55 protein-coding genes, 3 tRNA genes and 1 riboswitch (1 of these 59 only partly in view) are annotated in these 56,145 nt (G+C 63.2%); of the genes, 36 read left to right on the top strand and 22 right to left on the bottom strand.

The window, feature by feature from the left end; genetic code table 11:
* Positions 1-309, top strand: partial view of a DeoR/GlpR family DNA-binding transcription regulator gene (locus NEK97_RS03495; RefSeq protein WP_257368507.1) — the end only. 483 nt of this gene lie to the left of the window's left edge; 309 of the gene's 792 nt are visible here — the last part of the coding sequence; its start codon lies beyond the left edge, outside the window; its stop codon occupies positions 307-309.
* 9 nt (positions 310-318) lie between these two features.
* Here the strand turns inward: NEK97_RS03495 and NEK97_RS03490 are convergent, their stop codons facing one another.
* A complete protein-coding gene (locus NEK97_RS03490) occupies positions 319-975 on the bottom strand; it encodes a histidine phosphatase family protein (RefSeq protein ID WP_257368505.1) in 657 nt (218 codons plus the stop codon).
* Positions 976-1,061: 86 nt separating this feature from the next.
* On the opposite strand from NEK97_RS03490, the gene NEK97_RS03485 reads away from it, so the two are divergent.
* Positions 1,062-1,835: a CPBP family intramembrane glutamic endopeptidase gene (locus NEK97_RS03485; protein ID WP_257368504.1), complete on the top strand. Its 774-nt coding sequence runs from the start codon at positions 1,062-1,064 to the stop codon at positions 1,833-1,835.
* An 83-nt stretch (positions 1,836-1,918) separates the two neighbouring features.
* Here NEK97_RS03485 and NEK97_RS03480 read toward each other — a convergent pair whose 3' ends face one another.
* Positions 1,919-2,557 (bottom strand): VOC family protein, encoded by a 639-nt coding sequence (locus tag NEK97_RS03480; RefSeq protein ID WP_211711634.1) that lies wholly within the window; start codon positions 2,555-2,557, stop codon positions 1,919-1,921.
* Between the two features lie 205 nt (positions 2,558-2,762).
* On the opposite strand from NEK97_RS03480, the gene NEK97_RS03475 reads away from it, so the two are divergent.
* Both NEK97_RS03475 and NEK97_RS03470 read left to right on the top strand, forming a co-directional pair.
* Complete coding sequence (locus tag NEK97_RS03475) at positions 2,763-4,103, top strand: bifunctional o-acetylhomoserine/o-acetylserine sulfhydrylase (protein ID WP_257368503.1); 1,341 nt, start codon at positions 2,763-2,765, stop codon at positions 4,101-4,103.
* Positions 4,104-4,276: 173 nt separating this feature from the next.
* Positions 4,277-4,393: riboswitch (SAM riboswitch) on the top strand.
* A gap of 15 nt (positions 4,394-4,408) precedes the next feature.
* Complete coding sequence (locus tag NEK97_RS03470; protein WP_257368502.1) at positions 4,409-5,536, top strand: homoserine O-acetyltransferase; 1,128 nt, start codon at positions 4,409-4,411, stop codon at positions 5,534-5,536.
* Between the two features lie 31 nt (positions 5,537-5,567).
* Here the strand turns inward: NEK97_RS03470 and NEK97_RS03465 are convergent, their stop codons facing one another.
* Both NEK97_RS03465 and NEK97_RS03460 read right to left on the bottom strand, forming a co-directional pair.
* Positions 5,568-6,674, bottom strand: coding sequence for a winged helix DNA-binding domain-containing protein (locus NEK97_RS03465; protein WP_257368501.1), 1,107 nt, complete (start codon positions 6,672-6,674; stop codon positions 5,568-5,570).
* A 77-nt stretch (positions 6,675-6,751) separates the two neighbouring features.
* Positions 6,752-7,594 (bottom strand): SGNH/GDSL hydrolase family protein, encoded by an 843-nt coding sequence (locus tag NEK97_RS03460; RefSeq protein ID WP_257368499.1) that lies wholly within the window; start codon positions 7,592-7,594, stop codon positions 6,752-6,754.
* Between the two features lie 70 nt (positions 7,595-7,664).
* Here NEK97_RS03460 and NEK97_RS03455 point away from each other — a divergent pair, with 70 nt between their 5' ends.
* Positions 7,665-8,315 (top strand): alpha/beta hydrolase, encoded by a 651-nt coding sequence (locus NEK97_RS03455; RefSeq protein WP_257368497.1) that lies wholly within the window; start codon positions 7,665-7,667, stop codon positions 8,313-8,315.
* Between the two features lie 9 nt (positions 8,316-8,324).
* On the opposite strand, the gene NEK97_RS03450 is transcribed toward NEK97_RS03455, so the two are convergent.
* Positions 8,325-8,552 (bottom strand): RNA-binding S4 domain-containing protein, encoded by a 228-nt coding sequence (locus tag NEK97_RS03450; protein WP_257368496.1) that lies wholly within the window; start codon positions 8,550-8,552, stop codon positions 8,325-8,327.
* A 23-nt stretch (positions 8,553-8,575) separates the two neighbouring features.
* On the opposite strand from NEK97_RS03450, the gene NEK97_RS03445 reads away from it, so the two are divergent.
* The 14 genes from NEK97_RS03445 (at position 8,576) to NEK97_RS03380 (ending at position 23,573) form a co-directional block, all read left to right on the top strand.
* Positions 8,576-9,580 carry a DMT family transporter gene (locus NEK97_RS03445; protein ID WP_257368494.1) on the top strand — a complete coding sequence of 335 codons (1,005 nt, stop codon included), beginning with the start codon at positions 8,576-8,578 and terminating at the stop codon, positions 9,578-9,580.
* A gap of 111 nt (positions 9,581-9,691) precedes the next feature.
* Positions 9,692-11,077: a glycine--tRNA ligase gene (locus NEK97_RS03440; RefSeq protein ID WP_235519629.1), complete on the top strand. Its 1,386-nt coding sequence runs from the start codon at positions 9,692-9,694 to the stop codon at positions 11,075-11,077.
* Between the two features lie 2 nt (positions 11,078-11,079).
* Positions 11,080-12,042 carry a GNAT family N-acetyltransferase gene (locus tag NEK97_RS03435; protein WP_257368493.1) on the top strand — a complete coding sequence of 321 codons (963 nt, stop codon included), beginning with the start codon at positions 11,080-11,082 and terminating at the stop codon, positions 12,040-12,042.
* A gap of 214 nt (positions 12,043-12,256) precedes the next feature.
* Positions 12,257-13,630 (top strand): FAD-binding oxidoreductase, encoded by a 1,374-nt coding sequence (locus NEK97_RS03430; RefSeq protein ID WP_257368491.1) that lies wholly within the window; start codon positions 12,257-12,259, stop codon positions 13,628-13,630.
* A 53-nt stretch (positions 13,631-13,683) separates the two neighbouring features.
* Positions 13,684-15,174, top strand: coding sequence for a YibE/F family protein (locus NEK97_RS03425; protein ID WP_257368490.1), 1,491 nt, complete (start codon positions 13,684-13,686; stop codon positions 15,172-15,174).
* A gap of 100 nt (positions 15,175-15,274) precedes the next feature.
* On the top strand, positions 15,275-16,213 hold the full coding sequence (locus NEK97_RS03420) for an ABC transporter ATP-binding protein (protein WP_257368488.1): 939 nt from the start codon (positions 15,275-15,277) through the stop codon (positions 16,211-16,213).
* Complete coding sequence (locus NEK97_RS03415; protein ID WP_235519641.1) at positions 16,210-16,986, top strand: ABC transporter permease; 777 nt, start codon at positions 16,210-16,212, stop codon at positions 16,984-16,986. The genes NEK97_RS03420 and NEK97_RS03415 overlap by 4 nt, the downstream gene beginning before the upstream one ends.
* Before the next feature lie 29 nt (positions 16,987-17,015).
* Positions 17,016-18,125, top strand: coding sequence for a sensor histidine kinase (locus NEK97_RS03410; RefSeq protein WP_257368486.1), 1,110 nt, complete (start codon positions 17,016-17,018; stop codon positions 18,123-18,125).
* Positions 18,122-18,733 (top strand): response regulator, encoded by a 612-nt coding sequence (locus NEK97_RS03405; RefSeq protein WP_235519644.1) that lies wholly within the window; start codon positions 18,122-18,124, stop codon positions 18,731-18,733. Before NEK97_RS03410 ends, NEK97_RS03405 begins: the two co-directional genes overlap by 4 nt.
* A gap of 43 nt (positions 18,734-18,776) precedes the next feature.
* Positions 18,777-19,958: a tRNA dihydrouridine synthase DusB gene (dusB, locus tag NEK97_RS03400; RefSeq protein ID WP_235519645.1), complete on the top strand. Its 1,182-nt coding sequence runs from the start codon at positions 18,777-18,779 to the stop codon at positions 19,956-19,958.
* A gap of 63 nt (positions 19,959-20,021) precedes the next feature.
* Positions 20,022-21,338, top strand: a complete 1,317-nt coding sequence (locus NEK97_RS03395) for a deoxyguanosinetriphosphate triphosphohydrolase (protein ID WP_257368484.1) — start codon at positions 20,022-20,024, stop codon at positions 21,336-21,338.
* A gap of 37 nt (positions 21,339-21,375) precedes the next feature.
* Positions 21,376-23,259, top strand: a complete 1,884-nt coding sequence (gene dnaG / locus NEK97_RS03390; protein WP_257368483.1) for a DNA primase — start codon at positions 21,376-21,378, stop codon at positions 23,257-23,259.
* A gap of 52 nt (positions 23,260-23,311) precedes the next feature.
* Positions 23,312-23,384, top strand: a tRNA-Asn gene (locus NEK97_RS03385).
* Positions 23,385-23,500: 116 nt separating this feature from the next.
* Positions 23,501-23,573 (top strand) — tRNA-Asn (locus NEK97_RS03380).
* Positions 23,574-23,621: 48 nt separating this feature from the next.
* On the opposite strand, the gene NEK97_RS03375 is transcribed toward NEK97_RS03380, so the two are convergent.
* From NEK97_RS03375 to NEK97_RS03355, 5 genes are all read right to left on the bottom strand, one after another.
* The gene (locus NEK97_RS03375; RefSeq protein WP_257368481.1) at positions 23,622-24,029 is read right to left on the bottom strand and encodes a hypothetical protein; all 408 of its coding nucleotides are present in this window, start codon (positions 24,027-24,029) and stop codon (positions 23,622-23,624) included.
* 38 nt (positions 24,030-24,067) lie between these two features.
* Positions 24,068-25,351: an esterase family protein gene (locus NEK97_RS03370; protein ID WP_257368479.1), complete on the bottom strand. Its 1,284-nt coding sequence runs from the start codon at positions 25,349-25,351 to the stop codon at positions 24,068-24,070.
* Positions 25,352-25,373: 22 nt separating this feature from the next.
* The gene (locus NEK97_RS03365) at positions 25,374-27,872 is read right to left on the bottom strand and encodes a bifunctional lysylphosphatidylglycerol flippase/synthetase MprF (RefSeq protein ID WP_257368478.1); all 2,499 of its coding nucleotides are present in this window, start codon (positions 27,870-27,872) and stop codon (positions 25,374-25,376) included.
* 112 nt (positions 27,873-27,984) lie between these two features.
* Positions 27,985-28,164 carry a complement resistance protein TraT gene (locus NEK97_RS03360; protein ID WP_257368476.1) on the bottom strand — a complete coding sequence of 60 codons (180 nt, stop codon included), beginning with the start codon at positions 28,162-28,164 and terminating at the stop codon, positions 27,985-27,987.
* Positions 28,165-28,223: 59 nt separating this feature from the next.
* On the bottom strand, positions 28,224-29,453 hold the full coding sequence (locus tag NEK97_RS03355) for a multidrug effflux MFS transporter (RefSeq protein ID WP_257369013.1): 1,230 nt from the start codon (positions 29,451-29,453) through the stop codon (positions 28,224-28,226).
* A 171-nt stretch (positions 29,454-29,624) separates the two neighbouring features.
* Here NEK97_RS03355 and NEK97_RS03350 point away from each other — a divergent pair, with 171 nt between their 5' ends.
* From NEK97_RS03350 to NEK97_RS03325, 6 genes are all read left to right on the top strand, one after another.
* Positions 29,625-30,473 (top strand): phage holin family protein, encoded by an 849-nt coding sequence (locus NEK97_RS03350; RefSeq protein ID WP_257368475.1) that lies wholly within the window; start codon positions 29,625-29,627, stop codon positions 30,471-30,473.
* Positions 30,474-30,520: 47 nt separating this feature from the next.
* Positions 30,521-31,144 (top strand): CDP-alcohol phosphatidyltransferase family protein, encoded by a 624-nt coding sequence (locus tag NEK97_RS03345; protein WP_257368474.1) that lies wholly within the window; start codon positions 30,521-30,523, stop codon positions 31,142-31,144.
* Positions 31,144-32,049, top strand: a complete 906-nt coding sequence (locus tag NEK97_RS03340) for a DMT family transporter (RefSeq protein WP_257368472.1) — start codon at positions 31,144-31,146, stop codon at positions 32,047-32,049. The genes NEK97_RS03345 and NEK97_RS03340 overlap by 1 nt, the downstream gene beginning before the upstream one ends.
* A 108-nt stretch (positions 32,050-32,157) precedes the next feature.
* A complete protein-coding gene (locus NEK97_RS03335; RefSeq protein WP_257368471.1) occupies positions 32,158-33,354 on the top strand; it encodes a glycosyltransferase in 1,197 nt (398 codons plus the stop codon).
* Positions 33,355-33,438: 84 nt separating this feature from the next.
* Positions 33,439-33,512 (top strand) — tRNA-Ile (locus NEK97_RS03330).
* Between the two features lie 233 nt (positions 33,513-33,745).
* Positions 33,746-34,936, top strand: coding sequence for an acyl-CoA dehydrogenase family protein (locus NEK97_RS03325; protein ID WP_235519670.1), 1,191 nt, complete (start codon positions 33,746-33,748; stop codon positions 34,934-34,936).
* 24 nt (positions 34,937-34,960) lie between these two features.
* Here the strand turns inward: NEK97_RS03325 and NEK97_RS03320 are convergent, their stop codons facing one another.
* Positions 34,961-35,455: a M23 family metallopeptidase gene (locus tag NEK97_RS03320; protein WP_257368469.1), complete on the bottom strand. Its 495-nt coding sequence runs from the start codon at positions 35,453-35,455 to the stop codon at positions 34,961-34,963.
* Between the two features lie 408 nt (positions 35,456-35,863).
* Between NEK97_RS03320 and rpsB the strand changes: the two genes are divergently transcribed.
* From rpsB to NEK97_RS03290, 6 genes are all read left to right on the top strand, one after another.
* Complete coding sequence (gene rpsB / locus NEK97_RS03315; RefSeq protein ID WP_211711727.1) at positions 35,864-36,736, top strand: 30S ribosomal protein S2; 873 nt, start codon at positions 35,864-35,866, stop codon at positions 36,734-36,736.
* Between the two features lie 121 nt (positions 36,737-36,857).
* Entirely contained in the window at positions 36,858-37,694 is an 837-nt protein-coding gene (gene tsf, locus NEK97_RS03310; protein WP_211711728.1) for a translation elongation factor Ts, read from the top strand.
* A gap of 121 nt (positions 37,695-37,815) precedes the next feature.
* Positions 37,816-38,553: a UMP kinase gene (pyrH, locus tag NEK97_RS03305; protein WP_235519676.1), complete on the top strand. Its 738-nt coding sequence runs from the start codon at positions 37,816-37,818 to the stop codon at positions 38,551-38,553.
* Between the two features lie 117 nt (positions 38,554-38,670).
* On the top strand, positions 38,671-39,228 hold the full coding sequence (gene frr / locus NEK97_RS03300; protein WP_090819256.1) for a ribosome recycling factor: 558 nt from the start codon (positions 38,671-38,673) through the stop codon (positions 39,226-39,228).
* Complete coding sequence (locus tag NEK97_RS03295; RefSeq protein ID WP_235519677.1) at positions 39,228-40,163, top strand: phosphatidate cytidylyltransferase; 936 nt, start codon at positions 39,228-39,230, stop codon at positions 40,161-40,163. Before frr ends, NEK97_RS03295 begins: the two co-directional genes overlap by 1 nt.
* A gap of 21 nt (positions 40,164-40,184) precedes the next feature.
* Positions 40,185-40,769 carry a DivIVA domain-containing protein gene (locus NEK97_RS03290; protein WP_257368465.1) on the top strand — a complete coding sequence of 195 codons (585 nt, stop codon included), beginning with the start codon at positions 40,185-40,187 and terminating at the stop codon, positions 40,767-40,769.
* On the opposite strand, the gene NEK97_RS03285 is transcribed toward NEK97_RS03290, so the two are convergent.
* The 5 genes from NEK97_RS03285 to NEK97_RS03265 are packed head-to-tail and all read right to left on the bottom strand — an operon-like array spanning position 40,766 to position 45,274.
* Positions 40,766-41,467 carry a hypothetical protein gene (locus NEK97_RS03285; protein ID WP_257368463.1) on the bottom strand — a complete coding sequence of 234 codons (702 nt, stop codon included), beginning with the start codon at positions 41,465-41,467 and terminating at the stop codon, positions 40,766-40,768. The two genes, NEK97_RS03290 and NEK97_RS03285, sit on opposite strands and share 4 nt — an antisense overlap.
* Before the next feature lie 50 nt (positions 41,468-41,517).
* Positions 41,518-42,984 (bottom strand): cation acetate symporter, encoded by a 1,467-nt coding sequence (locus tag NEK97_RS03280; RefSeq protein ID WP_257368462.1) that lies wholly within the window; start codon positions 42,982-42,984, stop codon positions 41,518-41,520.
* Positions 42,981-43,343: a hypothetical protein gene (locus NEK97_RS03275; RefSeq protein WP_235519684.1), complete on the bottom strand. Its 363-nt coding sequence runs from the start codon at positions 43,341-43,343 to the stop codon at positions 42,981-42,983. The genes NEK97_RS03280 and NEK97_RS03275 overlap by 4 nt, the downstream gene beginning before the upstream one ends.
* Complete coding sequence (locus tag NEK97_RS03270; protein WP_257368459.1) at positions 43,340-44,059, bottom strand: LytTR family DNA-binding domain-containing protein; 720 nt, start codon at positions 44,057-44,059, stop codon at positions 43,340-43,342. Before NEK97_RS03270 ends, NEK97_RS03275 begins: the two co-directional genes overlap by 4 nt.
* Before the next feature lie 21 nt (positions 44,060-44,080).
* Positions 44,081-45,274, bottom strand: a complete 1,194-nt coding sequence (locus NEK97_RS03265; protein ID WP_257368458.1) for a sensor histidine kinase — start codon at positions 45,272-45,274, stop codon at positions 44,081-44,083.
* Between the two features lie 180 nt (positions 45,275-45,454).
* On the opposite strand from NEK97_RS03265, the gene NEK97_RS03260 reads away from it, so the two are divergent.
* The gene (locus tag NEK97_RS03260) at positions 45,455-45,835 is read left to right on the top strand and encodes a DUF485 domain-containing protein (protein ID WP_257368456.1); all 381 of its coding nucleotides are present in this window, start codon (positions 45,455-45,457) and stop codon (positions 45,833-45,835) included.
* 8 nt (positions 45,836-45,843) lie between these two features.
* A complete protein-coding gene (locus tag NEK97_RS03255; RefSeq protein ID WP_235519752.1) occupies positions 45,844-47,451 on the top strand; it encodes a cation acetate symporter in 1,608 nt (535 codons plus the stop codon).
* Between the two features lie 68 nt (positions 47,452-47,519).
* Here the strand turns inward: NEK97_RS03255 and NEK97_RS03250 are convergent, their stop codons facing one another.
* The 5 genes from NEK97_RS03250 to NEK97_RS03230 all read right to left on the bottom strand — a co-directional run bounded on the left by NEK97_RS03250 (position 47,520) and on the right by NEK97_RS03230 (position 51,110).
* Positions 47,520-48,539: a PHP domain-containing protein gene (locus NEK97_RS03250; RefSeq protein WP_257368455.1), complete on the bottom strand. Its 1,020-nt coding sequence runs from the start codon at positions 48,537-48,539 to the stop codon at positions 47,520-47,522.
* A gap of 73 nt (positions 48,540-48,612) precedes the next feature.
* The gene (locus tag NEK97_RS03245) at positions 48,613-49,242 is read right to left on the bottom strand and encodes a hypothetical protein (RefSeq protein WP_257368453.1); all 630 of its coding nucleotides are present in this window, start codon (positions 49,240-49,242) and stop codon (positions 48,613-48,615) included.
* A gap of 27 nt (positions 49,243-49,269) precedes the next feature.
* A complete protein-coding gene (locus tag NEK97_RS03240; protein ID WP_235519697.1) occupies positions 49,270-49,677 on the bottom strand; it encodes a DUF4383 domain-containing protein in 408 nt (135 codons plus the stop codon).
* Positions 49,678-49,806: 129 nt separating this feature from the next.
* Positions 49,807-50,517, bottom strand: a complete 711-nt coding sequence (locus NEK97_RS03235; protein ID WP_257368451.1) for a hypothetical protein — start codon at positions 50,515-50,517, stop codon at positions 49,807-49,809.
* A gap of 122 nt (positions 50,518-50,639) precedes the next feature.
* On the bottom strand, positions 50,640-51,110 hold the full coding sequence (locus NEK97_RS03230) for an Lrp/AsnC family transcriptional regulator (RefSeq protein ID WP_235519699.1): 471 nt from the start codon (positions 51,108-51,110) through the stop codon (positions 50,640-50,642).
* A gap of 195 nt (positions 51,111-51,305) precedes the next feature.
* Here NEK97_RS03230 and pdhA point away from each other — a divergent pair, with 195 nt between their 5' ends.
* Genes pdhA through NEK97_RS03215 form a run of 3 tightly spaced genes read left to right on the top strand, consistent with a single transcriptional unit; the run spans position 51,306 to position 54,852 of the window.
* On the top strand, positions 51,306-52,475 hold the full coding sequence (pdhA, locus tag NEK97_RS03225; RefSeq protein WP_235519700.1) for a pyruvate dehydrogenase (acetyl-transferring) E1 component subunit alpha: 1,170 nt from the start codon (positions 51,306-51,308) through the stop codon (positions 52,473-52,475).
* The gene (locus NEK97_RS03220) at positions 52,475-53,485 is read left to right on the top strand and encodes an alpha-ketoacid dehydrogenase subunit beta (protein ID WP_257368448.1); all 1,011 of its coding nucleotides are present in this window, start codon (positions 52,475-52,477) and stop codon (positions 53,483-53,485) included. The genes pdhA and NEK97_RS03220 overlap by 1 nt, the downstream gene beginning before the upstream one ends.
* A complete protein-coding gene (locus tag NEK97_RS03215) occupies positions 53,482-54,852 on the top strand; it encodes a dihydrolipoamide acetyltransferase family protein (RefSeq protein ID WP_257368446.1) in 1,371 nt (456 codons plus the stop codon). Before NEK97_RS03220 ends, NEK97_RS03215 begins: the two co-directional genes overlap by 4 nt.
* A gap of 94 nt (positions 54,853-54,946) precedes the next feature.
* On the opposite strand, the gene NEK97_RS03210 is transcribed toward NEK97_RS03215, so the two are convergent.
* Positions 54,947-55,819, bottom strand: coding sequence for an NAD(P)-dependent oxidoreductase (locus NEK97_RS03210; protein ID WP_257368445.1), 873 nt, complete (start codon positions 55,817-55,819; stop codon positions 54,947-54,949).
* Positions 55,820-56,145 lie beyond the last annotated feature (326 nt).

The following is a 56,145-nucleotide window of genomic DNA, read 5'->3' as shown; positions in this document are numbered from 1 at the left end:
GGCCCCTACACGGATGTCATCATGCAAAAGGTGGCGTTGGACATCGCCTTCATCGGCGTCAACGGCGTGGATCCGGACCTCGGCCCTACCATCACCGATGAAGGCGAAGCCATGGTCAACACAGTGATGGCACGCCGGGCCACGGAGTCCTACGTCGTGGCCGACTCCTCCAAAGTGGGCCGGCGCTCTTTCGCGGCCATGTCCGGCTACGACTTCCGGCACCTCATCACCGACTCGGGCATCAGCGCCGAGGACAAAGCTGCGTTTGAGGCCAAGGGCACCGAGGTCATCGTTGCCCCTGCCGGCTAGGGTCTGCTGCTAGAACCGCATCCTTGGCGCGTGCAGCACAGAGTCGTCCACGTCCCTGGGCACCCACTGGGTGAACGGCAGGTCCAAACTGTACTGGTCGTCGTCGTTCTTGATCAGCGTGCGTAACTCGGCGTTCTCCGGGTTGTTCAGCGACTCGAAGTACTCCACCGTCCAGTGGAACCAGCGCATGCAAAACAGGCGCATTGTCAGGCCGTGCGTCACGAGCAGCGTGTTCGGTGCATAGGTGGGCTTCTGCCAATGGCGGTACAGCGTTTCCATGAACGAGGACACGCGGTCGTACACGTCCGAGCCTGACTCGCCCTCGCGGAAGCGATAGAAGAAATGGCCGTAGAGGTTGCGGAGCTCTTTTTGGTCCTCGATGTCTCCGGCTATCTGGAAGTTGGCCCAGTCCTGTTCGCGCAGCCGGGGCTCCTCGACCACCCGCTCCACCAGCGGGCCAAGGTTCATGGCTTCAAGAGTCTGATAGGCGCGCAGGTACGGTGAAACGTAGACGCAGACCTGCTCGCCGTCGAGCTTCCGGCGAAGGTCCTCACCGGCGATCCGTGCCTCCTCCAGACCTTGGTCCGTCAGGGGGATCCGATAGTCCGGCACACGGTTGTAGATGGACGTGTCGGCATTCGCGGCGGACTGGCCGTGCCGAATCATGAAAATTCTCCCAGGGGCACCCATCCCACCAAGCATAGGGCGGCGGTTCCCGGCAAAGTGGCAGGAACTGCAGGCAAGATAGGTACATGTTCCTTGCCTCCCAACGCCGGCTGCGCGCCGAAGTGCTGATTGTGCTTGGTCTTTCCCTGGGGCAGTCGGCCGTCTATTCGGTGGTGCAGCTGCTGGACAAGATGACCCGGGCGCCGTTGGCGGATGCGACCTCGACCTTGAACAGGTCCCAAAGCACCCGCGAATACTTCGACCTCACGTACCAGTTGCTGGACATCGTGTTTGCCTTGGTGCCTGTGGCTCTGGTGTTCTACTTCCTGTCCACGCATGTCCAGGCAAACCGGAATGGCGACAACGGATCAGCGTTCGCCCGGCTGGGGTTCAATTTCGCCCGGCCCGGCAAGGACCTGCTCCACGGCCTGGGACTGGCAGCAGCCATCGGTATTCCTTCGTTGGGCCTTTACGCGGCAGGAAGGGCACTGGGCATCACCACGGCGATTGTGCCAAGTGGCCTGGACGCGTACTGGTGGACGGTGCCTGTGCTGATCCTGTCCGCGATCCGGCACGGGATCGTGGAGGAAGTGATCGTGGTCGGTTACCTGATGGACCGCTTCGGTAAATTCGGGTGGAGCACGCCGGTGGCCATCGCTGTCAGCGCAGTCCTGCGCGGGAGTTACCACCTTTACCAGGGCTTTGGGCCCTTCATTGGCAACGTCGTGATGGGCCTGCTCTTCGCCTGGATCTACACGAAGACCAAGCGGGTGATGCCCTTGGTCATCGCCCACGCGTTGCTGGACATTGTAGCGTTCGTTGGGTTCAGCCTCTTCGGGAAGGCAGTGGGGCTGGGGTAGGCGGCCGTTAAAAATATCCGGCCGCCATCGGTGGGTGACGTCATTGGCACCCGCTGATGGCGGCCGAAGCTTTTGTGGAACGGTCAGATGGTAACGGCCCCGGAGGCTGTTTCGAAGGTCACAGCCATGATGCCCGGAGTACCCCGCGGTGCGATCCACTGGACGGCTACGTCCTCCAGCGGCTTTTCCACGGGTTCGCCCAACCACTCGGTCACACGTTCCGCCGAGCCCGCAATGGTGAGGCTGGACATCTTCACGTCACTTTCGTAGACCTTTGAAGGATGCAGGGTGGGGTCGCCCTCCCACTTGAGGAGGTAAGGGACCTGGGGATCGGCAATCAGGCCAAGGATGCCGATCTGCTGCCACACCAGCTCGCGGCCGTCAGGGAACTTGCGGTTACCGGGTACGGCGGCGCGGCCGAGGCGCTCCTCGAAGGGGGCGAGGTCGTCAACGGCGACGCACCAGCCCATCCAGCCGCCACCGGCAGCCGAGCGTGCACGCACTGCCTGGCCAAAGGGGGCCTTGTCGGAAGCCGGGTGGTCCAGGACCTCCACGACTTCCAGGTACTTGTTATCCGCGAGGGGAATGATCATGTTCCGGGTTCCGAAGCGCGGGTGCACTCCGCCCCGGACTGCGTCCACTCCCAATGCCGCGGAAATTCGTTCGGTAGTGGCCAAAAGGCCATCTCGTTCACAGGCGTAAGAGACGTGATCCATGCGCATGGCATCATCTTGGCACTTTGTGATCGGCGTCTCAGCTAAGCCAAGCCTTACCAACATGGGATGTTATTGCACAAGGGTGCAACAGTGTCACAAACGTACGCCGGGGGACCGAATCATTCCACCGGCGTCACAAAGCTGTCCAAGGCCCGCAGGGTATTCCTAGACTGGCCCCAGTTCACACCACTCCATCAATTCCGTTGAAACCATGTGCCACGAACAGGAGAACTCCATGTCCCAAGGATGGTCTTTCGAAACCCGCCAGATCCATGCAGGTCAAGAGCCCGACGCCGCCACCGGTGCTCGTTCGCTGCCGATCTACCAGACCACGTCCTTCGTGTTCCCCAGCGCCGAAAGCGCAGCCAACCGCTTCGCACTGGCTGAGCTCGCGCCGATCTACACCCGCATCGGAAACCCCACCCAGGATGCCGTTGAACAGCGGATCGCCAGCCTTGAAGGGGGCCTCGGCGCGCTCCTGCTCAGCTCCGGACAAGCGGCGGAGACCTTCGCCATCCTGAACATCGCCGAGGCAGGTGACCACGTTGTGGCCAGCCCCAGCCTCTACGGCGGGACCTACAACCTGCTCGCGCATACCCTGAAGAAGTTCGGTATTTCGGTTACCTTCGTCGCAGACCCGGACAACCTGGACCAGTGGCGTGACGCCGTGCAGCCGAACACCAAACTCTTCTTCGGCGAAGTGGTGTCCAATCCGCGCCAGGACGTCCTGGACATCGAAGGTATCGCAGGGGTCGCGCACCAGGCCGGGGTGCCTCTCATTGTCGACAACACCCTGTCCACTCCCTACCTGATCCGTCCCATCGAATGGGGCGCCGACATCGTGGTGCACTCCGCCACCAAGTACCTCGGCGGACACGGCTCGGCAATTGCCGGCGTGATCGTGGATTCGGGGAACTTCGACTTCGGCAAGGACCCCGAGCGGTTCCCGGGCTTCAACACCCCCGATCCCAGCTACAACGGCCTGGTCTATGCCCGCGACCTCGGCAAGGACGGGGCGCTCGGCGCAAACCTCTCCTACATCCTCAAGGCCCGCGTCCAGTTGCTCCGGGACCTGGGCTCCGCCGTCGCGCCTTTCAATGCCTTCCTGATCGCCCAGGGGCTGGAAACCTTGAGCCTTCGCGTGGAACGCCACGTCGCCAACGCCACCAAAGTGGCGGAATGGCTTGAAGCGCACGACGACGTCGAATCGGTCGCCTACGCGGGTCTGCCGTCCAGCCCGTGGTACCAGCGCGGCAAGAAGTATGGCCCCAACGGCACCGGCGCCATCGTCGCGTTCAACATCAAGGGCGGCGTCGAAGCCGGCAAGCGCTTCGTGGACGGGCTGGAGCTTCACTCACACGTGGCAAACATCGGTGATGTGCGTTCGCTGGTCATCCACCCGGCCTCCACCACGCACAGCCAGTTGACCGCAGAGCAGCAGGAGATCGCCGGCGTCAAACCAGGCCTGGTGCGCCTGTCTGTTGGCATCGAGCACGTGGACGACATCATCGCCGACCTCGAAGCAGGCTTCAGGGCGGCCAAGGGAGCTTAGTGGCCCGCCTGATCCAGTAACGAACACCTTCTGTGCAGCGCCGCCCCGCGCCGTCGAATATTCGAAGGGCGGCGCTCCACAGCGCCCATTCGCGAACGATGTGACCCGAAACCGTCACAGTGTTGTCACATTCTTCGCCAGAGCTGCCCTGTTTTTCCTACACTCTTTCTATAGGTCACGAGTGCCAGCATGTAGCCCCGGCTTGCTGGCCGGCAACCCTCCTCCGCGGTGGGGTGCCCCGGGTGAAGACCTGGCCCGTTCGCGCGCAAGGCGACGGGCAAGCGCGAGGAATAGGTGTCAAAGGAATGACCATCACTGCAACAGCCATACCCACAGCCGAAGAAGCGGACGGCACGGTTAAGTACGCCAGCATCGGTTCGCTCGAACTCGAGGCCGGTGGTTTCCTTCCGGACGTTGTCCTGGCCTATGAAACGTGGGGCCGGCTCAATGCGGATGCCTCCAACGCCGTGCTCATCGAGCATGCGCTCACGGGCAGCACGCATGTGGCTCGCGGAGCAACCGACGAGGAAGGATGGTGGGAACAACTCGTCGGACCTGGCGCCACCATCGATACCACCAAGTACTTCGTGGTCTCCATCAACATCGTGGGCGGCTGTTACGGAAGCACGGGCCCGTCCACCGAAGCGCCGGACGGCCAGCCCTGGGGATCCCGGTTCCCCCTGATCACGCTGCGCGACAGCACGGTGGCTGAAGCGCGACTCGCGGACACCTTGGGGATCAAGGCCTGGCATGCCGTACTGGGCGGATCCATGGGAGGTGCCAGGGCCCTGGAATGGGCCGTGACATTTCCCGAACGGGTTGAACGGTGCGCTGTGATCTCGGTCGGCGCCTACAGCACGGCCGAGCAGATTGCGTTCGCGCAGGCCCAGACCCTTGCCATCCGGCAGGACCCGAACTTCAACAACGGCGACTACTACGGCGGCCCAGCCCCCGAAGAGGGCCTGGCGTTGGCACGCCGGATTGCGCACATCACCTACCGCTCGGCCCTGGAACTGGATTACCGGTTTGGACGTCAGCCGCAGCCCCAGGAAACGCCGCTTGCTGCCGCCGTCCTCGCGGAGCGGGGCCGATACCAGGTGGAGAGCTACCTGGACCACCAAGGGAACAAGCTTGTCCGCCGCTTTGACGCGAACAGCTACGTTGCCATCACAGAAGCCCTGATGTCCCACGACGTGACCAGGGGGCGTGGCTCACTCCAAGACGCACTGTCCCGGACCACTGCGCAGTTCTTCGTTGCGGCGGTGGACAGTGACAGGCTTTACTTCCCCGCACAATCGCGGGAATTGGCGGCCGCGCTTCCCGGGAACGTACCGGTCCACGTCATCGAAGCCCCGATTGGCCACGACGGCTTCCTGACCGAAATCGGTCAACTTTCCGCGCAACTCCACCAGGCCTTCTTTTCCCAGTCCTAAAGCAGTGACTTCCCAGCTTAGCCTTGACGTCTCATGCCCTTTTGGTCGGGAGGCCCAGGAAACTTCCATAGCGGGCCACCTCGGCGTCCAGTGCGATGTCTTCATCCGGAGTCGTGGGCCGGTTCATCCTGATGTCGAGTTCGCAGACGCCGTTGGTGAATGCGTGCCGCCACCACCCTGCCAGGCGCCCGTCCACCAGGACAACGTGCAGCGGGCTGTTGTCCTCGGGGAAGTACGGTGCCTTTCCGCCGAGAAAGTGCCGGGACTGGGAGTACCCCATCACGTACTCGTCATAGCACTGGATGAGGTCAACGCGGGGGAGTGCCGTCTCTTGGGGCGGCCCGGAAAGCCCTTCGACGTCTTCGGAGGCGAGGTGAAATTCCAACCCATCGAAAGAGGCCGCCCCGAGCGTTCCGGGGGAGAGCTCACGGGCAACGGTCAGCCCCAGGTTCACGTCCTTCATGGTGAGCCCGGACCAGGCCGCGCAGTCCTTGACTGTGGCAGGTCCACGGCTGGCGAAGTACCGCAGGGCCAGCCGCCCGAGGGCCTGTTCACGGTCCGTGCCCGTCAGCGGCCCACCCGCGGTGCCCGTGACCCGTTCGTCGAACAGGGCGTATGTCTGTTTCAGCGCACCACCTGAGGATCGGACGGGGTTGCCGCTGACCAGTATCCGGCTGATTTCCGCGTGCATGAGTTGGTAAATGAACGCCAAACCCTTGCTGGGCAAACCGGCCGCGCCGAGGATCGAGGCGAGCTCTTCCCGGGTCTTGTGCGCCCCGCCCTCCACGGCACGCGCCAGGACGTGTCCGCTTCGGGCTGCGGCTTCCTGGTCCAGGCCGGTTTGCCGGTACATGCCTTTGTTTCCCTGATGGAGCCTGTCGGCGGACAACCCCATCAGCCAGCCGAGATCGTCCCGGTGAACAAAATGCCAGGTGGGACGGAGGATGTGGGTGCGCAGGACGGTGCCGTCCGCCACCGCCTGCTCGACATCGGCTGCGGTAACCCCGGCGTGGGGTTGGCACCTTTGGGCGAGTGTCCACCGCGCGTAAGGAAATTCCTGTGACTGGACCGCCAGCAGGTTGCGGAGGGCTTCGGCCGGCGAACCGGCGTGGGGAGCACGCAGCTGCTGGCGCCTCATTCGCAACTGCCGGACCTTTCCCGTCAGGGGAGAACCATCATCCGACATTGGGGTCCTCCCCGGACGCGAGCCGCACGTTAGTTGCGCGGCAGCAAGGTGCCGTCGGCGCCGAAGACGGGACCCGGCGTCGGGCGCTTTGGCGTAATTCCGTCGCCAGAGGACTGGTGACGAAGCCGCCGCAGGACCCAGGGGACAAAGTACTCGCGCGCCCAGACGAGGTCCGAAGAGCGGGCTTCCCGCCACGTCCGCGGCGGAAGGGACTTGGGCATCAAAGGCTCAAGGGTGTGCTCGACGTTAAGGGCATCCAGGACCATCATGGCGATGGTGTGGTGTCCCAAAGGAGAAAAGTGCAGCCGGTCAACGTCCCACATCTGGGAATCCGACAACTGCCGAAGGGACCACATGTCCGCGATGATGGCGTCGTGCCGTGCGGCCACTGTCCGGAGGTTCTCGTTGTAGATGGCCACCTTTCCGCGGATGCGCCCCAAGACAGACGAGGCAGTGTCGGGGCCGTTGAAGAGGACCACCGTGGCACCGCCTGAACCGAGCTGAGCCACGGCGGCGTCAAGCTTTTCGGCCAGCAGGTCGGGGTCGCCGCCCGGCCGGATGAGGTCGTTGCCGCCAGCGGAGATCGAGACGAGATCGGGCTGGAGCTCAAGGCAGGGGCCCACTTGTTCGTCGACGATCTGCTGCAGCAGACGGCCCCTGATGGCGAGGTTGGCGTAGGCGAAGTCGTCGTGCCCACGGCCCAGCTCTTCGGCCACACGGTCGGCCCAGCCGCGGTAGCCTCCGGGGTTGCGGGGCTCGGGATCGCCGATGCCCTCGGTGAAGGAATCACCCAGGGCCACATACCGGCTCCAGGGGTGTTTTTGTACCGGGACTCCCGGCTTCAGCAAAGGATTATTGTCACTCACGCTCATATCCTGCCTCGTGTCTGCGACCCTACGCGACCGTAAGTTGTTACCTGTGGGCAACTGCAAGAATAGACCCATGACAGAAGCTCCCGCATTCCCCGCACCCGTTGTCCTGTGGTCCCACGACGAAGCCGAACGTGCCGGAAAGCCTTTGCTGGTCCTGCTGCATGGCTACGGCTCCAACGAGGAAGACCTCTTCAGCCTTGCCGGGATGCTCCCGGACGGATTTGTGGTGGCTGCCCTGCGAGCACCCATGCCGACGGGACCCGGCTACACCTGGTTCCCGCTCACGGCCTCCATTGACTACTCCATCGACGCAGTCAAGCTCGCTGCCGAGTACGCCCTGGAGTGGCTTGACTCAGTCAAGGCCAACCACTCCTCGGTGACGCTCCTTGGGTTCTCCATGGGCATGGCCATGGCCACCACCATGCTCCGGTACCGGCCCGCGGACTTTGCTGCCGTCGTCGGGCTTTCCGGTTTCGTGATCGACGCCGGCGCTGACCCGGCATTCCGTGACGACGAACTGGACGGTACCCTGCCGATGTTCTGGGGTCGTGACCAGCAGGATCCCGTCATCACCCCGGACAAGATCGAATACACCATGGGCTGGGTGCGCAAGCACGTGGACCTCACCAAGGTCCTCTACACCGGGATGTGGCACGGCATCAACCAGCAGGAGATCGGGCATGTGGGGGAGTTCCTCACCCACAAAGTGCTCACCGATTGAGCTCCGAGGTCAGGCAGCGGTGATCTTCACGGTCTGACCGTTGACCGTCACAGTATCGCCGGGGTGGAGTTGGCGGCCGCGGCGTTCGTCGATCTCGCCGTTGACCTTGACCAGGCCGTTCTTGATGAGCTCCGCTGCCTCAACGCCGTCCTCCACCAGGTTGGCGAGCTTCAGCAGCTGGCCTAGGCGGATCATGTCGTCGCGGATGGGGATTTCTTCGATTTCCGGGTTGCTCATACAGCAATGATGCCTGAAGTAGTGTGGTGACAGTGCCGCAGCCTTCCTCCCGTTCCGCCTTCCCGCTGGCCCTTGGGCTCCCGATTGCAGTAGCAACGGGCTTGGTCATTCCGCTCCAAGGAAGGATCAATGGTGCCCTTGGCGCCACACTGAACGACGGCATAGCAGCTGCCGTGGTGAGCTTCACCACAGGCCTGATTCTCATCAGCGCGATTTCGTTGGCGACCCCCAAAGGCAGGGCCGGTCTTCAGCGCATCGTCCCAGCGATCCGGAACCGCAGCTTTCCCCGTTTTTACGTGATGGCAGGCGCTATCGGTGCGCTGTTCGTTTTTGCCCAATCCTTCACGGTGGCACTGCTCGGCGTGGCACTGTTTACTGTCGCCGCAGTGACGGGGCAGACCCTCAGCGGACTGCTCGTGGACCGCATGGGCATCGGGCCCGGCGGGAAACGCGCCATTACCGGCGTCCGTGTCCTGGGCAGTGTCCTGACCGTTGCCGCCGTCGCGTGGGCTGTTTCGCCGCGGTTCGGGGCTGACGCGGATGTTGCCCCGCTGCTGTTGCCCGTGCTGCTTCCGCTGGCCGCCGGTTTCCTGATGAGCTTCCAGCAGGCCATGAACGGAACCGCAACCGTCCACTACGGGACGCCCGTCGCCGCCACGTTGGTCAACTTCATCGCGGGCTCCGCGATTCTTTGGATCGCCTGGCTCATCAAACTGGCAGTCGCCGGTCCTGGAAATCCGCTTCCGTCGGAGTGGTGGTACTACCTCGGTGGTCCCATGGGCTGCCTTTTCATTGGCCTGGCAGCGCTGCTGGTCCGCAGCCTCGGGGTACTGATCACCGGGCTGGGCATGATTGCGGGCCAGCTGGTGGGCTCTCTGGTGCTCGACGTCGTGATCCCCAGTCCCGGCGCGGTGGTCGCCTTGCCCACGGTGTTGGGAACCGTGCTGACGCTTGCCGCGATCATCGTGGCCACCCTGCCCTGGCCCAGGGGAGCTTTCGCACGAAGGGGTGCGGCCAAAGGCCGGTAGGGTAGGAGACAGCAATTTCCCCAACCTCCCCGCCGGACAACCACGTCCGGAATCCGGGGCTAACCACCGCGGACCGCACCCAGCGGCCCTGTAGAACAAATGGAGTTACCCATGGCAGCAAAATCCGTCCTTGACCAGGTCATTTCCCTCTCCAAGCGGAGGGGCTTTGTCTTCCAGGCCGGTGAAATCTATGGTGGCTCCCGTTCCGCGTGGGATTACGGCCCCTTGGGTGCGGAGCTGAAGGAAAACATCAAGCGCCAGTGGTGGCAGAGCATGGTCCGCGGCCGTGAAGACGTAGTGGGCCTGGACTCCTCGGTCATCCTGCCCCGCCAGGTATGGGAAGCCTCCGGCCACGTGGAGGTCTTTTCGGATCCGCTGGTGGAATGCCTGTCCTGCCACAAGCGCTACCGCGCCGACCACCTCCTTGAAGAGTTCGAGGAAAAGAAGGGCCGCCCCGCCGAGAACGGCCTCGCGGACATCGTCTGCGCCAACTGCGGCACCCGCGGCCAGTGGACCGAACCCCAGGAATTCTCCGGCCTGCTGAAGACCTTCCTGGGCCCGGTGGCCAGCGAGGAAGGCATGCACTACCTGCGTCCGGAGACCGCGCAGGGTATTTTCGTGAACTTCAACAACGTGCTGACCACTTCCCGGAAGAAGCCGCCGTTCGGCATCGGCCAGATCGGCAAGTCCTTCCGCAACGAGATCACCCCGGGCAACTTCATTTTCCGTACCCGCGAGTTCGAGCAGATGGAAATGGAATTCTTCGTCGAGCCAGGCACGGATGAAGAATGGCACCAGTACTGGATGAAGGAGCGCATGTCCTGGTACACCAACCTGGGCATCCGTGAGGAGAACCTGCGTTTCTTCGAGCACCCGCTGGAGAAGCTCAGCCACTACTCCAAGGGCACCACGGACATTGAATACCGCTTCGGTTTCCAGGGCTCGGAATGGGGCGAGCTTGAGGGCATCGCCAACCGCACCGACTTTGACCTCTCCACCCACGCCAAGGCTTCCGGCACGGACCTGAGCTACTTCAACCAGGCCACCAATGAGCGGTACACCCCGTACGTCATTGAGCCGGCCGCTGGTTTGACCCGTTCCTTCATGGCCTTCCTGATCGATGCCTACACCGAGGACGAGGCCCCCAACGCCAAGGGCGGCGTGGACGTGCGCACCGTGCTGAAGCTCGACCCCCGCCTCGCGCCGGTCAAGGCCGCCGTCCTGCCACTGAGCCGCAACGAGGACCTTTCCCCGAAGGCCAAGGCCCTGGGCGCGCAGCTGCGCCAGAACTGGAACATCGACTTCGACGACGCTGGCGCCATCGGCCGCCGTTACCGTCGCCAGGACGAAATCGGTACCCCGTTCTGCATCACCGTGGACTTCGACACCCTCGAAGACCAGGCCGTCACCATCCGCGAGCGCGACACCATGAGCCAGGAACGTGTGTCCCTGGACAAGGTTGAGGGCTACCTGGCCGCACGCCTGATCGGCGCCTGACCGTGGCTTTGGAGTACCGCGAATGGAAGGAGGGCGACGACCTCGCCCTCCTGGAGATCTGGGGTGGTCCGGAGACCCTGCCCGCTGAGCAGTTCCGTGCGGCCCTGGCCCCGTCCAGCAACCAGCCATGGCGGCGTTGCATCGTGGCCGAAGACGTCGTGGACGGTGGGCGCATTCCCGTTGCCGCCGGCGTCGTCCATGAAGCTTCGCTGCACCCGGAACGCCTTTGGGCGTACATCGAGGTTGCCAAGGACCATCGGCGCAGCGGCGTTGGTTCCACCCTCCTGGCGATGCTGCGCCGAGAAGCCGGGGACTCGCCGTCGGGCGTTTCCAAGCTACGCAGCAAAGTGGAACCGGATACTGCCGGCGCGGCATTTGCCGCTGCAGCGGGACTTGCCCCCATCCAGCGTTCGCAACTGGTTGTGGTGGAACCCGAGCCGCTGAAGCTGCCCCGTTTCGGGGATGGTTCCGAGGAAGCGGCGTCGGAGCGCGTGGAGGACCTGGCAACAGGTTCGGTGGAGCTCAGCGACGTGGTGGGTAAGTACTACTCTCACGTCCACCACTGGGACAGCCCGGGGGAGCTTAGCATCGCGACGGTCCAGCGCTTGTTCTTGCATGACCTCACGGGCGCCCATGGTGCGATCGTCCTGCGGGCGCCGAAAGCCAGTGCTTTTGGCCAGGGCGTTCCGGCGAGCCGCAAGGGCAAAATCCAGGCGTTTGCCATCAGCTACGCCCAGGGCAACTCGGATGAACCATCGGATGTCTTCCTGGGACACGATCCCAGTCTTTCCGATGGGGACGCGGAAGCGGCAGTGCGTGACCTCCTGGCTCTGATCGCCTACCAGCACCCTGTGCTGCTGGAAGTCGACGAATCGATGACGGCGTTGCGCTCGGTCCTGGGACCACTGTTCGAGTCCGGAAGAGCCCACGTTCGTGGTGCAGATACGTTGATCGTGAGCGACTGACCGAAATCCACGTACGACTTTGGAGCACTGCGAATCCTGTCTGGCCCTGTTTCCAGGGTCAGGCAGGATTCGTTGTTTTCTGGTCCTTATCAGAGGTTCTTGACGCGGCCGAGGCTCAGGAGTAGGTCTATCGACGTAAGCCCCCACGCCGTCACATCCGGGGGGAGAGGCGTGTGGAAAGTCCGGTCTCACGTCTGAATCGATGGTATGCACTATGAACAAGATCGCCCTCGACGGGCTGCGGGAACAGTTGCGTGGGCAACTCGTCACTCCTGAAGATCCTGACTACGACGCGGCACGCGCCGTTTTCAACGCGATGGTGGACAAACGTCCTGCCGGGGTCATCCGTGTAGCGCAGGTCTCCGACGTCATCGCCGGTGTGAACTTTGCCCGCGAGAACTCCATGCCGCTGGCCATCAGGGGCGGCGGGCACAGCGCTCCTGGTTTCGGGACGTGGGACGACGCCCTGGTGTTGGACTTCGTTAATCGCACCGGGGTTCGGGTGGATCCCCAAAATTCCCGGGCCCGGGCCGAAGGCGGTACGACCTGGGCCGACTTCAACCACGCCACGCACGCTTTCGGGCTTGCGACCACCGGTGGAATCGTTGGATCCACGGGTGTGGCGGGCCTGACCTTGGGCGGCGGGATCGGGTACCTCGCCAGGAAGTACGGGCTCTCATGCGACAACCTTGTCTCGGCAGATGTCGTGACGGCAGACGGCAAGTTCCTGATCGCCAGCGAGGAACAGAATGAAGACCTGTTCTGGGCGATCCGGGGCGGCGGAGGCAACTTCGGGGTGGTGACATCCCTTGAGTTCGCACTCCATCCGGTGGATATGGTCCATGCGGGCATCATCATTTACGGCGCGGAGAACATTCCCGCAGTAGCCAGGTTCTACCGTGACTACATAGCTTCCGCACCCGAAGAGCTCGGGGCATTCCTGGGCTTCCATCAGGGGCCGCCTGTGCCTTTCCTCCCCGAGGAGTGGCACGGCAAGGCAGTGTGCGTGGTGGTGGGAATGTGGACGGGAGACCCCGCTGAAGGGGATGCACGCTGGCAGCCATTCCTGGAGGCCGCCCCAGTGGCGGGATCCATGGTGGGACCCATGCCGTACCCGGCGCTGAACGTCGCCTTCGACGGACTCAACCCAAAGGGCATGCAGGGCTATTGGAAGGCCAACTTCCTGCGCGAACTCAACGACGGGGCCATCGCTGCCCACGCCCAATTTGGGGCCACCGTGACCAGCATGAACACCGCCGTCCACGTCTATCCCATTGATGGCGCTGTGTCCCGGGTAGCCGTAGAGGATACTGCCTTCGCCCACCGGGACATGAAGTTCTCTCCGGTCATTGCGGCCCAGTGGCCCGATCCTGCAGATAACGAAGCCAACATCGCCTGGGCCCGGGCGTACGCGGCCGCATTGGCACCGCACTCGGAGGCTGGTGGATACATCAACTTCATGGACTCGGAGGACCAGAACCGGGTCGCGGACAACTACGGACCCAACTGGGAGAAGTTGGTATCGGTCAAAGCCAAGTACGACCCCGACAACCTCTTCCGCGTCAACCAGAACATCCCGCCACGCTGAGCCGGGAGTCCACCGGATCCACGTAGGCTTAAGCCCATGAGGTTTTGCAGCTGATGGGCCACAGTCACTCCCACGGTCATCCTGAGGGTTCGGAACCAACCCCGCAGGCGGTCGCTTCCCGTAAAAGGGCCAACTTGCTGCTGGCGGCAGTCCTGGTTCCCTTGGGCGTGCTCACCCTTGTGGCGATGGTGCTTATGTGGCCCTCAGGCAGCCGGGAAGGGATCAACTTTTCAAGTCCCTACCAGGCGGCCCCGGGGGTCACGTTCGACACCGGCAAGATACAAAGCGTCGTGGTGGAAAGCTGTACCCAGACGGGGCAGTCAGACACGGGCCAGCCCACAACGGGTCAGCCCACCACAGGCCAGAACCAGGCCGGCGGCTCCCAGTGCACCTTTGCCTTCACTGTGCCGGACAAGGGCGGCGAGGCGGTCAAGGTGGTCATCAACCCCGATGTCGCGATGTCCCACGGCGTGGACGTTGGTGACTCCATCCGGTACCTGAATCTTTCGGGCGTGCAAGGCAACACGGCGGGCAGTGGCGCGCCGTCCTACGTTTTCGTCGACTTCGTGCGCAACATCCCCATAGCGGCCCTGGCTGTGCTGTATGCCGTGGTGGTGATCGCGGTGGCCCGTTGGCGCGGTTTCCGTGCGCTCCTGGGCCTGGTGGGAGCCTACTTTGTCCTGGTCAGCTTCATCCTGCCCGGTCTGGTGGAGGGCAAGCCGCCGCTCTTGTTGGCGTTGGTGGGATCCACTGTGATCATGATCGGGGTTCTGTACTTTGCCCATGGGTTCTCGGCAAGGACGTCCACGGCCTTGCTGGGAACCATTTTCGGGCTGGCGATCACGGCGCTCCTGGCGGCGTGGGCCACTGACGCGGCCAACCTGGCCGGCGTGGGCAACCACGATGCTTCCACGCTGGTCAACATGTCACCCCAGATTTCCATTTCCGGAATCATCCTCTGCGGCCTCATCATTTCCGGCCTGGGCGTCCTCAACGACGTCACCATCACCCAATCGTCGGCGGTGTGGGAGCTGTACGAGCTCGCACCCAACACCAGCGCCCGGAAGTTGTTTACTTCTGCCATGAGGATTGGGCGGGACCACATCGCCTCGACGGTCTACACCATCGCGTTTGCCTACGCCGGTGCGGCACTTCCCATTCTGATCATTGTGATGCTGTACGACCGCCCACTGGCAGAGGCTCTCACCAGCGCGGAATTGTCCGAGGAAGTCATCCGCACCCTGGTGGGCTCCATCGGGCTGGTCCTCGCGATTCCGGTCACTACCCTCATCGGTGTCCTGGTGGTCAAAGCCACCGGCATGAAGCGCCTTGCCGCTGCCGGGGGACCGGCCGTAAGTGCCGACGGCCTTGAGGATACCGGCGCGCTGGCCGCGGCCGCCGTCGTCGTCGGTTCCGGGCAGGACGAAACGAACGACGCCGGTGTCCGGCAAGGCGCCACCCCCGAACCGGCTGCCGTGGCCAGGACCGCCCGGCCAGGGAGTCGTCGGGCGCAGCGCGAAGCGGAGCGCCGAAGCAGCGATTGACCGGATGACATTTGTCATGCCGAACCGATGACACCCGCTACGGGTGCGCGGAAGGTTCCCCGGCTTGAATGGGTGTACAAGACCTATTCCAGGGAGAGCAATGACAACACCGGGAGTGCCGGCCGTTCGCGCCGCCGGACTGCATAAGAGTTTTGGCAAGGTCCAGGCGGTGCGCGGCCTGGACCTGACCGTGGAGCAAGGCGAAGTGGTGGCTTTCCTGGGCCCGAACGGTGCCGGCAAGACCACCACCATCGACATGATCCTGGGCCTCAGCGCTCCGGACGCCGGTGAGGTGTCCATCTTCGGGCACGCGCCCCGGGGAGCCATAGCCCGTGGGCAAGTAGCGGCCGTCATGCAGACCGGAGGCCTGCTGCGGGACATCAGCGTCAGGGAAACAGTGCAGCTAACGGCGGCCATGTTCGATTCTGCCCGGCCCGTGGACGAGGTCCTGACCCGCGCAGGAATTCTGGACATCGCCGATCGCCGGGTTGAAAAGTGCTCCGGCGGCCAACAGCAACGGCTACGTTTCGCCATGGCGCTGGTCTCGGACCCCGGGCTTCTGATCCTGGATGAGCCAACCACCGGAATGGACGTCGCCGGACGCCGCGACTTCTGGTCAGCCATCCGCGCCGACGCTTCGAGGGGGCGAACAGTCATTTTTGCTACCCACTACCTCGAAGAAGCAGACGCCTACGCTGACCGGATCGTGCTGGTGCGCCAAGGGAAAGTGGTTGCCGACGGCACCGCAGCCCAGATCAAGAACCTGGCTTCCGGAAGAACCGTCCGGGCGTCACTTCCCGCCGATGACCGAGTCCTGCTGGCAGGCCTGCCTGCGGCCGATCAGGTTGAGTTCGACGGCGGCCGGGTCACCGTCCGCTCTGCCGACTCGGATTCCGTGGTCCGTTTCCTGCTCACCAATACCGGCGCCCATGACCTTGAGGTCGTCGCGAACAACCTTGAGGAAGCCTTCGTTGCCCTCACCGCAGACGAGGCCGGGCCGGCCACGGCCCCCACGGCCATGGAAGGGGACCGGATATGAGCCAGGGAACAGCAATTCAGGACCGCAAGCCCTCCGCGGGCGGCGTCAACGCCACATTCCTTTGGATTGAGATTAAACGCATGCTCCGCAACCGGCGGACCATCATGTTCACGGTGCTCATGCCGGCGATCTTCTTTTTCATCTTCGGCTTGTCCAATAAGAACCAGCAACTGCCCAATGGACACAGCTACGGGCAGTACATCCTGATCAGCCTCACCGTCTATGCGGCCATGACAGCAGCCACGGGTGCGGGCAGCCAGGTGGCCGTGGAACGTGCCCAGGGCTGGAGCAGGCAGTTGCGCCTCACACCCCTGTTGCCCGGTGCGTACATAGCCGTCAAGGCCGCGGCCGCGCTGACCCTCTCCTTGGTTGCAGTGATCGCCCAGTTCGTGATCGGTGCCCTCGCCGGGGTGACCATGGACGCCCAGACATGGCTGACCGCCGGCCTGGTGGCCTGGGTGGGTTCCTTGGTATTCGCCGCACTCGGTCTCTTCGTGGGTTACCTCATGCCAAGCCAGAACGTCATGCAGATCCTGGGCCCGGCCCTGGCCATCCTGGCCATGCTCGGAGGGCTCTTCATGCCGATTGAGATCATGGGCGATACCTTTGGTGCCATCGCCAAATTCACCCCGGCCTACGGGATCGGACAGCTGGCACGAAGCCCTATCACCGGGGAGTTCGATGCCCTGTGGATCGTGAACGTCTTGGTCTGGCTGGCGATATTCGTGGGCGGGGCAGCCATGGCCTTCCGTCGCGACACCAACCGTGTCTGAGCCGCTGGGCCGTGACTAAGGTGGGATCCATGAGCAGCCCGTCCTTGTGGGAAACACTCCGCGGTCCAGGTCCCCGAAAATGGTTCATCGGCGCTGCGTTCTCCATCGTGTTGTGGGCCTGGCCCACCTGGAACCTCGTATGGTCCGTGGACGAGCCCGTGAGCTGGAAGGTTCTCGCCTCGGCGTCGTTGGTGGCTTTCTTCGCGGCTTACGCCCTCCTGCCCATGATCAGCCGGGGAAGGAACGCCCGGACGGGTTTGGCCTGCGTCACGATCCTCCTGGCCCTGAACGGACTCGTCATCCTGCTGGTGGGCAAGGAAGCACTGTGGACATGGCCCTTCCTTGCGTGCGCCATTGGAATGACCACGCTGCCGCCCCGCGTTGACTTCGCCTTGATCATGGCACTGTCCGGTATTTCCCTGGCCTCCGAACTGGCAGAGGGCAGCCCGGAGCAGGCATTCTTCCAGCCGGCGCTGATCCTGTCCCTCGGCTTCATGATGTCCTCTTTCGCGCGCCTGATCCGCCAGACAACAGCGCTGCGGGCCGCCCAAACGGAACTCGCAGACGCCGCTGTGGCGGCCGAACGCAGCCGAGTAGCCCGGGACATGCACGACATCCTGGGACATTCCCTCACCGTCATTGCCGTCAAAGCGGAGTTGGCAGGCCGATTGATGGAAGCCATCGCCGGCGGCCCGGCAAAGGACAGGGCAGCAGGGGAGATCAGTGAAGTCCAGGAGCTTGCCCGTGGTGCGCTCGCCGACGTCCGGGCCACGGTGGCCGGATACCGCGGGGTCAACGTCCTTGCCGAACTTGCGGCGGCGAGGACCGCCTTGGAATCGGCCGGCATCCACGCCGACCTTCCCCGGACAGTGGAGCAGGTGCCGGCCAAGTATCGGGAACTGTTCGGCTGGGTGCTGCGGGAAGGCGTCACGAACGTTGTGCGGCATTCAGGCGCCGTTCAGTGCCGGGTCCGGTTGACGGCGTCGACCGTCCTGGTGGAGGACGACGGCGTGGGGCCGGGGCCGGGCGTCCCCGGCAGCGGGTTGGCAGGGATCCGGGAGCGTGCCGCCACGGCCGGCGGAACGGTAAGTATTGGTGCGAGCGACCTGGGAGGGTTCAGATTGGCAGTTGACGTATGAGCATTCGATTGGTGATCGCGGACGACCAAGCCTTGGTCCGGGGTGCCCTCGCTGCCTTGTTGGGCCTTGAAGCGGACATCGAAGTAGTGGCTGAGCTGGGGGATGGGACCGGTGTGGTTGCGGCCGTGGTGGAGCATGCGGCTGACGTGGCCATGCTGGATGTCGAAATGCCGGGCCTGGACGGTATTTCCGCAGCGGCCGCCGTTCGCCGTGCGGCGCCGTCGTGCCACGTCCTGATGGTCACGACGTTCGGAAGGCCGGGATATCTCAGGAGGGCCATGCAGGCCGGAGCATCCGGGTTCGTGGTCAAGGACACCCCGGCGCGTCAGCTGGCCGAGGCGGTTCGGCGGGTGCACCAAGGGCTGCGGGTGGTGGACCCTTCGCTTGCAGCCGAGTCGTTGATGTCGGGAGACAGTCCGTTGACCGAACGCGAGGCGGAGGTGCTGAAGGCGGCGTCCGACGGCGGTACGGTGGCCGATATTTCCAAGGCCGCGATGCTTTCCGAAGGCACGGTCCGAAACTATCTCTCGGCGGCCATGGCCAAGACCGGTGGGCGGACGCGGGCCGAAGCCGTGCGGTTGGCCCATGAGAACGGGTGGCTTCTCTAAGGGCCTGACTCCCCGATTTGCCCGCGTTTGCAACAATGGATGGGTGACTGTAGTAGCAACGCCCCCCGCACCGAAGCTCGAGCTCCCGCCTTTGAAGCTCGGCGGGATCACCGTGGACACCCCGGTGATCCTTGCCCCGATGGCCGGGATCACCAACTCAGCCTTCCGCAGGCTCTGCCGTGAATACGGCGGCGGCCTGTATGTGGCAGAGATGGTGACCTCCCGTGCCCTGGTGGAACGGACACCGGAATCGTTGCGCATCATTTCCCACGATGATGACGAGAAGGTCCGCTCCGTGCAGCTGTACGGGGTGGATCCTGTGACAGTGGGCGCGGCAGTTCGGATGCTGGTAGAGGAAGACCGCGCCGACCACATCGACCTCAATTTTGGCTGCCCGGTTCCCAAGGTCACCCGGCGAGGCGGCGGTTCCGCCCTGCCCTGGAAAATTGATCTCTTCACGTCCATCGTCCAGACGGCGGTCCGGGAAGCGTCAAAGGGAGATATTCCGCTCACCATCAAGATGCGCAAGGGCATCGATGATGACCACCTGACGTACCTCGACGCCGGCCGCATCGCCCGCGATTCCGGCGTGGCTGCCGTTGCCCTGCACGGGCGCACCGCCGCCCAGTTCTACTCCGGACAGGCCGATTGGTCAGCCATCGCCCGGCTCCGCGAAGCACTTCCCGACATCCCGGTCCTGGGCAATGGCGACATCTGGTCAGCGGAAGACGCAGTGCGCATGGTTCGGGAAACCGGTGTGGACGGCGTAGTGGTGGGCCGTGGTTGCCAGGGCCGGCCCTGGCTCTTCGGCGATCTGCAGGCAGCCTTTGAAGGCAGCGAAGAGCGGCACCGCCCTGGACTGCGTGAAGTTGCCGAGGGTGTCTACCGGCACGCGGAACTGATGGTTGAGACGTTCGGCAACGACGAATACAAAGCCCTGCGCGAGATCCGCAAGCACATGGCCTGGTACTTCAAGGGATATGTGGTGGGCAGCGAACTGCGCACCAAACTCGCCACCGTCCCCACCCTTGAAGTCCTCCGCGGATACCTCGACGAACTGGACATGGACTCGCCTTATCCTGGCGTCGATTCCGAGGGCCCCCGAGGCCGGGCGGGCTCGCCCAAGAAGCCTGCCCTCCCCAAGGATTGGCTGGAAAGCCGTCAGCTGAACGCGGAACAGAGCGCCGATATCTCGGCCGCGGAGCTGGACGTGTCGGGCGGCTAGCCTCACACGTGTAAGACTGGCTCAAGAAGCACCACAACAGGCGCTTGAAGGAGGCAGATACCCATGGGAACCGAAGCGATGATTGGCCATAACGGAACCGCACACGATTACGTGCAGGCAATTCCCGGCTACGTCGACGCCGATTCCGCGCGTTGGGTCGAAGAACCCCGCAAGAGCAATTACCGCTCGGACTTCGAACGGGACCGGGCCAGGGTCCTGCATTCCTCGGCCCTGCGCAGGCTCGGCGCCAAGACCCAGGTCGTGGCTCCTGACACCGACGACTTTGTGCGCACGAGGCTGACCCACAGCCTCGAAGTGGCCCAGGTAGGCCGTGAACTTGGGCGCTCCCTGGGGTGCGACCCCGACGTCGTGGACACCGCCTGCCTCAGCCACGACCTCGGCCACCCGCCCTTTGGCCACAACGGCGAGTCTGCGCTCAACGAAGTGGCGCACACCATCGGTGGGTTCGAAGGCAATGCGCAGACCCTGCGGTTACTGACCCGCTTGGAACCCAAGGTGCTGGCCGAGGACGGCCGCCCAGCGGGCCTGAACCTCACCCGCGCAAGCCTGGACGCGGCGTCCAAATACCCGTGGTCAGCCGTGGACGCCCCCGTCATCCACGGGCACCGCACCAGTAAGTTTGGTGCCTACGAGGACGACCTTCCTGTGTTCGAATGGCTCCGTGAGGGCGCGCCCGGAAACCGTTCCTGCATCGAAGCGCAGGTCATGGACCTCGCGGATGACATCTCCTACTCGGTCCACGACGTGGAGGACGCGATCGTTGCCGGCCACTTCCAGTTGAAGTGGATGGAGAACCCCGACCACCGTGCACGGGTGGTGGGCTACACCAAGCAGTGGTACCTGCCGCACCACGATCCCGCGGAGATCGACGCTGCCCTGGCCCGGCTCGAAGCCACCAAGGTGTGGGTCCGTGAAGCCGACGGCAGCCGGAAGTCGATGGCGGCGCTGAAGGACATGACCAGCCAGCTGATTGGCCGGTTCTGCCAGAGCGCCATGGAGACAACCCGCGGACATTTCGGGCCCGCCAACCTGACCCGGTACGACGCCGAACTCATGGTCCCGGATGAAACGGTGGCGGAGATCGCTGTCCTCAAGGGCCTGGCCACCACTTTCGTGATTTCCACGGACCACCGCCAGCCGGTGTACGAGCGTCAACGCGAGGTCCTCCACGCGCTGGTGGGCGTCCTGAACGCGACAGGCGACCGGCACCTGGAGCCGATGTTCGCGTCCGACTGGCGTGACGCCGTCGACGACGGCGCCCGGCTTCGTGTGGTGATCGACCAGGTGGCCTCACTGACCGATGCCTCTGCCTTGGCCATGTACGAGCGCCTGGTGGGCAGCCTGCCGTCACTCTGGTGAAGCCGGGAGCCCACGGCCGAGCGACTAGGATGGTGACGTGGCTGGCCTGATCAAACGTGAAGATATCGACGAAGTACGCCAGCGTACGGATATCAAGGAAGTCGTTGACGGTTACGTCACCTTGAAGGGCGCCGGGCTGGGCAGTTTCAAGGGACTGTGCCCCTTCCACGACGAACGTTCGCCCTCCTTTACCGTCCGACCGCAAGTGGGCCGGTACCACTGCTTCGGCTGCGGCGAGGACGGCGACGCCATCTCCTTCATCCAGAAGATGGACCACAGCTCGTTCCATGAAGCCGTTGAGAAACTGGCTGCCAGGATCGGGTACGAGCTGCGCTACGAAGACGGCGGAACAGGGCCCAACCGCGAGGAAGTCGGCAAGCGGCAACGGTTGCTGGATGCCCACAAGATCGCTGACGAGTTCTTCCGTGCCCAACTGTTGACGCCCGGGGCGGCCGAGGGCCGCAATTTCCTGGACGGTCGCGGCTTTGACCGCGCCGCTGCTGAGCACTTTGGCGTCGGGTACGCCCCTCAGGGTTGGGACGCGCTGCTGAAACATTTGCGTGGTCGGGGCTTCACCGACGCGGAGCTGAAACTCACCGGCATGTTTTCCGAGGGCAACCGCGGTATCTATGACCGCTTCCGCGGGCGGCTGATCTGGCCAATCCGCGATATCGCGGGGGACACCATCGGCTTTGGTGCGCGCAAGCTCTATGAAGACGACCAGGGCCCCAAGTACCTGAACACCCCCGAAACCGCGCTCTACAAGAAGTCCCAGGTCCTGTACGGCATCGACATCGCGAAGAAGAATGTCGCCAAGGAACGGCAACTGGTGGTGGTGGAAGGCTACACGGACGTCATGGCCTGCCACCTGTCGGGAGTAGCGACGGCGGTGGCCACCTGCGGTACTGCTTTCGGTACCGAGCACATCAAGATCGCACGTCGCCTGATTTCCGACGACGGGACCGGTGGAGAAGTGGTGTTCACCTTCGACGGCGACGCGGCCGGCCAAAAAGCGGCCCTGCGGGCCTTCGAAGAGGACCAGCGGTTCCAGGCACAAACTTACGTTGCCGTTGAACCCAGCGGCGCCGACCCCTGCGACCTCCGCCAGCTCAAAGGCGACGCCGCTGTCAGGGATTTGATCCTCAGCCGCAAGCCACTGTTCGAATTCGCCATCAAGGCATCCCTGCGCCGGCACAACCTCGACACCGTGGAGGGCCGCGTGGCAGCACTGCGGGAGGCTGCTCCGGTGGTCGCGCAGATCCGCGACTCGGCCACGAGGCCCGGCTACACCCGCGAACTTGCGGGCTGGCTCGGGATGCCCATCGAGGAGGTCAGCCGGTACGTTGGTGCCGCCATCAAGCGCGGTGGACCTGTCAGTGGCGCGCCAGGCGGCAACGAACAGCCGACGACGGCGGCAGCCCCGCCGTCGTCCGGTCCTGTTTTCCAGCGTCCCGACCCGCGGGACCCCGTTGCCGGCATGGAGCGCCAGGCTTTGGAGGTCGTCCTCCAGGATCCCGCGGTATTGGGCGGCGGAGCGTGGGAACGTTTCGAGGCCTCGCACTTCTCCACCCCTGCGTATGGTGCGGTCCATGCGGCCATCAGGGCCACGGGCCTGGCGCACGCAGGGGATCCTGTGGCGTGGGTGGAGCAGATCCGCCAGGAAGTTCCCGAGCCGCTGCGGTCGTTGGTCTCGGAACTTGCAGTAACACCGTTGCCGGCCAGCACTCCGGAGGCCATGCAGCGGTATTGCCGGGACATCCTGGCGCGGCTCTTTGAACTCCAGATCACCCGGATCAAAGCGGACAAGATGGGCCAGCTCCAGCGGCTCGATGCCGCGTCCAACCCCGAGGAGTTCCAGCGCCTGAACCGGGAGCTGATGCAGCTGGAGATGGAGCGCAGGGCGCTCCGGGCGGACGGCTGAGGGCTCGATTTCGTTTTCCAGCGGGGCCCTGTTAAGCTAGTAACCGCTTCATTCCTCCGTAGCTCAATTGGCAGAGCATTCGACTGTTAATCGAAGGGTTACTGGTTCAAGTCCAGTCGGAGGAGCGCGCAATACCCCCGTTCCGGCCAGCCGGTACGGGGGTATTTTTTATACCCCGGGTGGGTACCTTGCGCCGATTTCGCATTGGGTAAAACCTTTGCTAAAGTCATAGGCGCTTCATTCCTCCGTAGCTCAATTGGCAGAGCATTCGACTGTTAATCGAAGGGTTACTGGTTCAAGTCCAGTCGGAGGAGCATCAGGACCCCGTGCCGGCTTAAAGCTGGTGCGGGGTCCGCCTTTTTTCAGACGAAATCCATTTCCACCTGCAGGAAGCGGGCAGCTTCAGTCACGGCCGCCACAAAAGATTCCTGCTCGGTGGGCGGGGTCCTGGGTTCGCGGGGATGCCATTCGTGTGGAGCGGAATAGACGCGGGTGAAGCCCCCTCCAGAAGGCGCATAGAAGATGCCGAACCTTTGGACAGGCCACTCAGGCGAGGTTTCAGGGGCAACGAGCAACGCGGCGTCGGTTTCCGGGTTGTACCACTGGGCAATGGGTCTCCGGCGATCGTCCGTGAAGAGTCCCGCAGCGTAAAGGGCTGCCGACTGCGGACTGGTCACTGAACACAGCCGATCCCACCACAGGGGCAGGATGCGGTCATCCCGCCGCTGCCATGGTGCCGGAAGCGGCTGCAGTTCTTGCCAATGTGGCACATCTCAATTTTATCGTCCGGGAGGTGCCCGGAAAAGGGCTAACGGGACAGCCCGAGTCGGGGATAGAGGACTTCGAAGCCCTTGGCGAGGCCCTCGTTCAGGGCTATTCCCACGTGTCCGCCATTAGGCACCTCGTAGTAGGTGACAGACATCCCGGAAGCCTGGGCCGCAGCGGAGACGGCCTTGGCCGCCGCCACATAGTTCAGGTCATCGGAGCCGGCCGTGAAGACGGCTGTCGTATCCGGAAATTTCTTGCCGTTCATGATGTTGATGGGCTTCTGTGCCTCATAGTCGGCCTGGTTACCGCCGAAGATCTCAGCCAGGTTGCCGGCAGGGTCCTCAGCCCCGGGAAACTCTTCGCCCGAAATGTCCACGACGTTGCCCCACATGCCGGGGTACTTGAGTGCGAACGAGATCGCGCACTGGCCTCCGTTGGAGTACCCGGCAATGGTCCAATGGTCGCGGTCGGTAAGGATGTTCAGGTTGGCCTTGGCCCAATTGACGACGTCCTCGTTGATGTACTTCTGCACGTTCCCGTACTTGGCGGTATCCAGGCAGAGCGTGTCATCCTGATCCGGGCCGATTTGGTCGGCAACGATGGCGATCGGAGCCAGGCCGTTGTTCTGTGCCGCGAACTCTTCCAAGGCCGCAGCGACGTATTGCGGATCAGGGAGCCCCGGTTGGCCCATCATCAGGACAAACAGGGGCAGCTTGGGCGGATTCTTTGTCAAAGCTGCAGGAGGCAGGTAGATCCCCGCCGGACGTGCGTTGAACCCCGACGCCGTGGCGGGGATGACCTCAGTGCCGACTTTGCCCTGGGCGGGCATGTCTGCCGGCGGTTTCCAGTTTTGCCACAGGGGACCGGCCGGATTGGAGGCGTCCGGGTCGGGTTTGCTCAGGTGGATCGCGCCTTCGGTGGAAATACCCAGCGCCGAACCCAACGTCTTGTTCAGGCCGAACTCGGTATTGATGCCGAGCGCCGCCACCAAGGCGAACACGGGGATGGATACAGCTGCCACCGCCTTGCGCCAGGGCCGGCTATGACGGAAGCTCACGGCGGCCAGACCCAGCCCGCCGAAGCAAGCCAGGGCCCAGAACCATACCCGTGGCGTGAGTCCAACGTGGAAAACATCCATGACGTCTTCCACGATCCAGACCGTCAACCAGCCCACCAGGACGGCGACGGCGACAGCGAGCACGGCAGTGAGGGCCCACCGGGCCGATGGCTTGAGGAAAAGTACCAGGAAAAAGGCAAAGCCGATCAGTGCAGCCGTTGTCATCACGACAGGACCGCTGATGTCGATCTTCAGGATGGTATTCATGTTCGTGCTGCCCGCCTCAACGTCATGCTACTGGCTCCCTTGCCACCATTTGGCGGAGAAGACCCGCGCTTTGGGTGGGGGAAAGTCCCGGGAGGTAAGCCGAGCCGACGGCGATGCCGATGGCTGGCAGAGCCAGCGTGTCCGGGTAGTACATATACAAAGTCCGGTGGTCGGGCTGGAACCTGGACTTGAAAGCGGCCAACGACTTGAAGCCGTACATGGGTTCCAGTGCATTTCCCAGCAGCGCCAGGACCCGGTCCAGCGCGCTGTGGTCGCCGTCGTCCGTGCCCGCGCCGCTGTTGGCGAGGGGCGACCCGGACAGCGAAATGCTGGGGACGTTCTCCTTGAAATGGGTAACTGCAGAGGCGATGAGGAACTCCATGACGCCCTTGAACCCCGTGGTGCGGCGCCGCATGAAGTCCAGGGTCCACCCGGAGATGGAGCCGTTGCTGAAGACAGGCAGCCAGCTGGTCACTCCATGGACCAGTCCGTCGTCGTCCACCGCCACGCAACAAAGGACCTCCGGATCCTTGAGTTCGTTCAGGCCGCCAAGGGTGAACCCCATCTCGGGGAGGGCTTTGTCGGCGACCCACTCCTCGGAGATCTCTGCCAGTTGTGCCCTGATCCCGGGAGGCATGTCGCGGTAGTGGTACCAGTAATCCTTGATGGACAGCTTGTCCGCACGGTTCAGTGCCGTGCGGACGTTCTGCCACTCTTTGCCTTTGAAGGTCATGGCCTGCACGTTGAGCAGCGTCTCCTCCGCCACGTCCAGTTTTTTGAAGCCCTGCGGCAAAAGCGCTGCATCCAGTTCATCCGTTGCCGAGTAGAAGCAGGGGATCAGCCCCAGCCTGGAGCAATGGCCCAGGAATCCCGCGGCTGCCTCCACATGATGTTCCGGGGCTCCGATCGGACCGGCTACCGTCAGGGCGACCCCGTTATGGACCTGATAGGCCACTCCTGCGCGCCGATCAGGAGTGAACCAGTACTGGTTGTTGTCCCACAGGGTCATCCACGACAGGGTCCCGCCACCGGCATGCAACAGCTCACGGGCATGGCCCAGGTCCGCGGAAGGATCAGTGGCTATGTCCCGGAACCGCCGGAAGTTGTTCAGGACCAGCACCAGGATGCACAGCCAAATGATGACTCCGCCCAAGCCGTAAAGTACGGTGCTCAGCAGTCCCTGGGGCAAGTCAACAACGAAGGGCACGGGAAACGGAACCAGGATATGGGTCAGTTGCCCGGCCAGGTCCAGCAGGGTGGAACGGCCAGCGTTGCCCTCCAGGAACCAAAAAACCACGTACAGCACGACGGCGGCGACCGCCAGGGCCAGCGAGGTCCGCCCCAGGGTGCGGTATCCGGCATCGCTGGACTCCACCCGGAACTTGTGCCGGTTTCCCACGAGCAGCGTCAGGACGATGACCGGGGCCAGAACTGCCGGTACTGCGTACAGCAGCAGGTAGCCGAAGTCCTCATCGCCCAGCGTGACATCGGGATCGGTCACGTATTGAAGAATCGACAGGACGGTGACAGCGGCCAGGTACGCCTGGATGACCAACGTCAGTCGGTAGGCGAGCCGACGGCCACGCCTGAGCCCTTCAGCGCAGACCAGCAGAAGCAGGACCGGGATCACCGTCAGGATGGCTGCGCCGAAGCTTCGGACCCCCACGATTCCCTGGAGGGTCACACAGTTCGGATCGTTCCCGCAGGCTTCCTGGACTTCGTCCGCGTCCGGGCTTGCCTGAAGCATGACTTCTGCGACCACTGAGAGCGGCCCGACCTCCCAGGTACCGGTCAGTTGCGTCAGTAAAGGCCCGACGGCGAATACCCCCACCACAGTGCCGACCAGGAACCTCGTTTCCCGAAGGCTGGACGAATGAAACGATCCTTCCCTCCGGCGGAGCACCAGGGACTGGATGGCCCAGCCGGCCAGAACGCCAATCACGGCACCCGCAAGGGCCTGGAGGGTCTGGGCGACGCCAACAAAAAGCGCGAACATCAACGTGGCGGCCAGCAACCACGTCCGCAGCCGCCGACGCCACAGGGAGCCCAGGGCCGCCGTCGAACATCCCAAGGCAGCGGCAGCCCCGCCATAGGCGCCAACCGCGTATTCACCGCCGAGGAAGCTCAGCCACTGGTCGCTGGAGTCGGTACCGAAGGTCACCAGCCCCACCAGCACCAAAGCGCTGAGGGCCGAACCCGCAACGAACGCTGCAAGGGCGAGCCACGGTCCCATGACGCGCTCGGCGATTCCTACGCCCAGCAGGATCGCGGCTGTGCAGGCAACGTAATCAAGCAGGGATGAGGCAAAGAACCCGGACGTAAACACGGACCACCAGGGACCGGGCTCCACGGCCAATCCGAGACCCACCTGATTCAGGAGGTCAACACTGGGCCCGTTGAGCAGGCTCCCAGTAGCGATACCCACAAGCCAGGGCAAGGCTGCGAGAGCCAACGTCAGTGGCAACCTGCGCACAGCGGTCACGCCGCGAAGGCTACCCCTGAATGCCCCAGCCGTGCTCATGTAGTGTCCCCTTCACCGGTCAGGCACCGGTTAAGCCCGGTTCGCCACCATTCTGCCTTGCGCGAAGGCGCAGGGGGAGAGGGCGGGGCGTCGCGGCTGGTGGTTATCGGGCTTAGTCACGCTTCCACGGGCCCGGGTTGACGCGGTACAGCACGGCAGCGCCGATGACTGCCCCGAGGATCGCCCCGAACAGCGGGCTACCGGCGGCGCGCCCGAGGAACGCACCAGCGACTGCGCCAAGCATCGCGCCGAGGAAAAGGCCACGGCCGTTACGGTGCGGTTTCTTGGTCATGCTCACAGCCTACGGTCTCATTGCCAGTGGATGGCTTGTTGTTAGTGGATGGCTTGTTGTTAGTGAATGGAGGGGACCGTGCGGGGACGGACCACAAGCCACAGGGCGGCAGTGGATCCGCTGAGGCACACCGCCATCACCGATCCCATGGGCACAGCGGAGCCCACACCGAGCCAGCCGACAATGGGTGGGACAATTCCCGCCATCATGAACTGGGAGGCCCCCAGGAGCGAAGCTGCCGTTCCGGCCCGTGCGCCGTGGTTGGCCAAGGAGAGCACCTGGACGCAGGGGAACATGAAGCCAGTTGCGCAGATATAGAACCACAGCGGTATCAGGATGCCCCACAGACCGACGTGGGACAGGTCAAGGACGATGATCACGCCGGCCATCAACACCATGAAGAGGGTTGCTCCGGCCACAATCCACTGCGGAGCCACCCGTCGAATGAGGCGCGAGCTGATCTGGACACCTGCAACGATGCCCAAGGAGTTGATGCCAAACAGCAGGCCATACTCCTGCGGGGAAAAGCCGTAGACATCCTGGAACAGGAACGTGGAGGCCGAAAGGTACGCAAAGAGGCCACCGAAGTTCAGGCTTCCCACCATCACCATGCCCACGAAGATCCTGTCGCCCAGGACCGATTTGTAGCGCTGGACCACGGTGGTGCTGGACTTACCCCGCTGCTCTGCCGGGAGAGTCTCACGGATGAAGAAGATCGATGCCAGGATCACCAGGAGGCCGTAACACGCCAGGAAATAGAAAATCCCCGGCCACGGAAATGCCAACAACAGCTGGGAGCCGATAACGGGCGCGAGGATGGGGGCCAATCCGTTGACCAGGGACATCCGCGAAAACATCTTCACCATTGAATAGCCGTGGAAAAGGTCGCGGACCATGGCCATGGCCACGACGCCACCGCCGGCGGCACCTATACCCATCAGGACGCGGAACAGTGACAGCATCCCGATGTCCGTCGACAAGGCAGCACCCAGGGATGAACCAATATGGACGGCCGTTGCCAGGATCAGCGGCAGGCGGCGTCCCACCTTGTCGCTGAAAGGGCCCACCACCAACTGGCCAAGGCCAAAACCCACAGTGGTTCCGGTCAGGGTGAGCTGGATGGCAGCTGCTGAGACGTCAAAGCTCTTTTCGAGGGCGGGGAAAGCCGGGAGATAGAGATCGATCGTAAAAGGGCCCAAGGCGGTCAGGGCACCCAGCAGGAGAATGTAGACGAGTTTTTCGCGTCGGCTCAGAGAATCGCCCGGAGCTGTTGGAGGGGTCACGATCATCAATCCTATGGCCAAGATCATATTTATTGGGCCTATCCCAGGCGCGCCGTAGCGTGCTCCGAAAGTTGAGCAGGAACCTGAATGATAGTTTTGTGGACAGGTGCGCGCGGCGATCCTTATCCGGCCGCGTTCGCCCTCACGATGCCCAGAGGAAGCAGTTAGGCGGAACCCATGAGTGGACGTCACACCGGCCGGACCAGTCAAGGACCAGCGATTCGTACTTTGCCGAAGACCCTCAAGCTCGTTGCGCGGTTGGCCCCACGGCAAATAAACGACGAAATTGCCTTGGCCAAGGTGGAACTCAAGCGCAAGGCCACGCAGGTCGGCGTCGCAGGTGCCTTCTTTGGTGTGGCGCTGGTTTTCCTGGCCCTGTTGGTGATCGCGCTGGTGGTCGCTGCGATTCTGGGCCTGGCCACCATCATGCCCGGTTGGCTCGCCGCCCTGATCGTCGCTGCGTTCTTCCTGGTGGTCATTGCCATTGCATCCTTGATCGGCATCGCCAAGTTCAAGAAGGCCATGCCGTTGGTGCCTGAAGACACCATCCGCGGCATCAAGCATGATCTCGGTATCGCCAAGGAGGGCTCGGATTTCGACGAGTCCATCCTGGACCCGAACTCCCCGGCAGCAAAGGCTGCCAAGGCCGAGAAGGAAGCCGCCGCGCAGAAGGCCAAGGCAGAAAAGGCGGCCAAGGAAGCTGCCAAGGAAGCCGACGCCGTCAAGGCTCCCACGGAGGCCGAACTTCGTTCCCGCCTGAACAAGCGCCGTCAGCACCTGACGGGTGTACGCGACGAGCTGGGCGAGCAGTTGGACGTCAAGAAGCAGGCTCAAGCCTTGCTGGAAAGTGCCAACGGCAAATTCCAGGAGGGCAGGGAATTCGCTGCTGCCAAGTTCGCGGACATCAACGCCTCAGTACCGGAGAGCCTGGGCGAACGGTTCGCCGCACGCTGGAAGGACCTCGCAGCGTTCGCAGCGGCTGCCGTGGTGTTCGTCGTTGCACTGCGGAAGTTGCGGCAGAAATAGCAGCAGCCGGCAGCGCTGAACACTGGACATGAGGAAAGGGGGACAGGATGAAATTGATCGGTGCTGGCTCGCACCCGGATCGACCCCAGGTCGACCACGATTCCATCCTCACCGTCCCCAACATCGTCACTGTCCTGCGTTTCATGGGTGTGCCCCTGTTCGTGTGGCTTGTCCTCTCCGAACAGGAATACGGCTTCGCTGTCCTCGTGCTGGTGATCATGGGCAGCACGGACTGGGTGGACGGCTACATTGCCCGGCGCTTCGACCAAACGTCAAAGCTGGGCAGGATCCTCGATCCCATGGCGGACCGGGCCGCGCTCCTGGCCGTCGCTTTGACTTTGGTAATCGCGGGCGTCGTGCAGTGGTGGTACCTCGCGGCGTTGCTGATTCCCGACGCGATATTGGCTACTGTGTCGCTGATCTATTTCCGCAGCCACCCCGACTTGCCAGTCAGCATCATCGGGAAGATCCGAACGGCACTGTTGTTGGTTGGAACGCCGCTGCTGGTCCTGTCCAAGCTGCCTGTCCCGTACACGGAGGTCTACCTCGTGGGGGCGTGGACTTTCCTGGGCCTCGGACTGGCAGGTCACTGGATTGCTGCTTACAACTACTTTTGGGCCATCTTGCATAAGGGTAAAGAACTGAAAACCAACGACGGCGGACACGGCTGATGGTGTGGCTTGCCGTTTTCCTGGCGGTACTCGGCGCATTCTTCCTGGCCATTGGTGCCCAGAGGCAGGGCAGCGCGGTCAAGGCCGATACTGGCGGCTTGGCCCTTAGTTCCAACGGCTTCCTGAGGCTCCTGCGAAACCCGCGCTGGATTCTGGGCCTGCTGTTCCTTGCCTTGGGCATGGTGATGAATGCGATAGCGCTGGTATCCGCGCCGCTGACGGTGGTCCAGCCGATCGGTGCCATCGCGCTGGTCATTACCACGGTGGTCAATGCGAAAGACCAGGGCCTCTCCATCAACCGGGCCACGGTGGTTGCCATCAGCGCATGCGTCACCGGTTCCGCCCTCTTCGTGTTGCTTGCGGTTAACGTCACCCAGGAAAACCATCACGTGAACTCCGAGGACGAGCTCACCATCGTCCTGCTGCTTGCCCTGGCTGTGGGCATCTTCGGAACGCTCGCCGTGCTGTTCAGGCACCGTATGAACGCCTTCGTCTACATCCTGGGCGCCGGTGTGCTCTTCGGGTTCGTGGCCGTGCTGACCCGCATCATCGGCAAGCACCTGCTGGATCCGAACGGACTCTTCCTGCTGAACGTCCAGTGGTACACGCTGATCGCTATCGCTGCGGCCGGTGGCCTGGGCTCATGGTTCGTCCAAAGCGCATACTCCGGAGGACCGCCGGACCTGGTGATCGCAGGGCTGACTGTCATTGACCCCATGGTGGGCATCGCCATTGGCATTGTGATCCTTGGTGAGCTTCGTCCCGATGTGCACGCCGTAATGGCGATAGCCATGGCTGCAGCGGCAACGCTTGCTATCGTTGGGGTTATTGCCCTGAGCAGGCACCATCCGGAAGTCACCAAACGCAAGAAGGACGCGAAGGCCGCTGGCAACCGGAAGGCTTAGGGCAACGTCTTACCCTTGCGCCACCGCTTTTGCGGGCGGCAACCCGGCGACACCGCAGCATTGCCACAAGCAAAGCTGTCCGCACCGTGACCATCAGGAGTTCTCCACGTGACCATTCCCGACACCAGCAAACCCCTCACCATCTTGATTGCGGCAGACACGTATCCACCGCACGTCAACGGCGCCGCCCAATTCGGCTACCGCCTGGCCAAGGGAATGACGGCACGAGGACACAACGTACACGTGTTGGCCTGCCGGCAGGATAAGGGCAAGAGCTTCACGGAGTTCCGTGATGAGGCAACGGTGCACCGGCTTCGCTCCCACGGCGTCTTCACCCACGAGTACTTCCGCATCTGCTTCCCGTGGGAAATCAAGAAGGAAATCAGCCTGCTGTTCGATAAGGTGCAGCCGGACGTGGTCCACATCCAAAGCCACTACATGATTGGCGAGCACGTCCTGTACGAGGCCGTGAAGCGTGGCATCCGCATCGTGGCAACCAACCACTTCATGCCCGAAAACCTGAACCCTTTCCTGCCGTTCCCGCAGTGGTTCAAGGACATCGTCGGCCGCATTTCCTGGAAGGACATGGGCAAGGTCATGGGCCAGGCCGATGTCGTCACCACGCCCACGCCGCTTGCTGCCAAGGCCATGCACCAGCACGCCTTCCTGCGCAAGGTCCTGCCGCTGTCCAACGGCATTGACTCGGCCGCCTACGAACTCCAGCCGGGCGAATCGATTGAACCGAACAGCTACCCCACGGTCCTTTTCGCGGGTCGACTGGCTGAGGAAAAGCACGTTGATGTACTGATTGACGCCGTAGCAAAGACGCCCCGTGAGCTCAATGTGCACTTGGAGATCGTCGGCGGCGGTGAGGTCCGTCCGGCGCTCGAAGCGCAGGTGGCCAGGCTTGGGCTGGGGGACAGGGTGAAGTTCCTTGGGCTTGCCAGCGACGAAGACCTGCGCGAGGCCTACATCAAGGCCGACATCTTCTGCATGCCGGGAACGGCGGAACTCCAGTCGCTGGTGACGCTCGAGGCAATGTCCGCATCCACGCCTGTGCTGCTGGCCAACGCCATGGCGCTGCCGCACCTGGTCCGCGACGGCGAAAACGGGTACCTGTTCACGCCCAACGACAGCGGTGAACTCGCAGCCAAGATCACCAAGCTCCTGCAACTGCCCGAGGACCAACTGAAGGCCATGGGCAAGCTCAGCCGCGAGATGGTGGAGCCCCACAGCATCAACGGCACCCTCCAGACCTTCGAAGACCTCTACCGGGGTGCTTCGTACGAGGACATGGTGGTGTGACCAAAGCACACCCTGGCACCTATTAGAATTGCTGGAGTGCTTTGCCCGGAACGGCCGTTTATTGACGGGCTCTCCGGGTTTCACGGGGCTATAGCTCAGCTGGTTAGAGCGCGGGACTCATAATCCTAAGGTCCTCGGTTCAAGTCCGAGTAGCCCTACATTTGCATTGAAGCCGTGGCCCACAATCCTGGATTGTGGGCCACGGCTTTTTTAACGCCCTCCTTGGCGTTGGCGTGACTGGCGGCCGTTGCAGATATCCAGGTCCGTGGGGTAAGTTACTGATCAGTAACTTATTACCCGCCGGTAACATGGCCGCCCAGCCTGGCTCTGGAGCCCATGGCCTCGCCGGAATCCAGACGTGGTCGCAGGTGACCACCTTGAAGGAGCGCACATGTCCAACGCTGCATTCGACGCCACCACCCTTCCGTATGCCGATGGTGACTTCTACGCCTTTGAGCAGATGCTGACCGGCAAGGAGCAGGACCGTCTCGCTGAGGTCCGCGATTTCCTGGCCCGCGAGGTCAAGCCCATCGCGGTTGACTGCTGGAACCGCGGTGAATTCCCCATGGACCTGATTCCTAAGCTTGGTGAGCTCGACTTGGTGAGCCCGGTTCGACGCCAGGGCTACTCCAACCTGTTTGCCGGCATGCTCCATGCAGAAGTGACTCGTGCCGACGCCTCCATTGCCACGTTCATGGGTGTCCACGACGGGCTCTTCACCGGTTCCATCGAGGCCCTGGCCTCGCAGGAGCAGAAAGACGCTTGGCTGCCGGATATCTACTCCCTGAAGAAGATCGGCGCCTTCGGGCTGACTGAGCCCCTGGGTGGTTCGGATGTGGCCGGTGGCACCCGCACCACCGCCCGGCGCGACGGTGATCACTGGATCCTCAACGGTGCCAAGCGCTGGATTGGCAACGCCACATTCTCTGATTGGGTGGTCATCTACGCCAAGGATGTGGCAGACAACCAAGTCAAGGCTTTCCTGGTGGACACCACCCTGCCCGGCTACTCAGCCAGCAAGATCGAGAACAAAATCTCCCTCCGCACTGTGCAGAATGCGGATATCACCCTGGACAACGTAGTGGTTCCGGATTTCTTCAAGCTGGCCAACGGCAACAGCTTCCGCGACACCAACAAGGTCCTGAAGGTCACCCGGTTGGCGGTCGCGTGGCAGGCAGTCGGACTCCAGATGGCAGCTTTCGACGTCGCGCGGAGCTACGCCGTGGAGCGCCAGCAGTTCGGACGCCCGTTGGCTGCGTTCCAGCTGGTGCAGAATCAACTGGTCCAAATTCTCGGCAACACCGTGGCCTCCATGGGCATGATGGTTCGCCTGGCGCAGCTTGAGGACGCCGGGGTAGCCAAGGATGAACAATCCGCTTTGGCGAAGGCCTTCGCCACCGCACGCATGCGCGAAAGCGTTGCTTTGGGGCGGAGCATCCTGGGCGGCAACGGCATCGTCACTGACTACGGCATGGCCAAGATCTTCTCTGACGCCGAGGCCATCTACTCCTACGAGGGCACTCACGAAATCAACACCCTGGTGACCGGCAGGGCAATCACCGGAGTATCGGCCATCGTCTAGCGACCCCGACGATGCGGCGGGGGCTCATTCCAGTGGCAGCAGGACGGATGGCCGCATGTCCTGCACGAAGTCCAGCGGATTGACGTAGTCCTCGCCGCGCCGCACTCCCCAGTGCAGGCAAGTGACGCTGCCGCAATGGCCCGGCTCAACGGCGCCAAGGGCCTGCCCCTTGCGCACGGCATCGCCAGGTTTCAGTCCGCTGGTCAGTGGCTCGAAGCTGCTCCGCAATCCGTGCCCGTGATCGATCGTCAGGACGGGCCTGTCGACCACGGTGCCGGCAAAGGTCACCACGCCGTCCGCCGGCGCGGTGACGTTGCCGCCGTCGGGCGCTGGGCCCAAATCAACGCCACGGTGCCCGCTCATCCATGGTTTGTCAGGCGGGTCGAACGTCCGCAGGACGGACGGCTTGGGGGAGAGTGGCCAACTCCACTGTCCCTTGACCGTGGGTGTGGCGGCGCTGGTTCCGCCCGAAAGGGCGATAGCCAGGATTGCGGACAGTGCGAGCTTCAAAAGGGTCATGGATCAAGCCTTCCGTGGCGACGTGGGCGGGTCGATCCCCGGGGTGGCCTATGTGGACAAGCGATGTGATCCGCGGTCAAAGTTGCGGGGTCCCTGTAGTACACTTGGTGGAGCAGTTTGCTGTGCCCTCGAGCTTGTTCAGGAGCATGTCTCATTCAGATATGTGGGGGTCCCAGGCTGACTACGCGTATCCAGCCCACCACCAGCGAAGCCGTTCGGCTTTAGTCTGTGGAGGATTGTGCCTCTTGCGGTCCGCTGAAGCCTGTCGGCTTGAGTCGGATGAGAAGTGCAATGGATGCCAGGAGCCAGGCCCGTCCGGGCCACAGGCTAAACAACCGTCAACTATTGGCAGGGTAAGAGCAGCCCCATGGGCTCTCTCATGAATGACCTGCCGGAAGGAGCGTCGGCATGCCCGTCGTAACCATGCGCCAGCTGCTTGACAGCGGCGTCCACTTTGGACACCAGACCCGTCGTTGGAACCCGAAGATGAAGCGCTTCATCTTCACGGAGCGCAACGGCATCTACATCATTGACCTCCAGCAGTCGCTGTCCTACATCGACCGCGCCTACGAGTTCGTCAAGGCTACTGTCGCCCACGGTGGCACCGTCCTGTTCGTCGGCACCAAGAAGCAGGCTCAGGAAGCAATTGCCGAGCAGGCTACCCGTGTTGGCCAGCCGTACGTCAACCAGCGTTGGTTGGGCGGTATGCTCACCAACTTCCAGACCGTCGCCAAGCGTATCCAGCGCATGAAGGAACTCGAAGAGATCAACTTCGACGACGTCGCAGGCTCGGCCTACACCAAGAAGGAGCTCCTGCTCCTCAAGCGTGAACTCACCAAGCTCGAGTCCAACCTCGGCGGTATCCGCAACCTGACCAAGGCTCCCTCGGTCCTGTGGGTTGTTGACACCAAGAAGGAACACCTTGCTGTTGATGAAGCCAAGAAGCTGAACATCCCCGTTGTTGCCATCCTGGACACCAACTGCGATCCCGACGAAGTCGACTTCCCGATCCCGGGTAACGACGACGCCATCCGCTCCGTCAACCTGCTCACCCGCGTTGTTGCCGATGCCGTAGCTGAGGGCCTCATCGCCCGTAACCAGCGCGCAACGGGCACCACCGAAGCTCCGGAAGAGCCGCTGGCCGAGTGGGAGCGCGAGCTCCTCGAAGGCAGCAAGGCCGAAGAAGCCGCAGCAGCAGAGGCTCCCGCTGAAGAAGCTCCGGCAGCCGAGGCTCCCGCAGCAACGGAAGCTGCAGACGGCGAAGCCGAAGCAGCCAAGTAAATCTGGACCTTCCCTGATGTTGGAAACAGCCTCGGGGGCAACTGACAGGATGGCAGCTCACGCGGTGGGCTGCCGTCCTGTCAGTCCGTAAACACACAAATTTCTAGACAGAGGGGTTCACATGGCGAACTACACTGCTGCTGACATCAAGGCCCTGCGCGAGCGCACCGGCGCCGGCATGATGGACGTCAAGAAGGCTCTTGACGAAGCCAACGGTGACGCCGAAAAGGCCATCGAGATCATCCGCATCAAGGGCCTCAAGGGCGCTACCAAGCGCGAAGGCCGCTCCACCGCTGAAGGCCTGGTTGCTGCCAAGGTCAACGGTGGCGTTGGCGTAATGATCGAGGTCAACTGCGAGACCGACTTCGTTGCCAAGTCTGACAAGTTCATCCAGCTGGCCGACAAGGTCCTCAACGTTGCAGTCGAGTCCGGCGCAGCCGACCTCGAAACCCTGCTGGCCACCGAGGTCGACGGCAAGCCGTTGTCCGAGGTTGTCGTCGAAGAGGGCGCTGTCCTCGGCGAAAAGGTTGTTGTCCGCCGCATCTCTCGCGTTGAGGGAACCACGGTTGACGCCTACCTGCACAAGACCTCCAAGGACCTCCCGGCCCAGGTCGGCGTCCTGTTCGCTGTTGACGGTGAAGGCGAAGCCGCTGCAACCGCAGCACACGACATCGCTGTCCACGTTGCAGCCATGGCTCCGAACTACCTGACCCGCGAAGACGTCCCGGCCGAACTGGTCGAGTCCGAGCGTCGTATCGCCGAAGAGACCGCGAAGGCTGAAGGCAAGCCCGAAGCTGCTCTTTCGAAGATCGTTGAAGGCCGCGTGACGGGCTTCTACAAGGGTGAGGTTCTGGTTGACCAGGCTTTCGCTAAGGATTCCAAGAAGACCGTTGCACAGGTCCTCGAAGAAGCCGGCGTCAAGGCAACCGCAGTAACCCGTTTCCGCGTAGGAAACTAGTAATTCATGAAAAGGGGTGGTCACTTCGGTGGCCGCCCCTTTTTCATGCACCCGTCCGGGTAGTACCTGCGCGGACCCACAGCACGATAATCTAGCCAGAGTCCACCAACGGGAAGGCACCATGGAAACCGTCAACACTGCAATCCAGCCCGAGAAGACCCGCCGACGTGTACTTCTGAAGCTTTCCGGCGAGGTCATCGGCGGAGGCAAGCTCGGCGTCGATCCTGAAACCGTCCGGGCTATCGCCAAGCAGATCGCGGCAGCCGTATCCGACGTCGAAGTTGCGATCGTCGTGGGCGGTGGCAACTTCTTCCGGGGCGCCGAACTGTCCCAGAGCGGCATGGACCGTTCCCGCGCCGACTACATGGGCATGCTGGGCACGGTCATGAACTGCCTCGCCCTCCAGGACTTCCTGGAACAGGCCGGCGTGGAGACCCGCGTACAGAGCGCCATCACCATGGGCCAGGTAGCGGAGGCCTACATCCCGCGCCGGGCCATCCGACACATGGAAAAAGGCCGTGTGGTCATCTTCGGTGCCGGAGCAGGCCTGCCGTACTTCTCCACCGACACTGTCGCTGCCCAGCGTGCCCTTGAGGTTCACGCTGATGTGGTCCTCATGGCCAAGAGCGGCGTGGACGGCGTCTACACCGCAGATCCCAAGAAGGACCCCTCAGCAGAGAAGCTCGACGTCCTCAGCTATGACGATGCCCTGCGCCGCGACATCCGTGTCATGGACCAGACGGCCATGACCATGTGCAAGGACAACCAGCTCTCCATGGTGGTCTTCGGCATGGAAGGCGAAGGCAACGTTACCCGGGCCATCCTCGGCGAAACGCTGGGAACCCTGGTTACTCCGTAGCAAGGGCTAGGATATTTCTAGGACCGTCCGCCCCACGTGGCGGATCTTTACTATGCATTTCTTTACCGTGCATTGCCGCCTGACGTTGGGCAGCAACTACTTTCTGAGGAGAAACCCGTGATCGAAGAGACCTTGCTCGAAGCCGGCGAGAAGATGGACAAGGCGGTTGAGGTAGCCAAGGACGATTTCGCCACGATCCGCACCGGCCGGGCCAACCCCGGTCTGTACAACAAGGTGATCGTCGAGTACTACGGCACACCCACTCCGCTCCAGCAGTTGGCTTCCTTCGGTGTGCCCGACGCCCGCACCATCCTCATCACGCCCTACGACAAGACCGCACTGCGTGACATCGAAAAGGCACTGAGCGACTCGGAGGTGGGCGCCAACCCCTCCAACGACGGCAATGTCATCCGTGTGACCATCCCGGAGCTCACCAAGGAGCGCCGCAAGGAGTACGTGAAGATCGTCAAGGGCAAGGGTGAGGACGCCAAGGTCTCCATCCGCAGCATCCGCCGCAAGGCGAAGGACAGCCTGGATAAGCTCGTCAAGGATGGCGAAGCCGGTGAAGACGAGGGTGCCCGCGCTGAGAAAGAGCTCGACGCCCTGACCAAGCAGCACGTCGACAGCATTGACGAACTGCTCAAGCGCAAGGAAGCCGAGCTGCTCGAGGTCTGATGAACCAGGCAGAGCCGGCGCCCGCTGAGCGGGTCCCGACACGCGACACTCCCAAACGCGCCAGGCGTGTGCGGGCGAACCCCACTCCAAAGGCAGGGCGAAACCTTCCGGCGGCCATCGGCGTCGGGCTTGCCATGCTGTTGGCCGTTCTGGGCGGCCTGCTGTTCCTTCCGCTCGGATTCGTCCTCCTGACCACGGCGTTTGCGGTCCTGGGTGTCTGGGAAGTTTTCCGGGCACTCGAAGCACAGGGCACCCGGATGCCGATCATCCCAGTGATGGTCGGCAGCCTGGTGATGCCGGTCTCTGCTTATTTCGGTGGCCTTGAAGGGCTGCTGTTCACCATGACGGCGAGCTCCGTGGCCGTCCTGCTGTGGCGTTCCATCGAAAGCGCAGCAGGGGCGCCGCGCAGCGTGTTCGCCGGAGTTTTCACCCTCGCCTGGATTCCGTTCCTGATCAGCTTTGCTGCGCTGCCGTTGCACGCAACCGGCGGGGCAACTCCGGTGGGTTTCTGGCCCAACGGCATCCCGGACGGCGCGTGGCAGATCGCCTCGATGTTGCTGTTGGTCGTTTCCAACGACACGTTCGGTTACATAGTGGGGGCTTCCTTCGGGAAGCACCCCATGGCCCCGAAAATCAGCCCCAAGAAATCCTGGGAGGGTTTCGCCGGATCGGTTGGTGGGGCCATGGTGATCGGTGTCCTGGCCTGCATCTTCATTCTTGACAGGCCGTGGTGGGTGGGGCTCATCCTTGCTCTTGGCATGGTGGCCGCAGCCACCGCCGGAGACCTCGCCGAGTCCATGGTCAAGCGCGAGCTTGGCGTCAAGGATATGAGCAGCATCCTGCCCGGCCACGGCGGCGTCATGGACCGTTTGGACTCCATCGTGTTCGCGGCCCCTGTAGCCTATGTTCTGTTCGCGCTGCTGAGCGGCGTCTGACAAATTAATGAAGGAAAAGTAGTGTCAGTGGATATTCGGCGCCAGATTCCCGCCACGTTCGACCGTGTGGAGCGCAGCAAGTACGGCTACAACGCCAAGCAGGTGGATGAGTTCCTCCAGCGCGCCAAGAAGTCGTTCGAGAGTCCCGTAGGAGCTGCTGACCAGATAGCCAGTGGCGACGTCCGTGATGTGGCTTTCGACCCCGTCAAGGGCGGATACGACGCGCACAGCGTCGACGCCGCGCTGGATCGCCTGGAGGACGCTTTCGCTCGCCGCGAGCGTGACGACCTCATCAACCAGCAGGGCGAGGAAGCGTGGCTCCGCCAGATCGGCAAGCTCTCCGGCATCCTCCGGGGCAGGCTGCACCGGCCTGACGGCGAGCGGTTCCGCCGCCCGGCCAAAAAGCGGGCCCGCAGCTACAACATCCAGGACGTCGACGCCCTGTGCGCGGAACTCATCGGTTACCTCGAGCACGACCAGACCCTCAGCGTGGACACTGTCCGCCGGGCGGTCTTCCGTGCAGCCAAGGGCGACGAAGGTTATGAAGAAGCGCAGGTGGACGCGTTCCTGGCGCGTGTCGTGGAACTCATGGCTGCGATCGACTAGGCCCTTTTTTCGGGAGATCGCGAGACCGGCGGGTTGTTTTTCCAGACCTCAAGGTACCTGCGATGTCCCCTGGCCAGTGAGGTCATGAAAAAGGCCAGCGCAACCAACACGGCAATGCTCACGGACAGGGCCATCGGGAGGCCACCGACCAGCATCGCGGACCCCAGCAGCAGTGCGATGAGGGCGGAGTTGACCGTCCCCATGAACACCATGCTGCTCCCCGCTACCTGGTTGAAGTCGCGGCGGCCACCGAAGAAGTAATAGGTCCGCTTGGCCCCTTCTTCGTCGTCGTGAAAGCTGGCCATGAGGTACGGCGCAACGCCGGGATCCAGGTCCACGTAAGCGGCGCGGAGCCGATTCATGGCGATGACGTACATCAGGTCTTCCATGCCCACGCTCATCACGCGTACGTGCGTGAGCAGTCCAACCACTACGTCGATGCTGAGTATGGTCAGCGCAAAGGCCCTGAACGCATCCGAAAACTGGGTGGCGTTTCCCACCAGCGCCACGCTGAGCAGGCTGGCTGAGGTGAAGGTGAGGAACATGCTGATGCGGGTGAGGACCTCGCCTTGGGTGGTGCTCCTGGAAGCGAGCAGGCTCCAATGCTCGGTGGCCAACAACTGCGCCCGGACAGCGGGCGGAAACTCGGTCGCTGTAGCCGGTGGATCGTAGCTGACCGGCCGTGGTTCCTCGGACATGGCGTCATTGTCCACCTTGAACGATCCTCGAACAACAGGGTGATGCCGCCTTACCGCTCAGTCACGACCGGGCGTTCGGGCACGTGCAGCCGTGACATGATGCGGTCTACCGAGGACGGAACACGGCCCTTGGTCATGACGGACACAGCCACGGTCACGGCGAAGGCCGCCGGGACAGTCCATGCTGCCGGTTGGGCCAGCCAGGCCGGAGCGCTTCCACCGCCCATCAACGTGCCGGCCACCATGGCGCCGCCGCAGAGCAGCGCGCCGGTCAGCATGCCCGCGATAGCCCCGGCATCGGTGAGGCCACGCCACCAGATTCCCAGCAAAAGCACCGGACAAATGGTGGAGGCCGTGAAGGCAAACACCAGGCCAACGCTTCCGGCCAGGGCAAGGCTGTCGGTCGTGAAGGCAAAACCCAAAGGCACGACGGCGGCGAGTACTGCCGCGAGCCGGAACCCTTTGACGCTTCCACCGAAGAGGTCCTGGCTGATGACGCCGGACAAGGAAACCACCAGGCCCGACGTCGTGGACAGGAAGGCGGCGAAGGCTCCTGCGACGACCAGGGCCGAGAGGACATCACCCGCCGTTCCACCGATCAGCCTGCCTGGGAGCAGCAGGACCAGGGCGTCAGCTTGCCCGGACTGTGCCAGCTCGGGCGCGAACATTCGCCCGAGTGCGCCGGACAGCGTAGGGAACAGATAGAAAACGGAGAGTAGTCCCAGCACGATCAACGTGGTCCGCCGCGCTGACTGGCCGTCCGGGTTGGTATAGAACCTGACCAGCACGTGCGGTAACCCGAGGGTCCCGAAGAGCAGGGCGACCAGCAGGGAGATGTGTTGGTAGGCGCCTGCGGCAGCCTGGCTGGTCGGGTTGACTGTGAGAGGTGCTTGTGGAGCCGACCCATTACCGGCCAGCACCAAGAGGACGAACACGACCGGCACGGCCAGGGCCGTCAGCTTCAGCCAATACTGGAACGCCTGGACAAAGGTGATGGAGCGCATCCCGCCTGCCACCACCGTTAGGCACACCACCACAACCACCGCCGTCGAACCAACCCACGACGGCAGGCCCGTGGTGATCCTGATGGTGAGGGCAGCCCCGTGGAGTTGCGGGACGATGTACAACCACCCGACGGCAACCACCACCAGGCTCGTCACGCGCCGGACCAGCGCCGAATCCAGGCGGGCCTGGGTGAAGTCCGGAATGGTGTAAGCGCCGGAGCGCCGTAGGGGAGCGGCCACGAAGAGCAACAGCATCAGGTAGCCGGCCGTGTACCCCACGGGGAACCACAGTGCGTCGGTGCCTGAGAGCAGGATCAGTCCGGCGACTCCCAAAAAGCTTGCCGCGGAGAGATACTCGCCCCCGATCGCCGACGCGTTCCACCATGGTGGGACAGTGCGCGAGGCGACGTAGAAGTCGCCTGTCGTCCGGGAGATGCGTAAACCGTAGAAGCCGATGACCGCCGTCGTGAGGGAAACGGCGAGGAATGCGACGAGGCTGACAACGGGGTTCACTTGTCCTCCACAAGGTCCCGGTAGCGGGCCTCGTTCCGGGCCGCGGCGCGGTTATAGAGCCACGCACTGAGTCCAATCACCGGGTAGACGCCCACTCCGAGGGCCAGCCAATCCAGGGGAACTCCCGCAATCCGGGTTTCAGCCACGCCCGGACCGTACACGAGGATCAATGCGAACACGGCCAGGATGACCAGGAACCCACAGGCCACCACCAACGCGAGGCGCAGCTGCGAGCGGATCAGCGAGCGGACAAACAGGCGGCCGGAGTCGGAGTCCTCCGCTATTTCACGGGGACTCGTCACCCGGCCGGGAGCCAGGGGAGCGGACTGCCGCGGCGCCGTAACGCGGACCCTGGTCATCCTTGCGGCCGGATACGTGTGGAGTGCAGTTTGTCCCTGACAGCGGGAAGGTGGCGCCGGCTGATGGGCAGCTCCGCGCCGGACACAGCCACACTGGGGCCGGTGGCCGAAAGCCTCAAGTGCTGTACGTGGCTGAGGGCGATGAGGTACGAACGATGGATGCGGATGAAGCCGGCTTCCGCCCATTTCTGCTCCAGGTCGCTCAGGGGCACCCGGATGAGGTAGCTTGCCTCGGTGGTGTGCAGCCGGGCGTAGTCGCCTTGGGCCTGGACGTAGGTAACGTCGTCGCGCCGGATCATGCGTGTGGTGCTGCCAAGATCCACCGTGATCATTTCCGGCGCCGGTGTGCCGTCCTTGATGAGCTCGCTGATCCGGTCCACGGATCGGGTCAGCCTTTCGGCCCGCAACGGCTTCAGCAGGTAGTCGACGGCGGCCAGGTCGAAGGCCTCAAGGGCACAATCCTCGTCCGCGGTGACGAACACGACGGCGGGCGGGTTACTGGTGCGCGAAATGGCCCGCGCGATGTCCAGGCCCGACAAGGCGGGCATATGGATGTCGAGGAAAACTGCGTCAACGAGTTCCGTTTCAAGAGCCTTCAGGGCCTCGGCCCCCGATGACGCCCGGTGGATAACCCCAATCCGCTCGTCCCGTCCCAGGAGGAAGGCGAGTTCTTCGACGGCGGGTAGTTCGTCGTCGGCGACGAGCACGTTGATCATCCTTCTAGATTAGTCCGTGGTTCAGGCGTCGTGCCCGGGTTGCGACTTGGGCACACGCAGGGTGATCAGGGTCCCTTCGCCGGGTGCTGTCTCGATCACCAGGCCGTGCTCGTCCCCGTAAACCTGCCGAAGCCGGGCGTCCACGTTGCGCAAACCCACGTGATCGCCATCCGCGTGCCCGGCCAGTACCGACCTGAGGTGTTCGGGGTCCATGCCAACGCCGTCGTCCTCGATGGTAACTTCGGCGAATGCTCCGGAGTCATTGGCGCAGATGGTGATGTGGCCTGGGCCCTCCTTTGCTTCCAAGCCATGCCGCACTGCATTTTCCACCAGGGGTTGCAGGCTGAGGAACGGGATGACCGTGCTCAGTACCTCCGGCGCAATCCGCAGGCTGACCTGGACCCGCTCGCCGAACCGGGCCCTTTCCAGGAGCAAGTAGCGGTCGATGCAGCGCAGTTCCTCCGCTACCGTGGTGAAATCGCCGTGCCGCCGGAACGAATACCGGGTGAAGTCGGCGAACTCCACCACCAACTCCCTGGCCCTGGCGGGATCGGTATTGATGAACGAGGCAATGGCGTTCAGTGAGTTGTAGATGAAGTGCGGGCTGATCTGTGCCCTCAACGCCCTGACCTCTGCTTCCATAAGGAGGGTCCGGGACGCTTCGAGTTCCGCGAGTTCCAGTTGGGCGGCAATCCAATCAGCCACTTCGCTCGTGGCGCGGACCAGCCCTGCTCCTGCGGCGGGTGCCAGGGCGGCCACCGCTCCGACCACCCTGGACCCTGCCCGGATAGGCGCAATGACAGCGCTGAAGTCCTGCCCCGGTTTTTCGATGCCGGCATCGCGTGCGTGGGGGACCACCACCGTTCTGCCCGTGCTCAGCACGTCAGCCGCGAGGCGCATCAGCGACGGCCGGAGCTCTTCCCCGGCACCGTCCCAGGCAAGGACGGAGTCAGTATCCGTGATGGCCAGGGCATCGCAACCCAGCAGTACCCGCAATTGCTTGCTGGCCTTGGCTGCCCCGGCGGGTTGGAGGCCGCCCCGAAGGTGCTGCCCGGCCCTCGATGCGGCATGCAGCGTGTTGTACGTGGCACGCTCGGCGTCGGTGCCAAGGTCGCGGAACGATCGGATCACCTTCAAGCCAACACCCACGACGACGGCGACGGCCAGCACGATCACTGCGATGGCAGCGAGGCTGAAAAGCGGAGAGTCGGGCATACAGCCAGCGTAGTCAATGAATTTGCCAGCATCCTGCCGTTCGGCGCAGCGGCGCGACCGTTGAGCGACGCCGCAGGGCTCACCACTGGAATAGACCACACGCCGCATTCGATAGTGATTGCAGTCACATCAGCGCCGAGGGTGGAGCTGATGTGGGCACATCACAACCAGGAGGAACCAATGGGTAATGAGGCCCACCCCCACGACGCTGCGGCGTCCGTGGACTTCCAGGAAGTCCAACAAACGGAACAGTTCAGGACACTGCGCAAGCGGCATCGCAGCTTTGTCTTCCCCATGGCCGTCATATTCCTGCTGTGGTACTTCGCGTATGTCCTGCTGGCCGCCTACGCCGTCGAGTTCATGTCCACAAAGGTCTGGGGCAACATCAACGTCGGCCTGATCCTGGGGCTGCTCCAGTTCGTCACCACGTTCGGCATCACGGCCTGGTACGTGAGCTACTCCAACAGGAAGCTCGACCCGATCGCTGCGGAGATCCGCACCGGGATCGAAGGCCACCACTTCGATAAGGATGGAAACATGATCCAAGGGGAGGCCAAGTGAACGCCACCATGGTCCCGGCAGTCGAGGTCGCTGCCCTGAAGGACACCACGCTGTTGAACATGGGAATCTTTGCCTTGTTCGTCGCGGTCACCATGGTCATCGTGTTCCGGGCGAGCCGGAACAACAAGACGGCCGCCGACTACTACGCTGCGGGCCGCTCGTTCACGGGCTCGCAAAACGGAACGGCCATCGCAGGCGACTACCTGTCGGCGGCGTCGTTCCTTGGCATCACCGGCGCAATCGCCATCAACGGGTACGACGGCTTCCTGTACTCCATCGGCTTCCTGGTCGCTTGGCTCGTGGCCCTGCTGCTGGTGGCCGAACTGCTCCGAAACACGGGCAAGTTCACCATGGCAGATGTCCTTTCCTTCCGGTTGCGTCAACGTCCTGTCCGGATCGCGGCTGCGCTATCCACCCTCGCGGTCTGCTTCTTCTACCTCCTGGCCCAAATGGCCGGCGCGGGCAGCCTGATATCGCTCCTGCTGGGGATCAGCGACTGGGGCGGGCAAGCGCTGGTGATTATCGTCGTCGGCGCGTTGATGATCATGTATGTGCTCATCGGCGGCATGAAGGGCACCACCTGGGTGCAGATCATCAAGGCGATCCTGCTGATCGCCGGCGCCGCAGTCATGACAGCCATGGTGCTGGCGATCTACGGATTCAACCTCTCCAGCCTGCTGGGATCGGCCGCAGAGGCCGCCAACAACCCGGCCGTCCTCAACCCCGGCCTGCAGTACGGCAAGACCGAAACGTCCAAGTTGGACTTCATGTCATTGGGGCTGGCTTTGGTCCTCGGAACAGCAGCCCTGCCGCACGTCCTCATGCGTTTCTACACGGTTCCCACCGCAAAAGAAGCCCGCAAGTCCGTGGTGTGGGCCATCTGGCTGATCGGCCTGTTCTACCTCTTCACCCTGGTGCTGGGTTACGGAGCAGCAGCCCTGGTGGGCGCGGAAACCATCAAGTCGGCACCCGGCGGCGTCAACTCCGCAGCACCGCTGCTGGCCTTCCACCTGGGCGGTCCGCTGCTTCTGGGCTTCATCTCAGCTGTCGCGTTCGCCACGATCCTGGCAGTGGTGGCCGGCCTGACCATCACCGCAGCTGCGTCCTTCGCCCACGACATCTACGCGAACGTCATCTCCAAGGGCAAAGCCGACGCTACTGCAGAGGTGAAGGTTGCCCGGCGCACAGTTGTGGTGATCGGCGTCCTCGCCATCCTCGGTGGCATCTTCGCCAACGGGCAGAACGTGGCCTTCCTGGTGGCACTGGCCTTCGCGGTCGCGGCATCGGCCAACCTCCCCACCATTGTCTACTCGCTGTTCTGGAAGAAGTTCACCACCCAAGGCGCGGTATGGAGCATGTATGGCGGGCTCGCCGCGGCGATCCTGCTCATCGCGTTTTCGCCCGTAGTCTCTGGTGCCAAGACATCCATGATCCAGGGCGCCAACTTCGCGATCTTCCCGCTCAGCAACCCGGGCATCGTTTCCATCCCGTTGGCCTTCTTCCTGGGCTGGCTCGGAACGGTCTTGGACAAGCGGCGCGAAGACCCGGCCAAGCAGGCAGAGATGGAGGTGCGCTCGCTGACCGGAATCGGAGCCGAGAAGGCGGTGGACCACTAAGTCCATTCCCGCTGTAACCATGAAAGGGGCCCCTCCTGGCGTCACAGGAGGGGCCCTTTCGTGCTGGGTCACTTCTTGAGGCTGAGCCATTCAGTCAGTTGTTCCAACGGCCATGTGGTGACGATCCGTTCCTTCGGTACACCCAGGGCTTCCGCTCGCGCGGCCCCATACTGCAGGAAGTCGAGCTGGCCGGGAGCGTGCGCGTCGCTGTCGATGCTGAACAGGCATCCGGCGTCGAGGGCCATTTTGATGAGGTTGTCCGGCGGGTCCTGCCGTTCGGGGCGGGAATTGATCTCCACTGCGACGCCCCACTCTGCACACTCGCTGAATACCTTGGCGGCATCGAACTCGGACTCAGGCCGGGTGCCGCGGGATCCCTGGACGAGCCGTCCCGTGCAGTGGCCCAGCACATTGGTGTGCGGGTCGCTGATGCCGCCAAGCATCCTTTCGGTCATGGTCTTCTTGTCTGAGCGAAGCTTTGAATGGACGCTTGCCACCACCACGTCCAGCCGGTCCAGCATGTGCGGTGCCTGGTCCAGGGTTCCGTCCTCCAGGATGTCCACCTCAATGCCCTTGAGTAAGCGGAATCCGTCCTGTGAGGCATTGATGTCTTCCACCAGGCCCAACTGGTCCTCGAGACGTTCGATGCTCAGGCCGTTGGCAATGGTGAGGTTGGGGGAGTGGTCCGTGAGTGCCAGGTATTCGCGGCCGAGAGTGCGTGCTGCCGCCACCATGGCTTCGATGGGAGATCCGCCGTCGGACCAGTTGCTGTGACTGTGAAGATCGCCGCGCAACGCGGCCCGAAGTGTTTCGCCGCCGGCGGCCAGGGCTTCGGTGCCACGCTCCCGCAGGTCGGCCAAATACTCCGGCACCCTGTCCTCCAGCGCCTGGGTTATGACTTCCGCGCTCCGGTTGCCGACGCCCTTGAGGCTGGTGATCCTGCCGGCACCGACCAGCTTTGCGAGGTCGTCGGGCGCCAGCTGCCGGACGGCGTCGGCCGCTTTACGGAAGGCCTGGACCTTGAAGGTGGGTGCTTGGCTGCGTTCGAGCCAAAAGGAAATTTCGTCGAGCGCCTCGATGGGATCCATGGCTCCATGATCCACGAACCAAGCGCACCATCAACAGTGGGCAGTGTCGATGGTGCGCCGGTCCGGTCACGACCTAGTGGTGGTGACCCTGCTCCAGGGCGGGATTGGAGCCCTGGCTGTGCTCTCCGTGTGGCACGGCGTGCTGTCCCGCCATCGACGCCGCCAGTCCCGGAGTTGCAACTGTTGCAACAACGACGGCGGCTCCGAACGCGGCTGCCAGAAGCCGCCCGGTCCTTGGCTGGCCGTGGGTGCCGCCGTCGTTGGTCTTGCGCTGCCGCCTCAGCCAGCCCGCTCCAGCGAGCGCCATCAGGGTCAGGCCGAGGGCGGCAAAGTGGCTCACATCCAACGAGCGCTGGATACTGATTCCGCTCGCCACGACGGCGAGGTGCGCTACACCGGCTGCGGCCAAGGCCGGAAGCGCATAGCGGGCGAAGACCAGGGAGTTGCGGTGCAGTCCCCACAGCGACCACGCCAGGAAGGCAAGGCCGGCCAAGAGAGTCACGACACCAGGGACCATGAGTCCCGGTGCCGTGGCTCCAGCTCCGGCGATATAGCCGGCGGCCACGGACAGCTCGACCATTCCCGCTGCCATGGCGGCGAAATAAACGAACAACAACGTCGCTGCGCTTAGCGTGGGGTGGTTTTTGTTCTCCATGGTCGTAGCTCCTCGCTCTCCGGAGTCGGTGATCAACTGTTCGGTCATCAGCCCGTGGGTGACGTGGCGCTGTGCTTAGGCGCGGGCGGAGGCTACGACGGCCTTGTCCTGCGAGAGGGCAACGCCGAGCAGGACCACGGCGCTCGCGAGGTGCAGCACGTTGTCAGCGCCGTTGAGGGCGATGATGTTCAGTGAGCTGCCGACGAGGAAGAGCCCGACGATACCTACCAGCAGGTAGACCCCACCAACCGTGGTGTTGACCGTCTTGGACAGGGTGACACTGTTCATGCCTGAGTAAAGCAGGGCGGCACCGATGGCCAGGTGGATGATGTTGTGAAGCGGGTTCACGGCGAAGATGATCAGGTTGGCACCCTCGGTGGCGAAGAAGCCGATTCCCGAGGTGACAAAGAATCCGAGCACGCCTACCAGGAGGTAGACGGCTCCGAAGATGGTGGCGATCAAGCGATTGGGCGAAGTACGCATTGGTCCGAACCTTCCGATGATGGCCGGAGAACTCCGGCCGTCCTGCTGAATCCCAAGTGGGGTTCTCAAGCAGTGATTCGGACCATGCGCAGTGTCGGATGGGTGGCGGGGGAAAAAACTTTGGGCAGTTTAGGGGCGTAGCCGGATACTGCTCATTTTGAGGTCTTTGGTGCCCTCGAAGACGTACTGGAGGTCGATGGTCTTCCCGTCGCATTGCAGCTTGCCAGCGAGGTCGGCGGTGTTGTTGCCGTTGTTGGATTTCACGTTAACGGAGTTGTAGACCGGCTTGCAGGAACTGTCCAGCCGCAGGCCCTCAATTCCGTCAATGAAGGATTGCTTGTCCAGCTCGTCCTTCAGCGGTTGGCTGAGGTAGTTGTCGTAGGCCTGCTCCGTTTGGCCGGACACCACGAGCGTGGTGAACTCGTCCGCGAGGGACCGTGCCTTGGACGTAGAGTCGCCCACAAGGTTGACGAGAACCAGGATGCCAGCAACGGCCAGGACGATGACGCCGGCGACGATGCCAAGGACGATCCACAGGACCTTTCGGCTCTTTTTGGGCGGCAACTGGCCGTATGGGCCGCCGGGGTATTGGCCGGGGTACTGACCGGGCGGGACCGGGCCATGGTTCTGGCCGGGTGCTGCGTAGGGTGGGTAAGGGTTTTGGCCATACTGTTGGCCGGGTGCTGCGTACGGTGGGACGCTGCCTGGCGGCTGGGCGGACGACGGCGGCTGCTGCCACTGCGGCGAAGCGCCGGTCTGCGGTGGGTAGCCCGGGTTCGGGGGAACCGGCGGCTGCGCGGGGCCAGGCTGGTTCGGGTTCGGTTCTTGCGGGTTGCTCACGGTAGTGCCCCTTTCGGCAGCCTCTTCAACGCCACCACCTGACCGGGGACCTCTGGACGGCCCCCGGTTCGTCCACTTGAATCAAAGCGCATCCGGCACTTGGTGTACAGCCAACCCGCCCGTCAGGACTCGGAACGGCGCCCCAGTAATGGTTGAACGCGGTAGGGGATCATCTCTCGCATCGCCAGCGCAGTATCTGTCCGGTCCACTCCGTCGCAACCAAGGATCTTGCCGTTGATGCGGTAGAGGTCTTCCGCGTCCAAGGCGACGACCCGAAGCAGGAGGTCTGCTGATCCCGTCAGGCCGAAGCCTTCAAGGATTTCCGGGATGTCGGCCAGGTCCTGGGCAAGTGACGCGAGCTTCTGCTGTTGCACATGGACGGTGATGAACGCCGTCAATGGATAGCCGAGCGCCACCGGATTGATGCGCCTCTCGAAGGAGAGAAACGCATGCTTCTTCTCAAGCTGGGCCATGCGCGCCTGAACCGTGTTCCGGGACAGCCCCAACTTCTGTGCCAGGGCCACCACGGTCCCGCGGGGATCTTTCGCCATGGCGGAAAGGAGCCGGGTATCAGTGCCATCCAAAGGGTGCATAATGCGCAAGATTAGCACGGCGAGGAAAGCCCAAACAGAGCACATTGCTCAATTTCTGCGAGGGTAGTTGTACCCCTTGTAACTTGTGAGTAGGGTCACAATTAACTCCGGCGAAGGTGCCGGAGGGCCGGTCTGCGGCAGGACCACAAGTCCAGCCAGCGCCGACAAAAACGAGCCGGAAGGTTGCGATCACCTGTGTTGACGGATCAGGCGGGCAAGGGAGTGCACAACGACACTCCAGGCCCAGGACAAAGTGCACAAAATCCCCTGAGGACTGGCGGCGATCTGCTCCAGCTGGTTTCTCCGGACGGCGAGCGGATCAGCCATCCGGAATTCGATGTCTGGGTCAAGGACGTTGGCGATGAGGCTTTGTGCTCCTTGTATGAGGACATGACAGTCATCCGCCGCATAGATGCCGAGGCAACCGCGCTCCAGCGGCAGGGCGAGCTCGCACTGTGGCCCCCGCTCCTCGGGCAGGAAGCGTCCCAGATAGGTTCGAGCCGATCGTTGCGCGACGACGACTTCGTTTTTCCCAGCTACCGCGAAAGCGGTGTGGCCTACGTGCGCGGAGCCCACCTCTCCGAAATCGCCAGGGTATGGCGGGGCAACGCCTCCTACGGGTGGGACCCCCAGCGCATCAACCTGGCGACACCCCAGATCATCATCGGTTCGCAGAGCCTGCACGCCACTGGTTACGCCATGGGAGTCCAACTGGACGGGGCCAACACGGCCGTCCTTGCCTACTTCGGCGATGGTGCCACCAGCGAAGGCGACGTCAACGAAGCCATGGTCTTCGCTGCCAGCTACCAAGCCCCCGTGGTGTTCTTCTGCCAGAACAACCACTGGGCCATTTCAGAGCCGGTCCGGCTCCAGTCGCACGTTCAGTTGGCTGACAGGCCCACGGGGTTCGGAATCCCGAGCATCCGGGTCGACGGCAACGACGTCCTCGCTGTCATGGCCGCAACACGCGTCGCTTTGGACCGGGCGCGTTCGGGCGGCGGCCCCACCTTCATCGAGGCAGTGACGTACCGTATGGGGCCGCACACCACGGCCGATGACCCTACACGCTATCGCGACCCCATCGAGCTGGAGGACTGGGCCGCCAAGGACCCCATCCTCAGGTTGCGAAAGCTCCTTGAAGCCAAGGGCCTGCTGACCGAGGACGTGGAGGCCCGCGTCAAGGCGAAGGCTGACGCTGTAGCTGCGGAACTTCGCTCCAGCTGCATCGGCATGGCCGATCCGCAGCCACTGGACGTCTTCAACCACGTCTACAGCACTCCCAATCCCTGGATAGAACGCCAGAAAGACCACTACTCGCGGTACCTGAACAGTTTCAACGAGTCCGTCGAGGAAGGTGCACTCTGATGTCCAAGCTCACTTTTGCCCGTGCCATCAACGCCGGCCTCCGGAAGTCCCTCGAAAACGACCCCAAAGTGGTCCTCATGGGTGAGGACATAGGCTCACTTGGTGGCGTCTTTCGCGTCACCGACGGGCTCCAGAAGGACTTCGGAAAGCACCGGGTCATCGATTCCCCACTTGCCGAGTCCGGCATTATCGGCACCGCGGTTGGCTTGGCCTACCGCGGCTACCGCCCGGTGTGCGAAATCCAGTTCGACGGCTTCATCTACCCCGCGTTCGACCAGATCGTCAGCCAGGTTGCAAAGATGCATTACCGCACCCAGGGGCGGGTGAAAATGCCCATCACCATCCGCGTTCCCTTCGGTGGCGGCATCGGCTCCCCGGAGCATCACTCCGAATCACCCGAAGCGTACTTCACCCACACCTCCGGGCTGCGCGTGGTGGCAGTGTCCAACCCGCAGGACGCCTACACGATGATCCAGCAGGCCATCGCTTCGGACGATCCCGTCCTTTACTTCGAGCCCAAGCGGCGCTACCACGACAAGGGTGATGTGGACGAGGCCATCGACCTTTCCACTGCGCTTCCCCTGGACAAGGCAGCCGTAGTGAACGCGGGATCGGACGTGACCCTGGTGGCATACGGGCCCCTGGTCAAGACGGCCAAGGACGCCGCCATGGCTGCCGCGGACGACGGTATTTCCGTGGAAGTCATTGACCTCCGTTCCCTCGCTCCCGTGGACTATCCCGTAGTGGAAGCATCGGTGCGCAAGACGGGTCGCCTGGTCATCACGCATGAAGCCGGCCAGTCCGGTGGTCTCGGCGCAGAGATTGCTGCGAGCATCACCGAGCGCTGCTTCCATTACCTGGAGTCAGCCCCGGTGAGGATCACCGGTTTTGACGTTCCGTACCCGTACTCAAAGCTCGAAATGCACCACTTGCCCGACCTTGACAGGATCCTCGACGGTGTAGACCGGGCCCTGGGCCGCCCCAACTCCCTGAGCGGACTGGAAGGATGACCGCCACCATGATCAAGGAATTCAAGCTGCCGGACTTGGGCGAAGGCCTGACCGAATCGGAAATCCTGAGCTGGAAGGTGGCCGTGGGGGATACGGTCACGCTCAACCAGGTCATCGCCGAGGTAGAAACCGCCAAAGCTGTGGTGGAGTTGCCTTCGCCTTTCGCTGGAACGGTCGCGGCGCTGCACGAGCAGCCCGGCACCGTAGTGGAAGTCGGCAAGCCAATCGTGTCTTTCGAGGTGGACGACGCCGGGTCCTCCAACGGTGGCGGCGCTACCAGCGGCAGTGGCGCCGCAACGGAACCTGCCGGCACTGAGGCGCGCCCGGCGAAACGCGAGCCGAACCTGGTGGGTTACGGAGCCGTCGTCGAACACACGGGCCGCCCCACCCGGCGGGCCCGCGGCCTGGCCCAAGCCAGCCCCACGGCGTCGCCAGCACCAGCCGCCCCCGCGACTGGGGTTGGCGAACGTCCGCGCTCCACTCCTCCTGTCCGCAAGCTTGCACGGGACCTCGGAGTGGACCTGTCGGTGGTTCGCGGGACGGGGCCGGGCGGACTCATTACCCGGGACGATGTCCAGGACTTCACCGGTGACGTCACCAGCGCTGTTGGAAGGCCCCAGGAGATCGCCGGAAATGCAGCAATCCCCGCGCACGCAGCACAGGGCGAGCGGGAAACCCGGATTCCCATCAAGGGGGTTCGCAAGTTCACTGCTGCTGCGATGGTGCAAAGTGCCTTCACCGCGCCGCATGTGTCCGAGTTCCTCACGGTTGATGTCACTGCGACCATGGACCTGCTGGCACGGCTCAAGGGCAACAGAGCGTTCGAGGGCTACAAGCTGACGCCGCTGACCATCGCTGCCAAGGCCGTGCTTGTGGCGCTCCGGAACAATCCCACGCTGAACTCGCGCTGGGATGAGGCCAGCCAGGAGATTGTGCAGTTCAACTACGTGAACTTGGGGATCGCCGCCGCGACACCCCGCGGCCTGACTGTCCCGAACATCAAGGACGCAGACCGGTTGACACTTCGTGAGCTCTCCACCGCGCTGACTGAATTGACGGACACCGCGCGTGCCGGCAAGACGTCTCCGTCGGACCTCTCCGGAGGGACTATTTCCATCACCAACATAGGTGTGTTCGGGATCGATGCCGGAACACCCATTCTGAATCCAGGTGAGGCCGCCATCCTCGCCCTCGGCGCTGTGCGGAAGGCTCCGTGGGTTGTGAACGACGAACTTGCGGTCCGCCAAGTCATGTCGCTCAGCCTCTCCTTCGACCATCGCCTGGTGGATGGTGAACAGGGTTCACGGTTCCTTGCCGATCTCGGTGCCATCCTGTCCGACCCGGCCATGGTCATGACCATGATCTGAAGCCCCTGAAGCTGCGCCGGCCCATCCCTTGACGAGTGCTTGCAGGAAACTGCAGCCAAGGGGTGGGCCGTCGCGCGTCCGGTCCTGGGACGTCTCAGTCCTCGGTGGGTGTGGTCCGGTTTGAGTGCACGTCGCGCCAACTGTGCACGGGTTCGAATCCCAACAGTCTGCGGGCCTTGTCGATGGAGAGCATCGTCTCGTGCTCGCCAAGTTCCTTCACAACCTCGACGCCGGGAAAGACCTCCGCCGCAAGCTCAGCGCTGCTCCGGCTCATCACGGTATCTGAGGCGGCGATGATGAAGGTCTCAAAACCCGGTTGCGCATGTTCCAGGGCCCGGACCACGGCAAGGGCACCATCCCGGGCATCGATGTATCCCCAGAGGTTCCATTTACGCAGAGTTGCATCGGAGTCGAAAGACGGGAACGCCTCGTAGTCTTCCGGGTCCATGACGTTGGAAAAGCGCAGGGCCGTAATGCTCAAGTCGGGGTCCCAGCGGGTGAGCTGGATGGCCATTTGCTCCTCGAGGTGCTTGACCAAGGAGTACGTGCTTTCGGGGCGCGCCGCATACTCTTCATCGACCGGAATGTAGGGTGGGTCGACGTCAAAGGGCAGGCCAAGTACCGTCTCGCTTGAGGCGTAGACCACCTTCTTGATTCCAGCTCTCCGAGCGGCTTGGAAGACGTTGTACGTCGAGACCATGTTGTTCTCGAATATCGCGGCGTCCGGTGCCAAACCGGGTGCCGGGATAGCGGCCAAGTGGACGATTGCGTCCAAGCCGCTGTGTTGATCGTCCAAGCCCATGATGACGTCAACGACCTGTCCATAATCGCGGAGGTCTACGTTGACATAGCCGCGGCCACGAGCGCCAACTCTGTCCATATTAAGGACTTCGTGACCATCCTGCGTCAGCCGCCGGACCACGCTCCTGCCCAGCTTTCCGCTTCCGCCCGTGACGGCAATCTTCATGGTCTGCTCCTTCTTAGTGGCTAAATCTGCTTTGTTCGGTAGGGGTCCGGTCTTCAGCGTAGGTGGCATCACGGCAGAACACAGCCCCTCAGGCAGGTCCTGGGAGTCCTAGGAAGGCCGGTACGACCCAAGGCATGTGGCTCGGCGCGCGGAAGTACCTGTCCTCGGCTGCCCCCCCGCACACCGGATCCCTCTGTTTTGAACGGAATCCCTCTGTTTTGAGTGGATCCATCAGGTTCTGAGTGGTGTGTGGTGGTGGTTGCGTCGTGGTGTTTGTGTGGGGTCGATGTGGGGTGGGGGGATGAACCAGGGGACGCCGGTTGTCA

Source organism: Paenarthrobacter sp. UW852, from assembly GCF_024608385.1.
Classification (GTDB): domain Bacteria; phylum Actinomycetota; class Actinomycetes; order Actinomycetales; family Micrococcaceae; genus Arthrobacter.
The sequence above is the reverse complement of the archived record's forward strand: the minus strand, read 5'-3'. Positions and strand labels throughout refer to the sequence as shown.

Bases quoted from the DNA above. Each gene is read 5' to 3' on its own strand.
- NEK97_RS03490 (WP_257368505.1), bottom strand. From the start codon at position 975: ATGATTCGGCACGGCCAGTCCGCCGCGAATGCCGACACGTCCATCTAC.
- NEK97_RS03485 (WP_257368504.1), top strand. From the start codon at position 1,062: ATGTTCCTTGCCTCCCAACGCCGGCTGCGCGCCGAAGTGCTGATTGTG.
- NEK97_RS03480 (WP_211711634.1), bottom strand. From the start codon at position 2,557: ATGCGCATGGATCACGTCTCTTACGCCTGTGAACGAGATGGCCTTTTG.
- NEK97_RS03475 (WP_257368503.1), top strand. From the start codon at position 2,763: ATGTGCCACGAACAGGAGAACTCCATGTCCCAAGGATGGTCTTTCGAA.
- NEK97_RS03470 (WP_257368502.1), top strand. From the start codon at position 4,409: ATGACCATCACTGCAACAGCCATACCCACAGCCGAAGAAGCGGACGGC.
- NEK97_RS03465 (WP_257368501.1), bottom strand. From the start codon at position 6,674: ATGAGGCGCCAGCAGCTGCGTGCTCCCCACGCCGGTTCGCCGGCCGAA.
- NEK97_RS03460 (WP_257368499.1), bottom strand. From the start codon at position 7,594: ATGAGCGTGAGTGACAATAATCCTTTGCTGAAGCCGGGAGTCCCGGTA.
- NEK97_RS03455 (WP_257368497.1), top strand. From the start codon at position 7,665: ATGACAGAAGCTCCCGCATTCCCCGCACCCGTTGTCCTGTGGTCCCAC.
- NEK97_RS03450 (WP_257368496.1), bottom strand. From the start codon at position 8,552: ATGAGCAACCCGGAAATCGAAGAAATCCCCATCCGCGACGACATGATC.
- NEK97_RS03440 (WP_235519629.1), top strand. From the start codon at position 9,692: ATGGCAGCAAAATCCGTCCTTGACCAGGTCATTTCCCTCTCCAAGCGG.
- NEK97_RS03430 (WP_257368491.1), top strand. From the start codon at position 12,257: ATGAACAAGATCGCCCTCGACGGGCTGCGGGAACAGTTGCGTGGGCAA.
- NEK97_RS03425 (WP_257368490.1), top strand. From the start codon at position 13,684: ATGGGCCACAGTCACTCCCACGGTCATCCTGAGGGTTCGGAACCAACC.
- NEK97_RS03420 (WP_257368488.1), top strand. From the start codon at position 15,275: ATGACAACACCGGGAGTGCCGGCCGTTCGCGCCGCCGGACTGCATAAG.
- NEK97_RS03415 (WP_235519641.1), top strand. From the start codon at position 16,210: ATGAGCCAGGGAACAGCAATTCAGGACCGCAAGCCCTCCGCGGGCGGC.
- NEK97_RS03410 (WP_257368486.1), top strand. From the start codon at position 17,016: ATGAGCAGCCCGTCCTTGTGGGAAACACTCCGCGGTCCAGGTCCCCGA.
- NEK97_RS03405 (WP_235519644.1), top strand. From the start codon at position 18,122: ATGAGCATTCGATTGGTGATCGCGGACGACCAAGCCTTGGTCCGGGGT.
- NEK97_RS03395 (WP_257368484.1), top strand. From the start codon at position 20,022: ATGGGAACCGAAGCGATGATTGGCCATAACGGAACCGCACACGATTAC.
- NEK97_RS03370 (WP_257368479.1), bottom strand. From the start codon at position 25,351: ATGAATACCATCCTGAAGATCGACATCAGCGGTCCTGTCGTGATGACA.
- NEK97_RS03365 (WP_257368478.1), bottom strand. From the start codon at position 27,872: ATGAGCACGGCTGGGGCATTCAGGGGTAGCCTTCGCGGCGTGACCGCT.
- NEK97_RS03360 (WP_257368476.1), bottom strand. From the start codon at position 28,164: ATGACCAAGAAACCGCACCGTAACGGCCGTGGCCTTTTCCTCGGCGCG.
- NEK97_RS03355 (WP_257369013.1), bottom strand. From the start codon at position 29,453: ATGATCGTGACCCCTCCAACAGCTCCGGGCGATTCTCTGAGCCGACGC.
- NEK97_RS03350 (WP_257368475.1), top strand. From the start codon at position 29,625: ATGAGTGGACGTCACACCGGCCGGACCAGTCAAGGACCAGCGATTCGT.
- NEK97_RS03345 (WP_257368474.1), top strand. From the start codon at position 30,521: ATGAAATTGATCGGTGCTGGCTCGCACCCGGATCGACCCCAGGTCGAC.
- NEK97_RS03340 (WP_257368472.1), top strand. From the start codon at position 31,144: ATGGTGTGGCTTGCCGTTTTCCTGGCGGTACTCGGCGCATTCTTCCTG.
- NEK97_RS03325 (WP_235519670.1), top strand. From the start codon at position 33,746: ATGTCCAACGCTGCATTCGACGCCACCACCCTTCCGTATGCCGATGGT.
- NEK97_RS03320 (WP_257368469.1), bottom strand. From the start codon at position 35,455: ATGACCCTTTTGAAGCTCGCACTGTCCGCAATCCTGGCTATCGCCCTT.
- rpsB (WP_211711727.1), top strand. From the start codon at position 35,864: ATGCCCGTCGTAACCATGCGCCAGCTGCTTGACAGCGGCGTCCACTTT.
- tsf (WP_211711728.1), top strand. From the start codon at position 36,858: ATGGCGAACTACACTGCTGCTGACATCAAGGCCCTGCGCGAGCGCACC.
- pyrH (WP_235519676.1), top strand. From the start codon at position 37,816: ATGGAAACCGTCAACACTGCAATCCAGCCCGAGAAGACCCGCCGACGT.
- NEK97_RS03295 (WP_235519677.1), top strand. From the start codon at position 39,228: ATGAACCAGGCAGAGCCGGCGCCCGCTGAGCGGGTCCCGACACGCGAC.
- NEK97_RS03285 (WP_257368463.1), bottom strand. From the start codon at position 41,467: ATGTCCGAGGAACCACGGCCGGTCAGCTACGATCCACCGGCTACAGCG.
- NEK97_RS03275 (WP_235519684.1), bottom strand. From the start codon at position 43,343: ATGACCAGGGTCCGCGTTACGGCGCCGCGGCAGTCCGCTCCCCTGGCT.
- NEK97_RS03270 (WP_257368459.1), bottom strand. From the start codon at position 44,059: ATGATCAACGTGCTCGTCGCCGACGACGAACTACCCGCCGTCGAAGAA.
- NEK97_RS03265 (WP_257368458.1), bottom strand. From the start codon at position 45,274: ATGCCCGACTCTCCGCTTTTCAGCCTCGCTGCCATCGCAGTGATCGTG.
- NEK97_RS03260 (WP_257368456.1), top strand. From the start codon at position 45,455: ATGGGTAATGAGGCCCACCCCCACGACGCTGCGGCGTCCGTGGACTTC.
- NEK97_RS03255 (WP_235519752.1), top strand. From the start codon at position 45,844: ATGGTCCCGGCAGTCGAGGTCGCTGCCCTGAAGGACACCACGCTGTTG.
- NEK97_RS03250 (WP_257368455.1), bottom strand. From the start codon at position 48,539: ATGGATCCCATCGAGGCGCTCGACGAAATTTCCTTTTGGCTCGAACGC.
- NEK97_RS03245 (WP_257368453.1), bottom strand. From the start codon at position 49,242: ATGACCGAACAGTTGATCACCGACTCCGGAGAGCGAGGAGCTACGACC.
- NEK97_RS03240 (WP_235519697.1), bottom strand. From the start codon at position 49,677: ATGCGTACTTCGCCCAATCGCTTGATCGCCACCATCTTCGGAGCCGTC.
- NEK97_RS03230 (WP_235519699.1), bottom strand. From the start codon at position 51,110: ATGCACCCTTTGGATGGCACTGATACCCGGCTCCTTTCCGCCATGGCG.
- NEK97_RS03220 (WP_257368448.1), top strand. From the start codon at position 52,475: ATGTCCAAGCTCACTTTTGCCCGTGCCATCAACGCCGGCCTCCGGAAG.
- NEK97_RS03215 (WP_257368446.1), top strand. From the start codon at position 53,482: ATGACCGCCACCATGATCAAGGAATTCAAGCTGCCGGACTTGGGCGAA.
- NEK97_RS03210 (WP_257368445.1), bottom strand. From the start codon at position 55,819: ATGAAGATTGCCGTCACGGGCGGAAGCGGAAAGCTGGGCAGGAGCGTG.